Raw genomic sequence first — 54,163 nt, forward strand, 5'->3', positions numbered from 1 at the left:
GGTTGCCCACGTGTTACTCACCCGTCCGCCGCTAACCAACAGGAGCAAGCTCCTATCGATTCGCTCGACTTGCATGTATTAGGCACGCCGCCAGCGTTCGTCCTGAGCCAGGATCAAACTCTCCAAGAAAGTTGATGTAGCTCGAATTTTACGTTGGCTTCACTTCAATAAATGAAATGAATAATTATTGTTTGTTGACGTTTTTGTTTGTTTAGTTTTCAAAGAACAAGTTTACTAATTCTTTAATAATGGAGCGGGTGATGGGAATCGAACCCACAACAACAGCTTGGAAGGCTGTGGTTTTACCACTAAACTACACCCGCATATAATATTTTAACTGGTCGGGAAGACAGGATTCGAACCTGCGACCCCTTGGTCCCAAACCAAGTGCTCTACCAAGCTGAGCTACTTCCCGTACTTATGGCGCGCCCGAAAGGAGTCGAACCCATAACCTTTTGATCCGTAGTCAAACGCTCTATCCAATTGAGCTACGGGCGCATATTTTAAAAGCAACTTTTATATCTTAACAAACCGAAATTGTTTTGTCAAGTGTTTTTTGGTGCGGCCGAGAGGACTTGAACCTCCACGGGGTTGCCCCCACTAGGCCCTCAACCTAGCGCGTCTGCCATTCCGCCACGACCGCATTTAAAATAGCGACAAAAATAATCTTACCATACCTTTGAAGATATTTCAACAGGTAAATAATGGTGCGGGTGAAGGGAGTCGAACCCCCACGCCTTGCGGCGCCAGATCCTAAGTCTGGTGCGTCTGCCAATTCCGCCACACCCGCATAATGAAGTGGCTGGGCTAGCTGGATTCGAACCAACGAATGACGGAGTCAAAGTCCGTTGCCTTACCGCTTGGCTATAGCCCATCAAAAAAATTTCAAAATAAAATGGCGGTCTGGACGGGACTCGAACCCGCGACCTCCTGCGTGACAGGCAGGCATTCTAACCAACTGAACTACCAGACCATTTTTTAAGAAACAGGAAATGAGCTTATGTTCATTTCCCATCCCTGATGACCCCTACGGGATTCGAACCCGTGTTACCGCCGTGAAAGGGCGGTGTCTTAACCGCTTGACCAAGGGGCCTTTTTACTACGGAGAAGGAGGGATTTGAACCCTCGCGCCGGTTACCCGACCTACACCCTTAGCAGGGGCGCCTCTTCAGCCTCTTGAGTACTTCCCCATATGGCTCCGCAGGTAGGATTCGAACCTACGACCGATCGGTTAACAGCCGATAGCTCTACCACTGAGCTACTGCGGAATAACTTGTAAAATAAGGCGATTTCCTTATCGACTCTTCATATTATAATGACGTTAGCATTCAAAGTCAACATCATTTTACAAGAAAAATAAATTTCATTTTTTGTACTAACCTAAGATTACTTCTTTGATTTCCTTTAACTTTCCTCGGCATTTTCCGCAAACATACCGGTTCGTGTCGATCCTTCTTTTTCTTTGAAAATGAAGATGACAGTTTGTACATTCGTAAACGAGTATTTTTTTGACTGTTCTTTCCGGAAATTTTTCTTTAAGTGGTGTACAAAACCTCGGCGCTCCCACCTTTTTTAATAACCATTTAAAATCAAGGTCACGATGCTGATAGCCTTTTCCCTCAAGATGAAGATGGTAGTGGCAAAGTTCATGCTTGATGATTCCAATTAATTCGTTCTTACCGAATTGCTCCAAGTACTTCTTATTAAGTTCAATATTATGTGTACCTAAAAGGTATCTTCCACCGGTTGAACGCAATCTGGGGTTAAACGAAGCTTGATGTAGAAAAGGTTTTCCAAATGCCTCAATTGATATTTTTTCAACCAACCTTTGAAGCTCTTGTGCCTCCAATTTCCTTCCCTCACTTTCCACTTCACGGTTTTCATCTAACCATTACAATACGCTGTCCAAAATAACAAATACCTTCAAATTTCTAGTTAACATGACAACCCATTATAGCATATATTGTATTTACCTTTAATGATTTACTTTCAGGAGGTTTTACTATGCCGACTTGGTTTCAAAACCAAATGAAAAGAGCCTTTTATGAAAAAAACCGCTATCAAATCAAGCTTTTAAACCAATGCTGGTTTTTTTACAGAAAAAAACACTGCTCATAATTGCAGTGTTTTCCTTTGCTCTTAATATTGTTTTTCCGGCGGCAGCATGGTTAATGCCACACGGCCCTTATTCATATCAACCGAATCCACCCAGACTGTTACCACATCCCCAACCGATACGATATCTAAAGGGTGTTTAACAAATCGATTGCTTAGCTTTGAAATATGAACCAGTCCGTCCTGTTTAACACCGATGTCAACAAAGGCGCCAAAGTCGACAACGTTTCGAACAGTCCCTTGAAGTTCCATTCCCGGCTTAAGGTCCTCTAATTTCAAAACATCCTTTTTCAATAGCGGGCGTGGCAAATCATCACGCGGATCTCTTTCCGGTCTTACTAATGCATCAATAATATCTTTTAAGGTTAATTCTCCAATCGACAGTTCCTCAGACACTGTTTTTAGGTCTAGTGCATTAAGGGCTTCTTTTAACTCATCAGTTCCTAAATCCTTCGTTGCAAATCCAAGAGTGGTTAATAGTTTTTTCACTTCACCATAGTTTTCCGGATGAATTCCGGTGCGATCCAAGGGGTCTTTTCCATCTAGTACTCTCAAGAAGCCAATTGCTTGTTCAAACGTTTTCGCTCCAAGCCTCGGAACCTTCTTTAATTGGACTCTGCTTGTAAATTTCCCTTCTTCTTCCCGTTTCTTCACAATATTGTTGGCCGCAGTTTTCGTAAGGCCGGCAACATATTGAAGAAGTGAAGGTGATGCTGTATTAACATTAACCCCGACTCTGTTTACAGCCGTTTCTACGACAAAATGTAATGATTCTGATAAGCGTTTTTGGGAAACATCATGCTGATATTGGCCTACACCTACTGATTTCGGATCAATTTTTACCAACTCGGCAAGCGGGTCTTGTAAGCGCCGGGCGATAGATACAGCACTTCTTTCTTCTACCTGGAAGTTCGGAAACTCTTCTCTTGCTATATCAGATGCGGAGTAAACACTAGCACCCGCTTCATTGACAATTAAATAAAAAATTTCTTCGTCCATCTCTTTTAAGATATCTGCAACGAACTGCTCAGTTTCTCTTGATGCGGTCCCGTTTCCGATGGCAGCCATTTCTACCTTATACTCGCCAAGAATTTGGATGAATTTTTCCTTGGCTTCTTTAGTTTTTGAAACCGGTGGGTGCGGATAGATTACATCAATTTTCAAAACCTTTCCAGTTTCATCCACAACAGCAAGCTTACAGCCAGTCCTGTATGCCGGGTCTACCCCGATAACAACTTTTCCTTTGAGCGGCGGCTGAAGCAGCAAGTTTCTAAGATTTTCTGAAAAAATATGTATCGCCTGCTCCTCAGCCTTTTCTGTTAATTCACTGCGAATTTCCCTTTCAATCGAAGGTTGGATTAATCTTTTATAACTATCTTCAATCGCCTCCACAACAATCGGCGCGGCCGGTGAATGCTGATTCCGGACCCATTTTTTCGAGAGATAATTCATAATGAAGTCAGTATTCATTTTGATTGAAACTCTTAAAATCTCTTCCTTTTCCCCGCGATTCAGGGCCAGAATGCGGTGAGGGACGATTTTGCTTACTGGCTCTTCATATTCATAGTACATTTCATAAACCTTTTTCTCGTCCTTTTCCTCTTCCTTTACTGTGGAAGAGACTGTGCCCGATTTAAAGGTTTCTTTACGAATCCATTTCCGGCTATCCGCATCATCGCTTACCCATTCAGCAATGATATCTTTCGCTCCCGCAATCGCATCTTCAACGGAAAGGACTTTTTTTTCTTCAGATATAAATCCCTGTGCCTTTCCCTCAGCATTTTCCTTTGCGAAGGTCATAAGCCACTCTGCAAGAGGTTCCAATCCTTTTTCTTTTGCAACTGTTGCTTTGGTTCGGCGTTTTTGTTTGTATGGCCGATATAAATCTTCGACTTCTTGAAGTTTTTCAGCGCGATTGATGCTCTGGCTCAGTTCTTCCGTTAGTTTTCCTTGTTCAGTAATGATTCTTAGAACTTCTTCTTTGCGCTGCTCGAGATTTTGAATATATTGCCAGCGTTCTAAAATATTGCGAATCTGCACTTCATCAAGTGCTCCAGTCATTTCTTTACGGTAGCGGGCAATAAAAGGAACCGTATTGCCTTCGTTTAAAAGAGAAATTACGCTTTTTACTTGCTTAGCGGAAATTGCCTGCTCGGAAGCAATTTTACTAAACAACAATTGCTCATCATTTACGACTGTATCATTCACTTAAACAATCCTCCACTTCATCATTTCCATATTATTGTATCAAATCTATACAAGCGATTCACGAACCAAGGACTTGCTTGTTAATAAAGGATCTTTTCGTAAACTTTGTTGCTTTTAGAACTTAATAAGGGTCAAACACTTAAGTTTCTAGGCAATTTTCGCAAATGTTCTTACGAAAAGATGCCACGAAGCATTTAGTTATTCGGGTTGATGACTTATACGAAAAACAACAATCTATGCGAAAATAGCCTTAATAAACAAAAAAAGCAAGCCGGCGAGCTTGCTTTTGAGCAGAAAAACACAGTAGAAGAATAGAATATGTATAAAAAAACGCCCTTTCAAAAAGAGCGTGCTTTACTAGAATTCGATGAGACCGATGCTTACACGCAAGGCATCATCCACTTTTTCCATCATTTCGTCATCGAGATGGGTAATTTTATCGGTTAACCGCTGCTTATCTATTGTACGAATTTGTTCTAAAAGTATGACTGAGTCTCGTTCAAAACCGTAACGCTTCGCGTCAATTTCAACATGAGTCGGAAGCTTCGCTTTTTGAATTTGAGCTGTAATCGCTGCAACAATAACGGTGGGACTAAACCGATTCCCGATGTCGTTTTGGATGACAAGTACAGGACGGACGCCGCCTTGTTCAGAACCAACAACTGGGGATAGGTCCGCGAAATATACGTCACCACGCTTGACAATCAAAGGTTTATCCTCCGCTTACAAGACGTTCTACTGTGTGTTCTGCCTCGTATTCTGCTTGAAATGCCTCAGAAGCAATCCTTAAATTAATCTTTGCCATTTCCATGTAACCACGTCTCATGGATTCACGAATTTGTCTTTTTTTACGTTCGCGTAAATACATTTTTGTTGCTTGGTAAATAAATTCGCTGCGATTTACATTTTCTTGTTTTACAAAACCATCTAACTCGGTTAAAAGATGTTGCGGTAATTTCACTAAGATCTCCGTAGTTGCGCCAGATTCAGACACAAACATACACCTCCACCATCACTACACACCAATTTTTCTCTGTACCATATTTAATAATAACACTTATCAACCTAAATGCATAGACTAATTATTAATACTATTGTATTATAAGCCAATAAAAGAGTCTTTTATGCACAAAAAGTCCGCATTATCATAAATATGTTTTATTTTTTTAAAAACTACCTTTCTTTACTGTAGAAGGTAGTTTTTTATTTCGACAATTTTTCCGTTCTTTTTATAAAGACGTGGAACTCGACTCGTGATGATACATGGAATCTCGTAATTGATCGTTTCGAGTTTTTTGGCAATTTCATTAATGGATATAAACTGATGATGATCTTTCCCAATTAGCGTTACCTTCGTACCAACTGGGAGCTCTTGCGGCAGCCGCACCATGAATTGGTCCATACAGATTCTACCGACAATTGGAACGCGGATCCCATTCACTAACACTTCCTGGCTTCCAAGCTTTCGGATCCAACCGTCTGCATAGCCGACCGGTACGGTTCCTATCCATTCGTCCCCGCTTGCTTCATAAGTAGCACCGTAGCTGACTTTATCACCTTTATGCAGTTTTTTTACATGGACAAGCTTTGACCTTAGTGAAAAGGCTTCATTCAAAGGGAACGGGATTTCCGGTTCCATTTCAAGCGAAGGGGTCAGCCCGTACATGGCAATCCCCAGGCGGACGGCATTATAGGCATTGCTTTTAAACCTTAGTGTTGCGGCGCTGTTACTGCAATGAACATACTTCGGCCGAACCTTCAGCGCACTTACTAATTCTTGAAATAATTCAAATTGCTGATGGAAATAAGTTTGGTCCGGTTCATCTGCTGTAGCAAAATGCGTAAAAACTCCTTCAAGATGAAACCGCTCATCACGGGATATAAAATCCTCAAATTCCGCTAGTTCATCTTTAGTGCTGATACCAAGTCTCCCCATTCCGGTATCCAATTTTATATGAACAGACAGCCTGCTGTCTGTTTTTAAATGTTTTTGAGCCTCCAGCAGCCAATTCATTTGAAAAACAGTTAAGGTAATTTGGTGGTCACAAGCGTATTGAACGTCTTCTGCACGACTGGCACCTAATACAAGAATCGGCGCTGCAATGCCTTTCTTTCTTAAAGCCATTGCTTCATCCATAAAAGCGACAGCCAAATAGGATGCACCCGCAGCAAGTGCCTCGCTTGCCACTTGAACATCCCCGTGGCCATAGGCATTTGCTTTTACAACTGCAATGATTTCCACTCCATTTGGCAGAAGTTGTTTAACGGACGCTACATTCTTATGAATGCAATCCAAATCTACCTCTGCCCAGGTATCTCGATAGAAAAAGCCTCGCTCTTCCATTTTTCCACTTCCTAGTACGTTAATGAAATCCTATATTATTTTATCATAAAAATAGGTAAATACTTCAATAACACACAAAAACAGGCCCTTTAAAGAGCCTGGCAGAAGCGCCTTACTCAGCCCCGATATAGGGAGACTTATCGACTGGAAATCGTAGAGAAGCCAGAGATTAGTCTCCCATAATGCGTACAGAAAGCGTTAGCTTTCTGTAGCCAAGCACAAGACAAGCCGGCCGAAAGGTTGTTCTTTAACCTTTTAGACGGATTGGCTTGTGACCTCGAGGGGCTAGGCGCTTGCGCTAGAAAATTCTCGAAGCCGAAAATTTCTTTCTTATCTTAAAAAAAATTATTTCACTGCATCGCCTTGAACGGATTGTGCTGCTTCAATCATTTCTTCCCTAGTAAGGTTTTTTGAAGCAATCATGTAATCTACCCCGTCTTGTGTCCAGGAAATAGAGTGATTAGTTACGGCACCAATGGTTGTACCTAAATCTACCAAATCACCTTCTACATACATCGGTGAAGTGGAGACATCTTTTACATTTACTTTTTCTTGTACAAGTGTAAATGATTTTTTACCTTCATAGGTTAACACAACTCGTTTGCCGTCTTCGATACTTACATTATCTTCCTTAATTAACTTCGTTCCCGAAATAGCAGCTGTAGGATATTTCACGGTAAAGGAGGCATCTTTAGGCTCTGCCATTGCCGGCATTCCGATTTGAGCGCGTGTCATATTCTTATTCAATTTAAAATCATCTTTTTCAAAGCTTGTATTGAATTTAACCTTTTCAAATTCAACCGTAACAAGCGGCTTATGGTCAGGATCCATTACCTTTACAACTGCAGGTGAAAGATCTTTTTTATTTAGCTTAATTTCTTGAAATGGAAGCATACTATTATTTTGATAGCGTGTTTTTGTTTCAAAAACATAATAATCCTTGGTTGAAGAAAACTTCGCTTCTTTATCCATCATGATATCTTTAATTAATGATTCATACAAGTAAGCCTGACTGCTGTTTTGAGGCCAATCGCTTTGGAATTTGAAGCTTTTATTTAGGGCTGGAGTAAGGACAAATACCCCTTCATCATTCCGTAAAATCATTTGGCTTTGGTCTTTTTCGGCATTTTTCAAATTCACCCGATAAAACTTCTTATCCTTTTGCCAGATTTCCACATTATACACTTGGGAATCCGTACCCATTTTCAAAGTCATTTTTGCATTTACTTTATAGCCTGATAAATCATCTAGTTTACTACTTAACTCTTTTCTTACATCATCTTGAGACTTCGACCCGCATGCTGCAAGCAAAAAGATGACCATCATTCCCGTTATTAGCAGCAACAACTTTTTTCTCATTCCTTCAACCCCTTCTTGTCTCATTTCAAATGATTATGGAGAAGAGAAAGGCAGGGGTCAGAATAATCGCTTTCCAAAATGACCATAGCTGACCTTGTCTCTCCTAATTCTCTATGAATATATGAGACAACCATTAGGAATATGCTAACAAGGAGTCCAAGCTTTAAAAAATATCATGATTGCTTTCAATGACCACTTGAGCTACAGCATATTCCCGGCTGTGGGAAATCGATAAGTGAGCGTTAACATCTGGTTTTATAATTATTGGTTTTCCATACGGGTCCGAACCAATTTCAATATCCAAAAAGGATAGCTCTTTTCCTATCCCTGTGCCGACAGCTTTTGAAAAAGCTTCTTTTGCAGCAAATCGTCCCGCCAAAAATTCAACCTGCCTCCGGTCAGAAAGCACTTCGAATTTTTGCTTTTCCAGGTCGGTTAAAATTCGGTCAATAAACTTTCTTTGTCTTTGTAATAAATCCTGAATTCGTGATAATTCAATAATATCAATCCCAATTCCTTTAATCATGCTACAACTTCCTTCTAATTAAGTTAAAATCGGCATAAATAATAGTGTACAAGTCGTAAAAGTTCCAGGGGGTATCATATGTTTACAAGAACGGAAGGTTTTCGTGAATTTATCCGTTTGTATCCGATTGTTTCCATTATTATTGCCATTCATATTGTTTTATATCTTTTCACAGTGTTGCCAGTTTTCCCGAACTACTGGTTTTTCGAACATCTTTCAGGTGTGAACCTCTATATTTGGAAAGGCGAATACTGGCGGCTGATTACTCCGACCTTTTTGCATAGCGGTTTTGCCCATATGCTATTTAATAGTATTTCCTTGCTGCTGTTTGGTCCGGCACTTGAACGAATGCTCGGCGGTGGGAAATTTCTTTTTGTCTACCTTGTCTCTGGTTTGATTGCAAACCTTGCAACATTGGTATTTGAACCGATGAGTTATACACATGTCGGTTCAAGTGGCGCCATTTTTGGTCTTTTCGGCTACTATCTGGCCATTATCCTTTTCCGGAAAAATTGGCTGTCACGTCAGAACTCGCAAGTTATTCTCGTTCTTTGTGCTCTCAGTCTCATTATGACATTTTTACAGCCTAATATTAATATTATCGCCCATCTTTTCGGATTACTTGGAGGATTCCTGCTTGGAGCCATTCCTTATTACAACAAAAGAGAACTTTCCAACTCCATCAAAGATGTTACAACTTGGGCAAGTGGAAAAAGAAAGAGGATTACCGTTAAATCCCCCTTGAAGATTTTGTTTTGGGGCATCGTAATCTTAATCGTCATCATTGGCATTTTCTCACAAAAATGAAACCTTCCGTCCGTGGGAGGTTTTTCTTTTTCTAATATTTTATCAAGGAAAAGGACATTCTAACAAAAAGTTCATGGGGGGAGAAGTATGTCATTTTTTTCAAAATTAAAAAGGCTGCAGCAAACCCAAAAAGAAAATAAAAAAGTTTTTTTAGGGGCGGATTTTGACGTACGAATGGAATGGTTTAAAGAAACCTTCCAACAAAGTATTGATATCACCTTTCACGAATTAACGGCCAATCAAACGCGCTGTGGAATTGTGTTTTTACAATGTATGGTGGACCAGAAATTATTTGATGACCAGGTGTTAAAATATATTGTTTCGCCTAATTTTGCTTCATCCCCTAATGAATTAATTCATAAAATCCTTGATTTACAATCGATCAGCACAATGTGTACCAGCATTCTTACCGACATGCAGGAAGTATCTGAGAATATTTTGGATGGAAAAGTTGTCGTTTTTTTCGAAGGCGACAGCCGCATGATTGCTTTTCCTCTAACAAACTTTGAAAAGCGAACCGGCAGTGAAACTACAAATGAGAATGTAATTAGAGGACCAAGAGAGGCATTTTTGGAGGATATTCATACGAATGTCACGATGATCCGCAGAAGAATAAAAACGCCGGATTTAAAAATGGAACAACTTGTAATCGGAAAGTATACGAAAACGAAAGTCATCATTAGTTATTTAGAAGGAATTTGCAGAGATGATTTAATAGCGGAAGTGAAACAAAGAATTAGCCGGATTAAAATAGATGGCATCCTTGCAAGCAGCTATATTGAAGAGTGTATCGATGACCGTCCATTATCACCATTTCCTCAATCCCAAAAGACAGAACGGCCGGATGTCGCTGCTGCTGCTTTACTTGAAGGAAGAGTGGTCATTTTTGTCGATGGAGACCCAATCCCGCTTATTGCTCCTGTAAATTTTTACATGTTTCTTCAAGCCGCTGAAGACTATTATCAACGATATTTTCTTACCAGTTTTATTCGCTTGCTCCGCTACGGCTGGTTAATCGTTTCACTGACATTCCCATCCTTTTATATTGCGATTACCACCTTTCATCCTGAAATGATTCCGACGAGTCTTTTATTGAGTGTTGCTGCCTCACGTGAGAATGTTCCGTTTCCGAGTATCGTGGAAGCACTTTTAATGGAAATTGCTTTTGAAGGGTTGCGGGAAGCAGGGATTCGCACCCCAAAAGCAGTCGGTCAGGCTATTGGAATCTTAGGAGCAATCATCATCGGACAAGCGGCCGTGCAGGCAGGGATTGTTTCTGCAATCATGGTCATCATCGTCTCGATTACCGGGATTGCCTCCTTCGTGATACCCGGTTATGATTTAGGATTTTCCGTCCGGCTGCTTCGTTTTCCTCTCATGATTTTAGCAGGTACCTTCGGAATATTCGGTTTAATGATTGGGACTATTTTAATTTATATCCATGTAGTAAGCCTGCGTTCATTTGGCATGCCTTATCTTTCACCTACAGCTCCGCTTAGAGTAAGCGATTTAAAGGATATCTTTATCCGCGCACCATGGTGGGTGATGCAGCGCCGACCTTCTTTTGCCGGGTCAAACGATCGCATTCGCTCAAATGTCGAGAAATCCATACTCGAGGATGATGAAGATTAATGAAAAATCTAAAATGGGCTTTCTTTTTATGCCCTTTATTATTAACAGGCTGCTGGTCACAATTGGAACTCAACGAACGTGCTTTTGTCGCCGCCATCTACATTGATAAAGCCTCAAATGGCCAAATGGAGGTAAGTCTTTCGTTTACCCTGCCAAATCGCCTTGTACCTGGCGATCTTGGCGGTGCCGGTACGTCTGGAAAACCATATACAATTCTTTCCGCAACCGGAAAGTCCTTCACAGAAGCCTATAAGAAAATACAGGCAACTATTACCAGAAGTATTAGCTGGGGACATACAAGGATCATTGTAATTAGTGAAGAAATGGCCAGGGAAGGAATCAAGGATATATTGGAGTTTGTTGTCCGGGAACCGAGTTTAAATATTAACCAGGCATTATTAATTGCACCGGGAAAGGCAAAGGATATTGAAGAATTGACTCCGATATTTGAACGGTTTCCAACCGCTATTCCTATATCGTTTACACAAAGAAAAGTTACATTAGATACAACCCCAAAAGACTTTCTTGAAACGAGAAATGGTGATATGATTGTCGGTCTATTAGCAAAGAAATACATAAAAATGCTAAGTGAGGATAGGAAAGAGGGGCTCTTTGTCAGCCCTGGGGAGATGGCTTTGTTTCATAACTATAAAATGGTCGGAAAATTAGACATAGAGGTGGGACGAGGATCGTTCTGGCTCCGCAATCTGGTAAAAGGGGCTGAAGTAACAATAAAATCACCGACAGATCAAAATTTGATCAGTTTATTAGTGATGAATGCTCATACAAAAATTCGCCCTTCTAAAAAAGAGCCGTACACATTTAATGTGGAGATAAAAGCGGATGGGAATATTTCGGAATCCCACTCAGATATGGATTTATCAAATCAAAAACAAGTAGTTCGACTAGAGCGAATAGCTGAAAAGCAAATTAGAAATAGAGTTCAAGCCGCTTTAAAGGCTTCGCAAGAAGTGAAGGCGGATGTTTTTCAATTTGGTGAATACTTATCGTGGTATAAACCCAAAATATGGAAAGAGATAAAAGGAGACTGGCCGGAAGTCTATAGTCAAAAGGCAAAAATAAATGTTCATCTTGATTTACAAATCGAACGTCACGGTGCAGAAAATAACCCATTTTGGGAAAAGGAAAGAAATTCATGATTTTAATCATCCTGGGATTTATCATAATATTTGGCTACGAGTGGGCATACTTAAAAAATAAAAATCGAAAAAAAAGAACCTATTGGATTGTTTTTTGTTTCATGGGTGCTTCCTTTATTTATTGTATTTCTACCGTATTATTTAAACAGATGCCAAGTCCAAGTGATTTCATTCAATTGTTATTTAAACCAATACAACAGAAAATTTTAGGTTAGGTGGATTCTTTTGAAAACCCAACAGATTACCCAAAATCAATTAATGCTTTTTTTCATTCTTTATTTTTTCTCCACATTGGTTGGATTTGGTGCTAGCCACCTAATTTACCTATCACAGTATGATTCAGTCCTTGTTCTTTGTATAAGCGCTTTAGCAGGAATTATTCTTGCCTTTTTTGTCATAAAACTCGCGATGCGAAGACCAAACGAATTTTTCACCCACTACGGAAAGGAGATCTTCCCCAGTTGGATCCATATTCCGATTATGGTGATATTCTTTATTTCCTTACTGCAAATAAGTGCACTGATTTTAAGAGAATATGAAGATTTCATCGTGCAAACCTATCTCCCAAGAACACCTAATTGGGCAGTCGGCTGCATGTTTGGAATTGTTGTCGCAGTTACAGCAAGGTTAGGATTTGAAAATTTATTTCGGATTGCCCAGGGGTTATTTTACCTCGTGATTCTTGCCAATATCGGAAACATGATTTTTATTGGCAAGGAATTGCAATGGGAACGATGGATGGCTTTTGTGACCAACCATAGCGGTCAAGGAATTTTTGCGGGCAGCTACTCCACTGCCTCTTTTTTTGGAGAAATCATTATTTTACTCTTCTTATTTCCCTATTTAACTCAAAAGCATAAAACCTTAAAGTCAATCATCTGGGCAGCATTTTTCTCTGTTATATTTATTGGTTCAAACATTTTTTGGTTATTACTCCTTTTTGGCCCGAATTTATCCAGTCATCTAACTTATCCAATGTTAGAGATGATTCGCTATATTCGAATTGCTGATTTCATCCAGAACCTAGATCATTTACTAATTTCTATTTGGGCAACAACCGTTTTTATAAAAATTACCGTTTTATTTACGATTTCACTTCAAATCTCTGCCCATCTATTTCGCTTGAAAGATCATCGCCCCCTGACGTTTTCATTAACAGCCGTGATTATTGCATTATCCTTAAACATGGGAAGTGGAAGCGCAGAAATACAGAGCCTTTTTACCCAATCATGGTCCACTTTTTCCTACTTTATAGAGTCTATCCCTTTACTATATTTAATAATGGACACAATCAAACAATCTTTAAAGAAAAAATCAAACAAAAAGTTGAAAGAAAGCTAAAAAGAGCATGGACATAATGCCCATGCTCTTTCCTATTTTTAATGATTATAGCTTCTCGGCTTTGATTTTCCAGACGCTCTTTTTTCACCGCTTCTTGGTTTTACAGGTGCTTTTTTTCGGCGATCGGAGTTGTAGCCTCTTGAATCGTCTCTTCTTCTGCGATCACGGTCCTGAGATCTTCTTTCCCGTTTTTGTGGAAGCGGCTGTTCTTCTGTCAGTTTTACAGGAGTTGTATCCGGTTCTTTCGTTAACATCTTCAACACAGCAGCAACTACAGTAGATGCATCATTTGCTTCAAGCAATTCTTCCGCAGCCGCTTTGTAATATTGAAGATTATTGGACTCAATCGTCTGCGAAATTTTATCTACGACTGCACGCTGCTGGCCTTCTAATGCTTCATCAAGAGTTGGCGGCTTCATTTTTTCCATTTTACGCTTCGTTGTTTTTTCAACAACAGATAGATACGATTTTTCTCTTGGTGTAATAAAAGTCATCGCTACCCCTGTTTTACCTGCACGGCCGGTACGGCCAATACGGTGAACATAACTTTCAGGATCCTGCGGAATATCAAAGTTATATACATGAGTTACACCCGAGATATCAAGGCCCCTTGCTGCTACATCCGTAGCGACAAGAACATCGATTGAACCTTCCTTAAACTTGCGAAGGACAGACAGACGTTTTGCTTGGCTTAAATCCCCATGAATTCCTTCTGCCGTATAACCTCTTAGGTTTAGCGCTTCTGATAACTCATCAACACGGCGTTTTGTACGTCCAAAGACAATCGCAAGCTCGGGTGATTGGATATCCAATAGTCTTGTCAGTACATCGAATTTACTCTTTTCTTGTACTTCCACATAATATTGTTCGATTAAAGGTACCGTCATTTCTTTTGCCTTCACACGAACAATCTGCGGATCCTTCATGAACTTTTCAGCCATACGCTGAATCGGTGCCGGCATCGTTGCAGAGAACAATAATGTTTGGCGTTCAGTAGGGATTTCCGCTAAGATGCTTTCAATATCTTCAATGAATCCCATGTTTAGCATTTCATCTGCTTCATCCAAGATGGCTGTATGAACATGGTCTAAGCGAAGTGTTTTTCTGTTAATATGGTCAAGGACACGTCCTGGTGTACCTACAATGATATGTGGAGCTTTCTTAAGAGAACGGATTTGGCGGCCAATATCCTGCCCGCCGTAAATTGGTAATACGCGGACTCTTTTACCCGCTCCGATTTTATAAAGCTCTTCTGAAACTTGAATCGCAAGTTCACGTGTGGGAGCGATGATAATCCCTTGAATTGCTTCTACGCTCATATCAATTTTTTCTACTAATGGAATTCCAAATGCAGCTGTTTTTCCTGTTCCTGTTTGAGCCTGACCGATCAAATCTTTATTTTCTAAGCTCAACGGAATCGTCTCTGCCTGGATTGGTGTTGCCTCCTCAAAACCCATACGGAGGACAGCCTTTAGTGTTGCCTGGCTAATACCTAAATCTTGAAACTTCGTCAATGTTTTCAATCTCCTTCATCTATTTAAAAATTATGTTTGTACTGAATGTATCGTTACGCATCAAAATGCCCAAATTTATTTTACCAAAAAAAAGACATTCCTCCATAGGAGTATGCCCATGTTTGCTCGATCTTAAGACACGTCGATGATAATCATACCACTATTCCATGTACATTGCAATCAAAGCTAGTTTTTACCAACCTTAACACTCGGTTAAAAAATCGTACACTTGAGAAAATAGGGCGGTTTTTTCCTCACAGTGACAAATATGATGTTGGGAATCCTTAATGTACGTAATTTGCTTCTTTTTTGCACGAATCGTCCGATACAAATATTCAGCACTTTTGGGCGGCACCATTCCATCACATTCCCCTTGAGCAATTAAGGTAGGCACTTCTACTTGATGCAAAAGTGGTTTTATAAAGGAGACAAGTTGACGAAATTGCAAGGTTGCCGCTATGGGGGTTGCTTTTATTTTTCTTATATAACGCTGAAATAATTCATTCTCCCTTAAGTTTCCTCGAAGGGAATCCATCAGCATCGTTTTTACTTCTACCGCCATTTGTTTCGGATTGATGTAAAGGGCTGCGGCACTTAATAAAACAAGCTTTTTAACAGGATAATTGGCTGCTAAATAGGCTGCAATTAAGCCTCCCATTGAAAAACCAATGACATACACTTCATCACAGGTTTGGAGGAGCTTTTTTAATTCAACCTCGGCACATTCAATCCACTGTTGATAGTAAACCCCTTTTAATGAAAGTATTTCACCATGACCCGGAAGTGTAGGCACCTGGAATTTCCACGCCGTCCGTTCTGATAAATACTCCACCAATGGTTCTACTTCATAAGGGGCCCCCGTAAAGCCGTGAATACACAAGCAGCCAATCATTATAAACACCTGCCAAAACACCATTTTATTTATGCTGTGTTAACCTTGCCTGTTGATTTGCGCTCCAGGCGCTTCGCTTTCCGCGGGCGGTCCGAGGAGCCTCCTCGGCGCTAAAGCGCCTGCGGGGTCTCCCCAGTTCCGATCACCCGCAGGAGTCTCGCGCCTTCCGCTCCAATCAACATAGTTATTTTTGCAGAGAATTCACAATTTCCTCTAATTTCATTCCACGTGATGCTTTAACTAGTACCAATGCTTTTTCATTTACATGCTGTTCCAATTCTTGGAGTAATTCTTCCTTATCCGTAAACGTAAAAACTCGGTTTTCTCCTAAAACGGTACGGGCACCCTTGGCAATATGCGCTCCTAATTTTCCATACGTAAACAATAAGTCTATTTTGTCAGGGTTCAAGCCACTGCCAATTTGCAGATGGTATTGTTCTTCTTGCGGCCCTAGTTCCAGCATATCGCCTAATACGAGAATTTTTTTCTCATACCCCTGAAGATTCGATACCAATTCAATCGCTGCAATCATGGATGTCGGACTGGCATTATAGGCATCGTTAATAATTTTTTCACCATGCTTACCTTCGACGAGTTCCATTCTCATATTTGTAAGTTTAATCCCTGCTAAACCTTCATTCATTTTTTCAAAAGGAACATTTAAATACCGTGCAATCAGCATAGCCGCCAGCGCATTTAAAATATTGTGCGTGCCTAAAACAGGCAGCTCAAAGCTTTCTATTGAAGCATTTGTCTTAAACCTGTTACCATGATCCAATTGAACAATATTGGTTGGGTATAGGTTGTTAGCTTCACTTCTTCCAAAGGTTTCAACTGCAACATTCCCTTTAAATTGATGAATCCGTTCCATTAATAATGGTTCATCCCCGTGCAGTACAGCTAGTCCACCCTCTTTTAACCCCTGCAATATTTCAAGTTTAGCCTCAGCAATTCCTTCTCTTGAACCAAGATCAAGCAAGTGGGATTCGCCAATATTCGTAATCACGACCGCATCCGGGCAGGCAAGCTTGGTAAGAAATTCAATTTCTCCCCTTCCGCTCATTCCCATTTCCAAAACAGCGATATCCGTATCTTCTTCCAATCCTAAAATTGTTAATGGAAGACCGATTTGATTATTATAGTTTCCTTCTGTTTTTTGAACCTTATATCGAGTAGACAGAAGGCCGGCCGTTAAATCTTTTGTAGTGGTTTTTCCATTACTACCGGTGATGCCCACTACCTTTATATCCAGTTGCTTTCGATAGCTTCTTGCCAATTCCTGCAGGGCCGTTAAACAATCATCTACAATTAAAAGCGGCAAGTGCTCGGGCGGGTTGGGAACATCGCTTTGCCAAAGTGCAGCTGCTGCACCTTTTTGGATGGATTCCTCTACATATTTATGTCCATCCACCCGTTCTCCTTTAAACGGTACAAACAAGCTTCCTGCTTCGATTTTTCTGGAGTCAATTACAATGCCGCAGACGTTCACATCTTTAAATGGAGTAATATCATTTTTTACCGGAATCATTTCAGCAATCTGACTAAGTGTTCTTTTCATCCTTCTTACCCTCCTAATTCCCATCATTTCAAAGAACGGACACGGCGAAATCGCGCCGTGTCATACAGTACATATTTATTGTCTAGCTTCTGCGCCTAGCCCCTCGAGGTTGCTTCGGTCCTGCCGATGAAGTCAAAGAACGACTTCACCGGCAGGACCGCAAGCAGCTGTCGGGGCTGAACAAGGCGCATCCGCTTTTCGTTTAGAATGTATATTTAATTTGTTGTTTCTCGGCATGTCTTTCTTGTGCCAGGTTGACAAGGCGCTCAATTAATTGCGGGTATTCAACACCAGTATGCTTCCATAATAGCGGGAACATACTAAAAGGAGTGAAACCTGGCATCGTATTGACTTCATTGATTAATGCTTTTCCATCCTTTGTCAGGAAGAAATCAGCCCGAACCAATCCTGAACAATCCAACGCTTTAAATGCCTGAATCGCCATTTCTTTAATTTGCTTATATTCTTCCTCGGTGATATCCGCCGGAATAATCAAAGCTGTCTCTCCGTCTTCGTATTTCGCTTTATAATCATAAAAGTCTTTTTTGGGCACAATTTCTCCCGCAACGGAACATTCCGGTTCGTCATTCCCCAAAAGTCCCACTTCAATTTCACGGGCAGTAACGCCTTCTTCAATAATCACCTTGCGATCAAATTGAAAAGCTTCCGTAAAAGCAGTTTCTAGCTCCGCACGATTTCGGCATTTGCTTATTCCAACACTCGAGCCAAGATTAGCCGGTTTTACGAAACATGGATAACCAATCTCTTCTTCGACCTTAGCATACGCGGCCTCTTTTCCCTTTTGCCATTCACTTTTGATAAAAGCGACATAGTCTACTTGGGCAAGCCCGGCCTGCGCAAATACATTTTTCATCATCACTTTATCCATACCAGCTGAGGATGCGAGCACCCCGTTTCCGACGTATGGAAGATTTAATAGTTCTAATAATCCTTGGACGGTGCCATCTTCGCCATTTGGGCCGTGCAGAAGTGGAAAGATGACATCAAGCGGCGCTTGTTCTTGTTTTTGGCCTTCAAATAATGCTGGTGCTAAAGATAACGGGGACAACTGGTTCTCTTCCGAAAATTCCAATGCCTTTACGTTTTCAACAGGAGCTTCCAGCTGCGGCCCTTTAATCCAGTGACCTTCTTCATTTATGTATATAGGATTGATTTCAAATTTTTCAAGGTCCAGTGCACGAATGACAGCCATTGCCGTCTGCATTGATACTTTATGTTCAGCGGATTTCCCTCCGTATAATAAACCCAGTTTTGTTTTCATGATAAACCTCCATTTTCATACTGTTTATATTTTAGCACTTTATCATTTAGATAAGGGAATGATGTGATAATCTTTTTTATTCTATTATTTCCTATTTTATGAAACTCGCGGCTTGGTTCAAAACAATCAAAAAATAAAATCTCTCCAAATTTATCCGGAGAGATTAGTGAACATTTAATTTCCACTCTTTTGTTTTTTTATCAAAAACAATTTTTGCATGATACGGTTCCTTTGAAATGATTTCATATTCCTCGTACATATCATCCATATTGGCAAAATCGCCAATTACCCAGATAGGAATCTCAATCTTCGTACGCTGCTGATCTGCATCTTTCAATGAAATACAGATACCCTCTTTCATAAAAGGAGTCAAAGAAAGAAGAATCTCTTTGTTTACGGAAGGATAAGAACGTTTTTTTCTTAAACCTAAAAGAGATTTCTCCATTTTAAGTTTACTCACCTTCCCAGAAATGGCCTCACTTAATAAATGGAAAAAGTCCTTAAAGGTTCGATAATAGATTTTGTTAAACCAGCCGTCATCATGGGCTAAATACACAAACCGATTTCCCAGCTTATTATAAAAAGGCGATTTTAAATGCTGCTTCAAATGCCCCAAATATAATAGTTCTGCGATTTCCTGCCCCGTTAATTCGTTTAAAACCTCTTCTTCGATAAAATCAATCCAGCAAAAATCTCCGTATCCGTATACATCTTCTCCAGCTAATTTTTTTACGCGATCCTCCGGACAATATTCTAGCAGCGTATGCATATTAAACTCAGTATCATCAAAGCGGTGCTTTAATAAAAGCAAGTGGTTTAATGAATCTGAAAAAGCAGCAGCAAACTCATCGAATTCAATTCCGTAGGACATTACATACTGATCAGATTGATTTAAATGTACATAAATAAGATCCCGTATGTCTTGATGATGCTTTTTCAAGGCCAAACTCCTCCGAAAGTAAATTTATCTTAAATGACAGCTCCGTACCTGCTGCCCTGATTTCTTAATCCCTTACCATTTTACCAAAGAATAGGTCAAATAGCTTATTTCAATTCTTTTACAATTTTAAAGCTTTGATGATGAAAATTGCAAATGGATTATCACAAAAACTACTATTTTTAAAATATCAATGATCCATGTTTTTGCATTACCTCGTCTTGGGATTTTTTTGAAACCATATTCCTGTTCCATTCGTCTTATCTATTGTAATATTTTGTATTGTTAGGTAATTATTTCTTTGTTAGCATGATAGTAACAAATGTGAAAAAACGGGTGTGACATATGGATTATTTTTCAAAAAGAGCGGATCGGTTTGATTGGACTTTAACGTTAATATTGTTTTTATTTTTCCTGATTAGCAGTGCAGCCATTTACAGTGCCCAGGGTGCAGCACAGTATAATGAAAACTTCTTAATTAAACAGGTCTTTTGGTATGTAGTCGGGGCTGCAATTATTTCTGTAGCAATCCTCATTGACAGCGATCAATATAAGCGGCTTTCTTGGTATTTTTATGGGTTTGGTCTGTTACTTTTGATTGCGATAATCGTGGCACCGACAAGCATTGCTCCCTATCGAAACGGCGCAAAAAGCTGGTTTATCATTCATGGATTTGGCATACAGCCTTCGGAATTTGTGAAAACCTTTTTGATTCTTGCCTTAAGCCGTGTCATTACCCAGCATCAAGAAAAGTTTAAAGGGAAATCTCTGAAATTGGATTTCTTGTTACTTTTAAAATTAGGGATTACCACGGCTGTTCCACTTGGGCTGATTATGCTTCAGCCTGACTTAGGGACCGCTCTCGTGATTTTATCAATTCTCACCGGTCTTATTTTAGTCTCGGGGATATCTTGGAAAATCATTTTACCCATCTATGGTTCGGGTGCAGGTCTTGGGGCAGGTATTCTTTATCTTGTTGTTCAGAAACCGGAACTGCTTGTAAAATATTTAAAAGTAAAGACCTATCAATTTGAGAGGATTTATTCTTGGCTTGACCCGGTGAACCATAAAAGCGATTCCGGCTTCCATCTGATGAAATCATTATCGGCAATCGGCTCAGGAATGGTGACGGGTAAAGGGTTTGATAAAGGTGACGTATATATTCCTGAGGGCCATACCGATTTCATTTTTAGTATTATCGGTGAAGAATACGGTTTTGTTGGTGGTAGTATTATAATCGGACTGTTCTTTCTGCTGATTTATCATTTAATCAAAACATCCTTGGACACGAATGATCCGTTTAATACCTATGTCTGCATAGGGGTGATCAGCGTGATTTCTTTTCACGTTTTTCAAAATATCGGGATGACGATTCAAGTGCTGCCGATTACCGGCATTCCGCTTCCCTTCATCAGCTATGGAGGAAGCTCTTTAATGGGGAATATGTTTGCAATGGGGCTTGTCTACAGCATCCGTTACCACCACCAGACCTATATGTTTTCTACTGGCAAATCGGTAGATGCCTAAAGGCAGCGGGACTCCGCTGTCTTTTTTGTTTATTTTAGGAATGATTGTTAAAAAGGTACCATATTTATTTCTTTAGTGGACAATCTGTTATAAACTAAATAAAGGTATATTACTACATGGGTGCAGGTGAGTCATGAAGGATTTTATTTTCTCGATATTAATGTTTTTATCACAATTAGGTTATCTCGGGATTGCGTTAGGTTTAATGATTGAAATTATCCCAAGTGAGATTGTTTTGGGTTATGGCGGATATATGATTTCACAAGGCCATTTAAACTTTTTAGGGGCTGTTATTGCAGGAACAATCGGCGGAACGATTGCCCAGTTATTTTTATATTGGGCAGGTTATTACGGAGGCCGGCCTTTTCTTGAAAAGTACGGAAAATATGTGTTAATTAAAAAGAGCCATATCGACATTGCCGAGCATTGGTTTAATAAGTATGGGGCCGGAGTGATTTTTTCAGCCCGCTTTATCCCTGTTGTCAGACATGCCATTTCCATTCCTGCTGGTATCGCAAAGATGTCTGTCAGTAAATTTACCCTTTATACGGTTGCGGCGGTGCTGCCATGGACAATCCTGTTTCTTTATTTAGGAAAGGTACTTGGTCAAAATTGGGCCCATATTAAGGAGTACGCACAGCCGTATGTGCTCCCTATTATTATCGCAGCAGTTATTTTAGGAGCCATTTATTTTATCATCAAAAAAACAAAGAAAACCACCGATTAATTCGGTGGTTTTCCTTATCTTTATGAAACGAGCTTTAAGCCAATTGCTGCGCTTAAAATCAAAGCAATAAAAAAAATTCTTTTCAAATCTTTTGATTCGCCATATAAAAGCATTCCTAATAACGCTCCGCCAGAAGCCCCAATCCCAGTCCAGATTGCATAAGCTGTTCCCATCGGCAAAGATTTCATTGCATACGCCAGGAATAGAAAACTGCCTCCAAATCCTATTACTAGTAGAATGATTGATTGCCAACTACGGTCCCTATGCAATTTATTAATCATTGTTACTCCAAACATTTCACACACCCCTGCCAAGATTAATGAAATCCAAGCCATTAGGAATCAACTCCTTCCTCAACCTCGTCTTTTGTAACTAACTTCAAACCAATTACGCCTATTAGTAAAACAACTATTAATATTATTTTCTCCACTTTAAATGGTTCCCCAAAGAAAATGATTTCAGAAAAAACGGTACCCGCAGTACCCAAACCTACAAAGACTGCATAAACCGTTCCAACTGGAAGTTTCCGCCCAGCCATTATCAGTGCATAAAAACTTATAAAAATTGAAATGACCGTTCCTGCCCAAGTCCAAAAATTATCTGCATGTTTTAACCCTATAACCCAAAACACTTCAAAAAATGCAGCAATAAACACTTTCATCCAATTAACATTCATTTTCTTCACTCCTTTTAGAAAGTCCTTACATGCAAAAAAAGCCTGGGAGATATCTAATAATAGTATCTCCCAGGCTTTTATCCTTCCGTGTACACCGAAAAGCGGAAGCAGCTTACAGGTCTGACGGTGAAGTCCTTTTTTGACTTCATCGGCATACCTACACAACCGTTTTCTTAGATGGTGCGTTTCCTCTCGGACCAGACTGGCAAATAGCCACGGAACCCTAGAAAACTTTTTATATATGATTTATTTTAACACAAACCCTCGGGGCCAGGAACTTCCAAATTCTACTTTTTGAAATGATATGGCAGCGTCGCCACAATCACTTTCTTTTTATAAAGCAGATAGGTCCGAATTAATAAACTGGATTGGTTATGCAAAATATTGTGCCAGCTCTTCTTCGTGATAAATTGTGGAATTAGTACGGTCACGCGGTAATTATTTCCACTCGCTTTATGTTCCACCGTATCAATAAATTTACTTAACGGATGTAAAATGCTTCGATAATGCGATTGTAACGTGACTAACCTGACATCCGGCTGCCACTTTTCCCATTTTTCCGCAAAGCGTTTTTCATCCTCACGATCAAATGAAACATAAACGGCAAAAATTTGATCCGTTAACGACTTTGCATAATTAATGGAGTTTTCCACTACCCGTGTAATGCCCGCCACTGGAACAATAATGACATTCCCTTCAACGGGGATCGCCGGCAATTGGTTGTAAACGCGCAGCTGCTCTCCGACCGCCTCATAATGCTTATTAATCCGGTGAAAAAGGATAACAATTAATGGCAGGAAAATAAAGACGAACCAAACTTGCCCAAGCTTTGTTATAAAGAATATCAATAAAACTGTAAGTGTAATTAAGGCACCAATAAAATTGGCTGTCAGTTTCGCCAACCAGCCGGGCGGTTTTTCACGAACCCACTTAATAATCATCCCCGTTTGCGACAAGGTAAACGGAATAAATACACCAACTGCATAAAGCGGAATTAGATGTTCCGTCTGCCCATGGAAGGTAATGATTAATAAAATCGAGGCAATACCCAAAGAAACAATTCCATTTGAATACCCGAGACGGTCACCCCGAATCGTAAACATCCTTGGCATATATTTGTCTCTTGCCAGATTATAAGCTAATTGCGGAAAAGCAGAGAAACCAGTATTGGCTGCCAACACTAGAATTAGCGCCGTCGTACCCTGTACAAAAAAGTATAAATAATTTCGTCCAAACGTTTCTTTAGTAATTTGCGATACAACAGTTTCTTCCGCCTTTGGAGCAATCCCATAATAATAGGCTAAAAAAGTAATCCCTGAAAATAATAGGGCAAGCAAAGATCCCATTAAAATAAGCGTTTTTGCCGCATTATTTGGAGCAGGGTCCTTGAAATTCGGAATTGCATTTGAAATTGCTTCAACACCGGTTAATGCGGAACATCCTGATGCAAAGGCCCTTAGCAATAAGAATAAGGTGATTCCCTGAACTGGCGCACCAATTGATGGATGATGAACGGTTGGGGCAACATTACCTGTCAATATTTTAAATATGCCGACACCAATCAAAATAAAAAGTGCAAAAACAAATAAATAAACCGGATAGGCGAGAATGGTAGCTGATTCTGTCAAACCACGAAGATTTAAAATCGTAATTAATACAACCAAAACACAGGCAATCGGGACCGTATGCGGATGCAGCACCGGAAAAGCCGATGTAATCGCATCTGTCCCCGCTGAAACACTTACTGCTACTGTTAGGATGTAATCAACCAGGAGGGACCCACCGGCTATTAATCCTGCATTTTCCCCTAGGTTTTCTTTTGAAACCACATAAGCGCCGCCACCATGTGGGTATGTAAAAATAATTTGCCGATAAGAAATGATAAGTGCGGCTAATAAAAATAAAACTCCTACTGCAATTGGAATGGAATACCAAAAGGCAATGACACTAATGGTCGACAAAACAATTAGAATTTGCTCCGTTCCGTATGCAACGGAAGATAATGCATCCGAAGAAAGAATGGCTAAGGCTTTTAATATATTTAACTTTTGTTCGCCCAATGCCGCTGATTTTAACGGCCGGCCAATTAGAAATCTCTTAATAGAAGAGAGCAAGCGATTCACCCACCAGACTTGAAGTAGAATTACCCGATTGATTTTATCATAAGAGGATAGCGAATATGAAGTATTTTTTTTTTCGACAAAAACCATGAAATACTGCTAATAAACTTCAAAAACCAAGTGCTTTCTTTATTGTTGTCGAAAAATATTAATTTATTAGGGTAAAAGAAAAAGCTGTCCTACAAAGATTCGATTCAATCCTCCGGACAACTTTTTCATCCTACATCTTAATCCTTTCAATTTCAAGCAGTTTCCTTTTAATCGGGGTATTACTTCCTGCATATCCGACCAAGCTGCCATTTTTGCCAATTACCCGATGGCATGGGATAATAATCGGAATCTGATTTGCCCGATTTGCTTGACCAACCGCACGAACGGCTTTTGGGTTTCCGATCATTTCAGCCACATCAGCATAGCTTTTCATTTCGCCAAAGGGGATGGATTGAAGCGCCTTCCAAACCTTTTTTCGAAAATCCGTTCCCTCTATCGACAGGGGAAGTTCGAATTGCTGACGCTGACCGTGAAAATACTCATCCAACTGTTTTATTGCTTCACCGCAAAGTTCCATATCTTCTTTTAAGAACGGGTTTTCTTTTTGATAGTTTAACCAGTCTTCTTCAAACAGCTCAATTCTTTTGACGCCTTTTTCATCTGCAATTATATAAAGCATCCCAATCGGCGATTCGTAAGCCGCATATCCTAATCTCAATTCGATCACCCCAATTAATACACAACCATATTCTTTTCCATTATACAGCCATTTTAATTCCCTTTTAACTCTAAAAAATGAAAAAACGTTCCTACATATCGTAGAAACGATTTTTCAATTGCCGTTTTTTCTTCTATTTATGCTTTAGCTTCAATGACACGTTTCATCGCCTGTATTTGCCCCAAATGATTGGCTTCATGGAAGGTGGCAAAATTTGCAACTTCACCGAAAGTTTCTAAACCAAGAAATGGGGTTGCAAGCCGTTCCTTTAAGCTCTCAGCTGGAACCTCTTTAATCCGGTTGATTTGCTCTTTAAGTTGACGGGATAATTCCTCGACAGATGGAACATCCCCTTGCCAATCAGCTGGTTTCGTACCCGTGGCAAACAGCATCATATAGTTCTCAGGAAGATTAGTGGATTTTTTAGGGAACCCAAACATAAACTGTTCGGCTACTGTTAACACATGCCCAATATGCCAATGAATCGTGTTATTAAAGCCCTCCGGCTGTACATCAACAATCGCTCCATCTAATCCATCGACATTTTTAAGAAGAAAATTCCTGGTTACCTCAAAATGTTTGAAAAATAATTCGCTCATTTCCTAGCCTCCCCCATTATACTCAGTTTCTATTTTAACCCAAAATCATCCAAATAAGAAAATTAAATGCCTTACATTTCTTCAGGAGACTCGACACCTAATAAACGTAAACCTTCTTTTAGAACAACCGTTACAGAATAAACAAGAGCTAAGCGTGCTTGTTTCTCTGCGTTATCCTCAAGGATTTTCACTTCGCCATAATATTTATTAAACGCTTGGGCAAGGTCAATCACATATTTAGCGACTTGAGAAGGATCAAACTGGTTAAGCGCTCTTTTGATTGCAGTTGGAAATTCCATTAGCATGCTAATAACCTTCCATTCTTTTTCCCAAGAATAATCCATTCCTTCTGGGTACCAATCACCGGACCAGTTTCCTTTACGTAAAATCGAACAGGCGCGAGCATGTGTATATTGTACATACGGCCCTGTTTCCCCCTCAAAACGAAGCATTTCTTCTAAAGAAAACTCAATATCATTCATTCTGAAATTCTTTAAGTCATGGAAAATAACCGCTCCGACCCCGACCTGTTTCGCAACCGCATCTTTGTTTTCAAGATTTGGATTTTTCTCTTCAATATTATGGCGCGCCATCGAAATCGATTCATCCAAAACCTCTTCTAATAAAACAACCTTTCCTTTTCTTGTCGACATTTTCTTGCCTTCTTTTAACATCATGCCAAATGGAATATGGACCATACTCTGTGCCCAGTCATAGCCCAGTTTTCCTAAAACAGCTTTTAATTGTTTAAAATGGAGGCTTTGTTCATTTCCGACAACATATAAGGACTTTTCAAAATCGTAGGTTTCCTTCCGATAAAGTGCTGCAGCTAAATCGCGGGTAGCGTACAATGTTGCACCATCAGATTTTTTGATTAAACATGGCGGCAATTCTTCTTCCGTTAACTCCACCACTTGTGCCTGGTCTGATTCTACCAGCAATTGTTTTTCCTCAAGAAGCTTCACAACACGGTCCATTTTATCATTGTAAAAAGCTTCACCGTTAAAGGAGTCAAACTCAACCTTCATTAAGCCGTATATTCTAGAGAATTCTTTTAAGGACTCATCGCGGAACCATTTCCATAACTCCTGAGCTTCTTTGTCCCCATCCTCAAGCATTTTAAACCAGCTTCTGCCCTGGTCAACAAGAGATAGGTCATTTTCCGCTTCTTCATGGAACTTAATATAAAGGGCCAACAGCTCTTTAATTGGATTTTGTTTAACCTTTTCGGCATCTCCCCAAAGTTTATAAGCAGTAATTAATTTACCAAACTGCGTGCCCCAGTCGCCAAGATGATTGATTTTCACCGGCTTATATCCGCATTTTTCAAGAATTAAAGACAAGGAATTACCAATGACCGTTGAGCGTAAATGTCCCATTGAAAATGGCTTGGCGATATTTGGCGAGGACATATCGATTGGCACATTTCCCCCGTTTCCGATTGTCTGGGTCCCATAGCTGCTTTCCTGCGAGTTAATTTCTTTGATTATTTGCTCGGAAACTTGTTGTTTATTTAAAAAGAAATTTAGATAAGCGCCAATTACTTCTATTTTTTCAAAAAGAGGGGATTGAATCGTACTGCTTAGTTCTTCGGCAATCAAATTTGGTGCCTTTCTTTTTACTTTTGCCAGTGTGAAGCAAGGAAAAGCTAAATCTCCATGTGCTTGGTTTTTTGGTTTTTCAATCAGTTGTTCAAGGTCCTGAACTGAAATCTCTCCCTTAAGGGATTCAAAAAGAATTTCGGCAAGCTCTTTCTTAAAATTCACAATAAAACCTCCATTGTTTTTCCTAAAATAAAGGCTGTGTTAAACTTGTCTGTTGATTTCCGCTCCAGGCGCTTCGCTTTCCGTGGGCGTGCCGGGGAGCCTCCTCGTCGCTTCGCTCCTGTGGGGTCTCCCCTGCCCCGTACTCCCACAGGAGTCTTCGCGCCTTCCGCTCCAATCAACAGAGTTAAAAAATCAACAATGTCCTTTAACACAGCCAAAATAAAAAACTCCCGTCTCTTATAAAAGAGACGAGAGTTATCCCGCGGTACCACTCTAATTGTTCGTAAAGAACCAGCTTACGCTTTGTAACGGAGAATTCTCCGGCATATCCTACTGTTACTTCGGACAGGCATCTCGAAAGTGCGCTTCATTATCTTCTTTTGGTTTCAGGCTCCCACCACCCCTGAATCGCTTCGACCTCATAGATAACTACTCTCTTTGTCATGGATTATCGATATTAATTACCAGATATTATACTGGAACACACGGGATTTTTCCAGTGTCTGTTTCATTATTTTTCTTATAAGAGGAAATCCTAACGGAAAGGAGGGATTTGTTGATGGCGAGAAGGAATAAAATCCTCGTTCCCGGAGCGAGGGCCGGATTGGATGAGCTAAAAGCCAAGGTTGTTAATGCCAAAAGCCCGGAGGATGCAAAGTTTGAGGCGGCTGAAGAAACAGGAGTACCTTTAAAGAAAGGGTACAACGGCCAGCTTACTTCTGAGCAAGCCGGAAAGGTCGGCGGCAGGTTAGGCGGCAGCATGGTTCGTGAGCTTGTGAAAATGGCGCAGCAAAACCTTGGGAAAAAATAAGTACAGGATAGTGACGGGCGCAAAAATCATTAATTAGCGACCGTCTTCTATTTTACTGGCTGAATATGGGCACGTAGAACCCCGTTTGTCTACTAATGCCATTTATATATCAATGATCAATCATTATTTTAAAAAAAGTTTGACAAATTTGTGACAATTGATAGAATATTCAGTATAAGGAGTGGATGACAATGCCGAAAAAACACTTAAAAACACTATTAGTATTCAAACAAGCTGCCTTTTTTGGAATCGGAGCTGGAATGTTGATTGTTTTATTCAGCTTTTTTGCAAACGGTTACAATCCTAATTATTCCCTTACGGCTGTCGGATTCGGAATCATTGTTGCCTTCATCATCGTCTTTGGGTTCGGCATGTCTTTAAGCTTAATGGAGGAGTATACGGTTAATTGCAAAGGAAAAACAAGTTCTATTTCGGATCTAAAAAAAAGTAAAGTGGTTCCTCTTAAAAGAGCTCAATATTCCCAAGTTCAAAAACCCGACCTTCAAAGGTTCATCATTTCCGAATAACTGATGCGTTTCGCAGATAAATATCAATTTCCCGCAGATAAAACGAATTATAAAACATAAAGGGTGCCCCTAGGAGCACCCTCTTATTATGCTTCTTGCTGTAGATTTTGCCGTTTAAATTTAACTACAAAGAATGTAAGCGTAGCAGCCAAGAAGGCCACAAAGAAAATTGAAATAAACTCAATATTTTGCCACATAAAGCTAAAGTCACCTGTTGAAATAATCGCCCTGAATCCCGCAATCGTGTATGTCATTGGCAGGAAGTGATTAATTTTTTGCAAAATCGTTGGCACCAATTCGATTGGATAAGTTCCGGCACTGCTGGTTAATTGCAAGATTAAAATAATGACAGCAATGAAGCGGCCCGGATTATCCAGAACAGTTACAAGGAATTGAATAATCGCTAAAAACGTCCAGCTAGTAAGGATACTTAACATAATAAAGAGCGGAACACTTTTTACTTCTAAACCAAGTCCTGCCAGCAGAACAACATCCGCAAGCAATGCCTGCCCGACTCCAACGATTAACAAAATTCCTAATTTACCCGCAAACCAGCTGAAGCCGCTTTTTGGTTTCCTTGCGGGTTCAAACATTGGAAAGATAATTGATAACATTAAAGCCCCTACAAACAAGCTTAATGATAAGAAGTAAGGTGTAAAACCGGTACCATAGTCAGGAACATGATTCATACGATCCTCTTTTAGGTTAACCGGCTTCGCAAACATATTATAAACATTGTTATTCGCTTTGACATCACTTGCATTTTTGGCTCCATCCTTCAATTTATCTTTTAATTCCTTCGAGCCGTCGGCAAGCTTATTCATGCCGCTTGTTAACTCATGAGAACCATTGGCAAGTTGGGTCATCCCGCCGTTTAAGCTTTTCGTGCCATCATATAATTGACCGGCTCCATCCGACAATTGCTTCGACCCATCCGCAAGCTTATTCGTCCCATCTTTCAGCTTTGTTGAACCATCTGCTAAGTTATTTAAACCGGAAGTTAGATTGCTGCTTCCATCTGTAATTTGGCCGAAGCCTTTCTTCGCCTCATCCAGTTTATTACCAAAGGTACCTAAACCTTGCGTTAATTGATTCTGCCCATCTTCAAGTTGTTTTGCACCGGAAGCCAATTGATTGACACCATCAGCAAGTTGAGTTTGGCCGTTGTTCAATTTATTTGCTCCGGCTGCCAATTGATCAGAGGCCTGTTTTAAAAGGTCTGCATTGTCGGAAAGAGCACCTAAACCAGCCGAAACCTTCTGGCTTCCTTCTGATAATTTTTCCAAATTCCCTTTTAAGCCTTCAAGTTTGGCTTTTTCAATCGGGTCATTCGTTTGTTCCTCCATTTGCTTTATAAACTCAATCGTTCCCTGTAATCCTTCGCTAATTTGCGCCGAACAAGTTTTTGCATCTCCCGCTCCCGCCTTCCATTTTTCCATGGAGGAAGAAAGTTTCGTTGCACCATCCGCCAGTTGCTTTGACCCATTTTGGAGGTCTGGCATTTTCGATGCGGCAGAATCAAGTCCATCTGCTAATTGTTTAGCACCGGTTTGAGATTTCTTCGCTCCTTCTACCAATTTGGCATTGCCATCCTGCATTTGACTAAGTCCTGTATCAAACTTCTGCAGCCCGTTTTGAAGATCCTTTGAACCGGAAGAAGCAGATTCCAAGCCTTTAGAAAACGTGACAGATTTTTCTACAAGGGTTTTTAAATTTTGTTCGATTTTATTCGCACCGCTATTCACCGAGCTTGCGCCATCTGATAATTTTGCAGTCCCATCTTTCGCGGTACCAATTCCCTTATTTAACTCTCCTGCTCCATCTTTTGCTGAAACAATTCCCTTATGAAGGTCGCCTGCCCCATCACTGGCCTTGTTTAATCCTTTTGCCACATCTTTAATATTGTCAAACATGGATTCGGCATATGTTTCTGTTACTGCACCTGCCACTTCTTCTTTTATCTTTTGTATGGCGGAATCACCAATTTTCGAAGAAAGATAGTTTGACCCTTCATTTGGAGTGTAGATCAGATTTAATTTTCTCGGATGATTGCTTTGTAATGTTGTTGCGTTTTTTGAAAAATCTTTTGGAATTTCAATTTTGATATAATAATCCTGTTTTTCTAACCCTCGATTTGCTTGTTTTTCACTTACAAATTTCCAGTTAAAGCTCTTTTTATCCTTTAACTTTTCTACTAAGTCCTCACCGATTTCAAGCTTTTTCCCATCATACACTGCGCCTTTGTCATGATTGACAACGGCAACCGGCATACGGTCCACATGCCCATACGGATTCCAGAACGCCCATAAGAATGTTCCACTGTAAAGCAGCGGAATCGTCATGACGCCAATAATGGCGATGAGTAGTTTACGGTTATGGATAATCCCCAAAAGCTCACTTTTCAAAGATGATAATGCCTTCATGTTTAACCTCCTTTTTGGATACAACCCATAATATTGACCAAAATCCCCATTCAGTCACAAACTTGTAAATAAAGAAGATTATCAAATTGATAATCCTTTTAATAAAAACACCTTCATTAGCTCGGCGATTTGCTCAGAACTTAAAGGTTCATGATGTTTTTCCCAATCCGAAACAAGGGCAATGTACATTTTTAGAAGCAAAAAGCTGGTTATTTCCGGGTCAGCTGCTGGAATGGCACCCTTAGAAATAGCTATTTCAATTTTTTGCTTTAAGTAGGCAATAATTTCATTTTCTACATGTTGGAGCATTTCAGCAACCGCCATTGTCCCCATTTCCGTTTCTTCTTGGATTAATTTAATCATGAGCTGGTGCTGTGAACGGAATTCCAATAAACGGTAAAGGGCCCGATGGACGTTTTCTGTAAAAGGCAAGCTTGGCTCGATTACATCCTCTGCTTCGGAAATCATCTCTCTGACTAAGGATGAAACAATTTCTTCAAACAGCTCTTCTTTATTTTTAAAAAAAGTATAGATGGTGCCCTTCCCAACATTCGCAAGTCTTGCCACTTGGTCCATCGTCGTTGCCTTGTAGCCAAATAAGGAAAAAGACTTCGTCGCCGCCTCTACAATCATCTTTCTGCGATCTGTTGCCATTCGGACCCCCTTTTGACCGTTTTAGTTTTTTAGTCATTTTTTAGAACAAAATTTACTATATCATAAACTTTTTTTAAAATCAATATTAAAGCAAGGCCTTTTTTGACAAAGAGCCTTGCTTTAATATGGTTCATTTTAATTAAAATTATACCTTATCTTCTTATAATACTCTTTCCCTAGCTACATTCTGTTTAAGTTCCCTTTCAGGTAAGGTTAATAGAATAACAGCTACAACAATAAATGCACCACCCAACAATTGATAAGCTCCAAATGATTCTTTTAACCATGCGATCGACAGAATGGCCGCCACAAGCGGTTCAATGCTGGATAACAAACCCGTTTCAACTGCGGATAAGTATTTTAAACTTCCAATATAGAGTAAAAAAGAAACCGTTCCGCTTAATAGAATAATAAGGAGCATTAAAAAAGTACCAATTGTCAATGTTCCTGCCACCTGATGAAAGCTAAACTGCCGGTGCACCACCCATAAAACCACACCGCCAAGCAGCATCCCCCAGCCAACAATTTGCAAGGTTCCCCAGCGTTTAATTAAAGATTTAGGATGAAGCGTATAAAAAGCGAAGGTAACCGCGGTTAAGATTCCATAGAGAATGGCCCGTTTCGATAAAACGACATTTTCAATAGAGCCATTGGTAATCAAATAAAATGTTCCTGATACCGCAGCTACTACTGCCAACAATTGCATCGTCGTTGGCAGTTTCTTTTTCCGGGTGGCAATATAAATCGTTATGATGATTGGTCCAAGAAATTGAAATAAGGTAGCCGTTACTGCATTACTTTTATCCAGTGTTTCAATAAACGTATATTGTCCAGCAAGCATTCCGATAACTGCAAAAATGCAAAGCTGAATCCAATCCTTCGGGTGCTTCCAAATTTCAAATATATTTTGCTTAGAAAAAAGCAAAAACCCTAAAATGGTGATGCCAGCAAATAGCAGACGGATAACTAAATAGTCCTCGGATGATAGGTCCGTATGATAAAAAAGCCACTGGATCATGGGACCGGATAATCCCCAAAATGTTGCCCCGCTTATGATCATCAGCAGACCGAGATGTCTAGATGGTTTCATGATGAATTAATACCTCCATTAAATAAACATAGTGGTATTATATTAGACATCTGATACTATAAGAAGTATCAGATTAACAAAAATGAGGGGGATCAGTTTTTTGTTAGAATTCACACCAAATCTTGAAACTCATTGTGACGAGCCATTATATATTCAGTTATATAACTATATTAAAAAGGAAATAAAAACAGGGAAATTGCCAGCAAACACAAAGCTTCCCTCAAAACGAAAACTTTCTACGTATCTACAAATCAGCCAGAATACAATCGAAGCCGCTTATGGTCAGCTTTTGGCTGAAGGCTATATAGAGGCAAAGCCACGGAGCGGATACTTTGTTTGTGAACTTGAACAAGCAAATTTTACTGTTAAGCGAGATGTGCAATTTATCGAAGAAAAAAAATACAAGGAACAATTTTTTTCTTTTGATTTTACCTATGCGGGCGTGGATTCCGGGTCCTTTCCGTTTGGTTTGTATCGGAAAATAACAAATGAAGTATTACGGATTGAAAATAAACAAGTGTTATTGCTTGGGCATCCACAGGGCGATTTCGGGCTTCGCGAAACGATTGCAAAATATTTATTTGAATCCCGTGGGGTTCATTGTTCTCCTAGCCAAATTATCATTGGTTCAGGGACTCCTTACTTATTAAACCTCTTATTCAAGCTGTTAAAAGGAAGTACATTCGCTGTGGAAAACCCTGGATATCATCGAAGGCTCTTTATCCATGGGCAAAATATCGAGGATGTTGAGATGATTCCACTCGACCAAGGTGGAATCATCCTCTCTCATTTAGAACAAAGCCGGGCAAATGTTGTCTGTGTCACCCCATCCCATCAATTTCCTTGCGGGATGATCATGCCGATTTCCCGGCGGATGCAGCTTTTAAGCTGGGCTGAAAAAGAAGAGAATCGTTTTATTATTGAGGATGATTATGATAGTGAATTTCGTTATATCGGAAAACCGATTCCTGCACTCCAAGGATTGGACAAGTATGAAAAAGTCATTTATATGAGCACTTTTTCTAAAGCACTGCTCCCTTCATTACGTATAAGCTATATGGTTTTACCTAGGCCATTAATCAAAAAGTATCAAGATGACTTATTTTTTTATGCCCAGACGGTATCGCGGATTGATCAAGAGGTCTTAAAACGATTCATGCAACAAGGGTTTTGGGAAAAGCATATTCAAAAAGTGAGGGTGGTCTATCAAAAAAAGCGGGATTTGCTGATTTCGACGATTTCCGGCTTTTTCCCCGACACGGTTGATATTATTGGTCAAGGCTCAGGACTGCATATCTTAATACGTCCAAATAATGGCCTGAACGAGCAGGAACTGATTGATAAAGCTGCACAATTTAGTATAAACGTGTATTCAGTCTCTCCCTACGGCAAAAACGATGATAAAACTGTCTTACTTGGTTTTGCAGCTTTGACTGAAGAAGAAATAGTTGAGGCCGTAAAGTTGTTGGCGAAGGCCTGGTTTCATTAATTCCTTTTTGTTTAAGAAATGAAGCAATTGGTCGGTTCAGTGAGTTTTTTAGAGCGATTGTGGTTCCTTCCAGCAAATTTGGGAATTTAATCAAATGTTTAAATAGTTTCTGTCACGAGTCTCTTTCATAGCTTATAAAATTTAATTAATCGTTTGATTAGTCTTTAAAACCCAGACATACCGGCGCTTCCAGCGATTTAATCAATCGTTTGATTAAATTACTAGTTTTTAAAATTAATTTCTATGAAGTTGTGCCCTAAGGGAAAAGTCCACGTTATAAGAGAATTTTTACGAATGTTGGTTAAAATGGAGATAGACCCGTAAAAACGTAATTTCGAGCCAAGCCGCCTTTGCATTATCGTGCGGGGTTGGCTCTTTTCCCAAAAATCAAAAAGAAAGAAGGCATGACTTTGATTAGAAAATGGGGATTTTCTCTTCTATTAATCATCATCATTTTAAGTGCTTGTGCTTCAAATCAGCCTAAGGTTCAATCACCAGCTAAACCTGCAGCAAAGAAACTTCCAAGAATTGACCATATTGTTATTGTTGTTGAGGAAAATCGATCACAAAAGGTAATTCAAGGGAACCCGTCAGCACCCTATATCAATTCACTCATGAAGCAGGGCGCTAACATGACAAACTTTCATGCCACTATGCATCCGAGCCAGCCCAACTATTTAAACTTATTCTCCGGTTCAAATCAAGGTGTTACAGATGATAAAGTTCCTAAAACGAAATTTTCTGCAGATAATTTGGCAAGCGGGCTGATTGCTAAAAATTATACTTTTGCCGGTTATTCCGAGGACTTGCCTTCAGTTGGCTTTAATGGGGTATCGACCGGTCCCGGAGGTTATGCCCGTAAGCATAATCCCTGGGTAAATTTCACCAATGTACCCAAAGAAGTAAATCAGCCATTGACAAGCTTTCCAAAGGATTTCACTAAACTGCCCACGGTTTCATTTGTCATACCAAGTCTTCGAAACGATATGCATGATGGTACGATTAAGGAAGGAGACGATTGGCTGAAAAAACATATTGATCCTTATGTCCATTGGGCGAAAACTCATAACAGTTTATTGATTGTGACCTGGGATGAAGATGATTTTACACAAGACAACAAAATTCCGACCTTGTTTGTCGGGCCAATGGTAAGAACAGGCCTATTTGATGAAAAAGTAAATCACTTTAATCTTTTAAGGACCATTGAGGAGATTTACGGATTAGCTCATGCGGGGGAAAGTAAGGCAGTCGAGCCTATTCGGAGCATTTGGGTCCGTTAATGAAAGCTGAAATATTCGGCATAACCATCGAGCTAAGAAAATTACCGAACTTTTGTACAGCTACTTTTATATTTGATTGAGCCATATGCTCTCTTCCCTTCATTAAGTTTATTACCTTATCAATGGTAATGGACAAAATTACTTCATTCAATAAAGACGAAAGCTAACTTTGTCGCACTAAGGGAGACAAACATAGTTTTTCTCGAATAAGACTCACTATACTCTGTCAGTAAAGGTACAAAGGAAACTTACAAATATGCGGGTACTTATATGATTAAATAGAAAAAGACTGTTACCATGATTAACTCATCATAACAGTCTAACTTAACCTTTAATGTTCTTTTGGTACACTAATTCCAAATCCAGTGTTGGATTTAAATAATACTTCTTCAAAGGAACCTGTTTCATTTTTCTTCCTAGATGATAGGACGGTTCCTAAATATGCACCAATAAATCCCAGTGGAACGGTGAAAATCGTCGGGTTTGCTAATGGAAATAACGGCGTTCCTGTTAAAATCGCTTTACCAGCTTCCGGGTTCCATACATTTGGGCTTAGCAAAACTAGCACAACCGAACTAATTAATCCGACTAACATTCCAGTTACAGCACCCGTCTGATTAAAGCGTTTCCAGTAGATTGTACATAACATGACAGGCAGGTTGGCACTTGCTGCAATTCCTAAGGCAAGCACGGATAAAAACGCAACATTTAAATTCTTGGCAACTAATGCTAAAAGAATGGAGGCAACGGCTACAATAATAGAAGAAATACGGGCTACTTTCATTTGCTGCTTCTCCGTAATTTTTCCTTTTTTAATAATTTGCCCATAAATATCATGTGCAAAAGCAGAGGCAGACGTTAAAACAAGAGCCGAAACAACAGCAAGGATGGTTGCAAAAGCAACAGCCGAAATAAAAGCGAATAGGAAATCTCCACCTACAGAAAGCGCTAACATTGGCGCGGCCATATTCCCCGAGGGATTAGCGGCCACGATTTTGTCCCAGCCGACAAAAACAGTCGCACCAAATCCGAGGAAGACAACCATTAAAAAGAAGGCTCCGATAAACCAAGTGGAATAAACCACCGATTTTCTTGCTGTTGCTGCATCTTTTACAGTAAAAAAGCGAATCAGCAGATGCGGCAGCCCTGCGACTCCAAGGACAAGTGCCATGTTAAGAGAAATCATATCCAATCCATTACTGTATTTATTTCCTGGATTCGCCAATTCCGCACCAAATGGACTAGCTGATTTAATTTGATGGAACATTTGAATGATGCTGAAGTCAAATTTTGCAAATACTAGAAGGGTTAACACCAACGAGCCTCCAAGCAAAAGCACGGCCTTTGTAATTTGCACCCAGCTCGTTGCTGTCATCCCGCCAAAAATGACATAAACAGTCATTAAGACTCCGACGATTACAACCGCAAGCCAGTAATCGATCCCCAGCATTAAACTAATCAGGCCGCCGCCGCCGACCAATTGAGCAATCATATAAAAGATGGAAATAACAAGGGTACTTGCTGCTGCCGTACCACGAACTTTATTGGATTTAAAGCGTGTGGTAATCATGTCAGCCAATGTGTATTTTCCTAAATTACGCATTGGTTCCGCAACTAAATAAAGTAAAAATAGAAAACCTAATAGATTTCCAATACTCATATAAAACCCATCAAATCCAATTAAGGAAATCGCTCCAGTTATTCCCAAAAATGATGCTGCCGACATAAAATCACCGGCTACGGCTAGGCCATTTTGTGTTGCGGTAAGTCCTCCTCCAGCAGTATAAAAATCACTGGTACTTTTGGTTTTCTTTGAAGAGAAATAAGTAATTACTAATGTTAAGGTAATAATTCCTATAAAAAGCAAAATTGAAAGTATACTCATCCACTAAGCTCCCCTCGATATTTATGTAAAATAGCTTTTGCTAAATTATCGTACTTTTCTGATTTTTTAACATAAATAAAACCGCATATCCAGACAATTAAAAATTGTAAGCCGGCAAAAATCCATACACCTGTAATCGGTCCAACAATTTCTGTGTGCAGGACCTTCGTGTAGGCTGCTAATAAAGGTAATGTAAAATAAAAGATAAGAAAAAAGATTGTTGTGGGGAGGATAAATGTTTTTTTTCTTTGGACCAATTCTTTGAATTCCTCCGTTTGAGTTAATCCTTCGTAAGAAATATTTTTTTGTACAGGTATTTCTTGAATATTCTGTTGCATTCTATCACCTCATTTTATAACATCTTTTTACAATTTCACTAATTTAACGATACATACCTTTTATGAGATATAAATATTCATAAATCTTGATAATCCTCCCTTCACTGCAATGAATCATACATTTTTACTACGGTTGTATATAAAACTGTTACACACTCTCACGAATATAGCATACTTACAAATTTATGTAAATATTATTTTTAAAATTTTTGGAATAGTATAAAAATATTATATTACCCTAATAATTTTCCTCTATAAAAAAACAAAAAAGCACAATTCAAAAAACTGAATTGTGCCTTTTGTAAAATTATAAGAAAACTAAATAAATAATACCGTCAAAAAATATTTAAATCCCATTCTCTTGCTATATGTTTTAATAACATGCTTCCTGCTACGCTATTACCATATTCGTCTATAGCCGGCCCATAAAGCCCAATGCCGCATCCATGTGGAAATGGAGAATCCTGAGAACTAACTCGTGCTGGAACGGCTGCCATGATTCCTCCAGAAACTCCGCTTTTAGCTGGTAAACCGATATGTGCTGCGAATTTACCTGAAGCGTTATACATTCCACAAGTGACCATCAATGCTTTTGTTAACCTCGCCACTTCTCTAGGGAAGATCTGTTCCCTTCGGATGGGATGAAATCCATCATAGGCAAGTACTAATCCAATCATGGCTATGTCTTTTGAATTTACTTCAATCGAACACTGCTTTAAATACACCTCTAAAGCTTCTTCAACAGTAGATTCCAAAAATCCAGTTTCTTTCAAGTAATAAGCCAAGGCTCGATTTCGATGGGCTGTTTGCCATTCCGACTGAAACACTTTCTCATTGATGGACGGGCGTTTTCCTACCATTTTTTCGAATAATGTTAAGAACGATTCTATCTTTTCTAGTGGCGACCTTCCGCCAAGTAAAGAGGCTACGGTAAGGGCACCCGCATTGATCATAGGATTGAAAGGTCTTCCCGGCTTATGCATTTCTAAACGAATAATCGAATTAAAAGCATCTCCTGTGGGTTCTACATCAACTCGATCTAGGACATATGGAGTACCAAAATCTAAACAGGCGGCTATAAAGCTAATCACTTTTGAAATACTTTGCAAGGTAAAAGAGACCGCGCATTCTCCAGACTTTAAAACCGTTCCATCTGGACCTACCATAACAACACCTAATTGTGATAGATTCGCCTTTTCTAATGCAGGAATATAGGAAGCACATCGACCTTTTACGGCATAGGAGCGATAGTGCTCCACCCATTGATCTAAATTGAAAATCTCCCTTTGCTTTTCGAATGGGATTATCTCTTTTGCTACAGCCATGTTCTATCTTTCCTTTCTGCAGAAGCAAAATAGAGTGAAACTTCAATAAGTGGCGATTTTTCCATCCTCCATTTATTGTTAGTTGAACCAATCGGGCTTTTACGGGCAGTTTATTCCCCACTTACACTGCCTGCTTACGCTTAAAGTGGGGTCTTACTGCCCGCTAATGCGGGATAAATGGTGAGAAACAAGCAGATTCTCATCATTAACCATTTTATGAAATTACTATTATACGCGGCCCTTTTTTCGCTGCGGCATCACATTTTCAGGAATTAGCGAAACATATGGTTCCCCTTCCAAGCGTTCTTGCCATTCTGATTTCGCCTTTTCAATGATATCTTGATTTTGTATCGCCTCGATTGCAGTGCAAGCAATAACTTTTCCCGCTAGAAGCATGCCTTTGTGGGCGATAGGTGTCGCACCTTGCGACACTACCTGCCAGGTATGAAGAGGGGTTCCAAGCGCAAAACATGTTGTCATACATTGTATCGTTGGAACAACCCAACTTACATCACCAACATCAGTAGATCCAGATAATGCACCCTCATCTCCGAGAGGTGGAATAATATCTGCAATGTATTTATCATTTAATTTTTTTGCTGTTTCTTTATTCAATCCTGCTAAATCAGCATCAATGTCTTCCTGAGAAAGAGTTGCCCGGATTTCTTTAGCAAATTTCTGATCCAATTCATCATAAACAGGAACACCGACTTTGGTTAAATTTTTGTACATTATTTCGGCTAATGTTGTATTCGGTATTAAATTCGAAGCAGTACCTTCAAACTCGACTTCCATCGTTGTTCCAGTCATTAAAGCTGCACCTTTAGCAATATTATAGACACGTTCGTATAATTCTTTTACTTGCTGCTTTTTCGGTGCGCGGATTAAATAGACCACTTCTGCATGTGGTTGGACAACATTCGGTGAAGTCCCGCCTGTATCCGTGATTGCATAATGCACTCTCGCTTCTGAAATCATATGCTCTCTTAAATAATTAACACCAATATTCATCAATTCCACCGCATCTAATGCACTGCGGCCTAAGTGAGGGGCAGCTGCGGCATGGGCACTCTTCCCATTAAATTTAAAAGTCACAGAGTAATTTGCAAGAGTATTGACGTTCCAAATACAAGGTATTGTTGATGGATGCCAGGAAAGCGCCAGATCAACATCATCAAACAATCCAGCACGAGCCATAAACGCTTTTCCGGAGCCTGCTTCTTCAGCCGGACAACCATAATAACGTACTGTCCCTTGCAAACCTGTTTGCTTCATGTAATCTTTAATGGCAACGGCAGCGGCAAAAGCCCCTGATCCCAGCAAGTTATGACCGCAGCCATGTCCGTGGCCGCCTGCAACAACCGGTACATGTTCAGCAAGTCCTTTTTTCTGGCTTAGACCTGTTAAAGCATCGAATTCTCCTAAAATAGCTATTATTGGTCCACCGTCTCCATAGCTTCCAATAAACCCCGTATGCAGTCCGGCAACCTCTCTCTCAACCTGAAACCCTTCATCTTCCAACGCTTTACATAAATATTCCGATGATTGATGTTCTTCGAAGTAGATTTCCGGGCAGGCCCAAATTTTATCACTTAGCTCAATAATCTTGTCGCTCTTTTGTTCGATTAGATCAGAAATAAGTGTTTGTAATTCCATTCATAAGACCTCCCTCAAAAGTTATCTAGCAATGACTTGTTTTATTGCTTATGCATCTAGTGCATAAGCCTCCTGCTCGTTTTGTTTAAGAAGATCTCCTTTTTTATCACTTAAGGTTAAAAGTGCACCAATACAGATAATGGCGAATCCAATTAACATCCAAAAAGCAGCATTAAATGAACCATTAAACGCATCAACGATAAATCCAATCGCCATTGGTGTTACAAAACCAGCCAACTGTCCACCGGTATTTGCAATACCCATAGCCGTGCCAGTGACAGAAGATGGCAATTGTTTAAGCACGATTGCTGGTAATAAGGTAATTACAAAAGCAATAAATAAATTAACAATTGTTTGATACGCAATAAAAGAGGTGACGCTTGAAGCTGTAAACATTAGATACAGCAATATTCCTATACAAGCGCATGAAATGCTTCCTACCAATCTTTCGCGGCCTTTTGGCAGCTTATCGATTATAAAACCACCTAAATAAATCCCTATTAACATGGTCAATCCTGGAATAGTCTGAACCCAACCAAGTGACATTAAATCAAGACCGCGATTTTTTACTAAATAGGTTGGGATCCAAGCCGCAAGTCCCCAGTTCACTGCATAAATACAGAAATAAGCAATAATCAAATTCCAAATCATAGGCGTTTTAAACAACGAACGAAAAATTCCCTTTTGACTCGAAACAGCGTTATGATTCATTTTATCTTCTGTGTTGTTTTCTGGAAGTTTAATAAAATACCAGTAAAGAGCGGCAATAATAGCACCTATAGCTCCTACTATGATAAACGTGGTGCGCCAGCCAATCGTCGTAAGCAGCGCCGCAGAGGCAATTGGGATAATAAGTGTGATGATCCCGCCTGATGACAGCATAATTGACATCGCTCGACCACGTTCCGCTTTGGGAAACGTAAGCGATATAATTTTGGAACTGGCAGGCTGAAAGCCTCCTTCTCCGATACCAAATAGAAAACGGATAATAACCATAGAGGCTAGGGACCAAGCAGCACCAGTTAATCCTGTAAAGATCGACCATGAAATAACTGCGGCAAGAAGGACCTTTCTAGGTCCAAATCGGTCTGCCAGCCATCCTCCAGGCATTTGCATAATCGCATATCCTGCAAAAAAACTGCTAAGTAAGAGTCCGGTAGAGGATGCACTTAAATGTAAATCCTTCGTAATGGACAACACGGCATAATTCATAATATAACGATCGATATTACCTAAAGACCAACCCAGAAAAAGTAAAGCTAAGATCCAATTTCTTGTGCGTTTTGAGATCATATATCCAACTCCTCTTATAATTGTTTAGATCTTGAACATGAAAAAAATTTTTTAAAAGTGCTTTACAAACGCTTCCATTTCGGAAAAAGACTATTCATTATATCCATATAGTGTGTCTACACGTTTCAACATTACCATTCTTAAATGAATCAAAGTATTAATGGAGCATGCTAAACCCTATAACTTCCTCCTTTATCAACAGAAGAGAAGATCGTTCTTTTCTATTTACGAATATATAACGAAATTTTCGTTATATATATTTTACGAAATATTTTGACTCCCTTCAACAGTTTTTTTATTCCAGAACACAAAAAATAAGCATCCTTAATTGGAATGCTTAATTTAACCGGTAAATTTTAATTGGCCTTCCTCGATTATGCTGTGACTCTTCACCAATACATTCAGCTAGGCCTATGTCACACAATTCAGCCACAATCCGCTGAGCATTCCGTTCACCCATTTGGAGATTTGCAGCCAATTCCTTCGTCGTAAAATCACTCCAGCCCAGTTTCTGGATCAAAGCGTCTATTTTCTTAAAAGTCTTTACACTGATGTTTCCCTTTTTTAATTTCTCCAAAAAATCTTTATCGTCCGTACGGTAGGCATAAGTCAGCTCTTCTTCCTGTCCTGCTGACTCAATAATCGTTCCATCATCTTGAACAATAACAATTCCCTGTTCAGTATTTTTCTTCGACTGTTGAAGAGCCCGGTGAGCATTTATTTCTGCCGATAATACCGTTTTTCCGAAACCAATTCCTACGGAAACAGTTGTATTCGCTTCAACGGACAAGTATTGGGCTTTTTCCTTTAATGCCTGTATCTCCCTTTCAATCGCCCCTCGAGAACTGAAAATTGTATAACGCCCATTTCCTTCCTCGAAAAGAGAGCCATCTATTTGCTCACAAAGCTGGATAAGTGTCTCCTTCATCCTAAGCTCTAAATACTGAATTTGATAGGTTTTCTCCATTTTTTCTTTAATGGAGTCAAAATCCTTTACCTCGATTTTTTCAACCCCAATTTGTGTATCTTTATAGTAGGAAGTCTTTATTTTCTCGAAAAAAATCCTTATGGTTTGAAAAATTTCAATCCGAGTCGGTGACATCAAATTTACGGGAACCCCAGCTTTATTTAAGGCATCATGAACAGTTGGGTAACATGTCAAAGCACCATCAGTCTTTTTTTGTTCCCATAAATCATAATGGAATTTAAACAATTGCCCGGAATCAATCTCCGCATCTAACGTTCTCACATAAAGATCTTTTATTGTTTTCTTTAACTGATGCACGCTCTCTCCTTCCGCTAAATTTGTAGCGGGAATCATGTCGATGCTTATTCGGTCTAATAATCTCCCCTGAGAATAAACCAGTTCCATAAAACTTTTATAGGTACTTGATTCCGTGGAGAATATGTAAACTGATTTTTCATCCACAGATACTGTTTTTGCAGCCACCCTATATGGGATATATCCTGAAAAAAGCCAGAAATCAACTTGACCATCGTGTTCCAAAACAATTTTCTCTACTTCCTTTGCCTCTGTATAGGAGTAGGGTATAAATTCCATTTCTTGCTCAATTTCATTAGCCACTTCGAGAATCCGTTTTATTGATGAACTCGGGCCAACAACACCGATTCTATACATTCTCAATTCCTACTTTCTAGTCACTTCTCTTAGACTATTTTAACGTCGTCTTCTAAGTAAATCCATTCCTATGTCAGTTGATCTAACCTTTCGCCTTTATCAAAAAAAGCACACGCTCGATTACTTTGATTGTAATCGATAACGTGTGCTTTCTAATCAAGTAAATTGTAAATTAAACAACTTTATTGTCTATTCACAATTAATTACCTTACACATTGCCTTCTTATTCAACCGTAACCGATTTTGCTAAGTTACGTGGTTTATCCACGTCGCAATCACGGTGTAAGGAAGCGTAGTAAGCAATTAATTGTAATGGAATTACAGAGATAAGTGGTGTTAATAATTCATGTACTTCTGGAATCACGAAGCTGTCTTCGTCCATTTCCAAGCCCTTCATCGAAATGATGCATGGGTTAGCTCCGCGGGCCACAACTTCTTTCACATTTCCGCGAATGCTTAGGTTTACACTTTCTTGTGTAGCTAAAGCAATGATCGGTGTTCCTTCTTCAATTAAAGCAATCGTTCCATGCTTTAATTCTCCGCCGGCAAAGCCCTCTGCCTGAATATAGGAAATTTCCTTTAATTTCAAGGAACCTTCTAAGCATACATAATAATCAACTCCGCGGCCGATAAAGAAGGCATTGCGTGTTACCGATAAAAATTCTCTTGAAATATGCTCGAACAGCTCTTTTGAGTCACATAGAACTTCCATTCCGTTTGCAATAATTCCAAGCTCATGCACAAGATCAAAATCAACTTTGATATTCTGGCTCTTTGCAGTTACATCAGCCAAAATAGAAAGCACAGCGATTTGAGCAGTATAGGCCTTTGTAGACGCTACAGCAATTTCAGGACCAGCATGAAGTAATAGTGTATAATCCGCTTCACGAGAAAGAGTCGAGCCCGGTACATTCGTAATCGTTAACGTACGATAGCCCATTTCTTTTACTTTCACAAGTACAGCACGGCTGTCAGCTGTTTCTCCACTCTGTGTAATGAAGATGAACAGCGGCTTCTTCGATAGCAGCGGCATATTATAAACAAATTCACTGGCAATATGAACTTCTACTGGGATTTTAGCGATATTTTCAATCAGCTGTTTTCCAACAAGACCTGCATGGTAGGAGGTTCCTGCTGCAACAATATATACGCGGTCACTATCGTTCATTGCACTGATGATTTCAGGATCAATGGTTAGTTCACCTTGTTCATTTTGATACGTTTGGATAATTTTACGCATTACGAGTGGTTGCTCATCAATTTCTTTTAACATGTAATGCGGATAAGTGCCCTTCTCAATATCACTTGCATCCAGTTCAGCTTTATATGGCTTACGGCTAATGGTTTCACCTGCGAGATTTTGAATTGTCACTTCATCTTTAGTCACAATCACAATCTCTTTATCCATTAGTTCCACATATTGATCCGTTACCTGCAGCATTGCCATTGCATCACTTGCAACAACATTAAAGCCGTTTCCTAAACCGACAAGAAGCGGGCTTTTATTTTTCGCTACATAAATCGTTTCACGATCTTCTGCATCTAAAAGGGCAAGAGCATATGAGCCGTGTAAAAGGGTCAGTGTCTTACGAAATGCTTCTAAAACGGTTAAGCCTTCTTTAACAAATAACTCGATTAGCTGAACAATGACTTCCGTATCCGTTTCACTTCTGAACTCAACTTCTGATAAATATTCGCGCTTTAAAAGGTCATAATTCTCAATTACCCCATTGTGCACAAGTGTAAACCGTTCTGAGGCACTTTGATGCGGGTGAGAATTTGTTTTGCTTGGCACCCCATGAGTGGCCCAGCGGGTATGGCCAATTCCAATGTGAGCTTCTACATTTTCATCGACAATCTTACGTAAATCTGCAATCCGGCCTTTTTCCTTGAAAACATGAATTCCGTTTTCATTTTGAACGGCAATACCTGCTGAGTCATATCCCCGGTACTCAAGCTTTTCAAGACCTTTTAATAAAATTTCTTTTGAGTCCTTATTTCCAATATATCCAACGATTCCACACATAATAATCTTTCCTCCCTGATACAGGGGGCAAGAATAGCTTTGGAGGCGCAACTTGCCCCCTTATCTCCGTCTTTTTAGGAATAATCTCTATCTTAAAGCTTTATAGGTGTGCAATTTCTTCTCTTTGTGCACCGAGTTGCCTCTAATGTTTTAAAGAAGAACTGACGGTTGTGCATCGCAACCGGGAGGTATCCGCCGAACATTTCGATAAACCTCCTCCTCGTCAACTAATTCATCTACCTTGAATTAGTTCAGGCGCTTTAGAGTTTTTAAACCACTATCCACCTTTCTTTTATAAAATATGCTTTTATTAACAAAGCAAATCAATCTTACCTGAATTCAAGACTTTCGTCAACTAGGAAGATAAAGGAATTTTGACAATTCTTTTACAACAGTATGAATCATACATAATAAAATATGCATAAGGGATTGTAGAGTTCCCTTATGCATACCAAAATAGACTATTCTTTTAATTCCATTTCTTCTTTTACAACTGCAACAATTCGATTTACATAGGAATCACAAAGCTCTTCCGTTGGAGCTTCAACCATTACGCGGACAAGCGGTTCTGTCCCAGATGGACGGACAAGGACTCTTCCATCACCGGCCATTTCGGATTCTACCTGTTCAATGATTGCTTTTACTTTTTCATTATCCGTTACATGGTGTTTGTCTGTCACTCTTACATTCACAAGTTTCTGCGGGAACTTTTTCATTTCACCGGCTAATTCTGATAATGGCTTATGTGTAGCTTTCATAATATTGACTAATTGTAAGCCCGTTAATAACCCATCGCCCGTTGTATTATAATCCAAGAAAATAATATGACCTGATTGTTCTCCGCCAAGATTGTAGCCGCTTTTCTTCATTTCTTCTACTACATAACGGTCACCGACTGCCGTAGGAACGCTCTTGATTTCATGACTTTCAAGCGCCTTATAAAAACCAAGATTACTCATGACGGTTGATACAATGGTACCATGCTTTAGGCGTCCATTTTCTTTCATGTACTTTCCACATATGTACATAATTTGGTCGCCATCCACGATATTTCCCTTTTCATCAATGGCAATCAAGCGGTCACCGTCACCATCAAACGAAAGTCCCACATCTGCACTTTTTTCCATTACCAATTTAGCCAGAGCCTCAGGATGGGTTGAACCGACACCTGCGTTAATATTTAATCCATTTGGTGATGCACCCATGGTTGATAGGTCTGCCTCAAGATCGGCAAATAAATGGGATGCAAGCGAGGAAGTCGCTCCATGTGCACAATCAAGGGCAATATGGATTCCAGAAAAGTCTTCATCTACCGTATGTTTTAAATATTGAAGGTATTTTTGTCCACCCTCAAAATAATCCATTACTTGCCCAAGGTCTGAGCCAACCGGCCTTGGTAATTGATCCTCCGGTAAATCAATTAATTTTTCAATTTCTAATTCTTGTTCGTCCGAAAGTTTAAAACCATCGGGACCGAAGAACTTGATTCCGTTGTCCGCAACCGGGTTATGAGAGGCGGAAATCATAACTCCCGCCTGTGCCCCTAATGCTTTTGTTAAATAAGCGACACCAGGAGTGGTAATAACCCCAAGCCTCATTACTTCTGCACCAATGGACAGTAAGCCGGCAACAAGGGCCCCTTCAAGCATATGACCGGATATGCGTGTATCACGACCGATTAGGACTTTAGGGCGGTCCTTGTCCTTTGTTAAAACATAACCACCAAAACGCCCTAACTTAAAGGCAAATTCAGGTGTTAATTCACTATTCGCAACTCCGCGTACGCCATCGGTACCGAAATATTTTCCCATTATTAAAATCGCTCCTTCATAAATATATTGCAGGATTTAAGCGTTGTTTTTTATTATTGTGACATTTGCTGATGAGTGATCGAGCTCCCAGTTTACATCCGAAGGCCCTTCCACTTGAATTTTTACATCGTGGTCCCCTTCTCCAAGTTTGGATACATCAATAAAAGCATTAAAATCCTTAGGTTTTAATGTTTTTACCGTTGAACTTGGGCCATTGACCATTAAATCAACATTTACGGGATTGTTTACTTCTGCAGAATACTTGTCAGATAAGCCAAGAATATTTAATGGAATACCCGAAATCGTTTTTCCATCTTGTTTTTTTACGACAATGGTTGCATTCACTATATCCGGCGTTACTTTCGTAATCCCATTTGAAATGATAACTGGTAATTTAAGTGTTGTATTGTCATTAATTTTACTTACATCCACTTCCACACGAACATTAGCTGTTTTTAATGCATGTTCATTTCCAATGATAACAGCATCCGATTTATCTAATGTTATGGAATCAATCGTTACCCCGCTTGGTGGTGTGCCGATTTGCTTGATATTAATTGGAACCTTTTTACTTATATTTTTGACAGGAATGGTTACCCTTACTGTTCCAGGGTCAACTTCGACATCTAACTTATTTAAATCGCGGTCAAGAACCTGGACATTTGCTTCCTGTGATATGGTTTGGTTAATCTGGCCCCTTACATTGAGCGCTGCTTTTACATAACTAATCCGATCAATGAGGTTTTTTGCACCGGTAATTTTTACTTTATTTGGCTCCACAACCGGCTGTCCTGCTGCATAGCCTTCCTGAAGTAACCCTTGGTTAAATTCCGTATCCACTTTATATTCCTGTGTAATTTTCTCTTGAATCGACACATTCACACGGGATGGATTTATGGTGGCCTTTAACTTATCGGATAAATTTCTTATTTTCAGTTTTACAGTCTGATTACCAATCTTTGCATTGGTTAGATCAACATATACTTCAAAATTCCGCAATGCTTTGGCATTTTGAATATGGGTTATCGGCCCTTGTAATGTTAGCTTCACCGTGTTAGGTATCCCGGAGACAACTAAATTTTCGGTGTCATAATAGACCTTTACAGGTACATCGTTTAGTGTTTCCGTCGATTGCTCTCCTGGAACATTCACATCAGTAAACTTGCTGCTCCCGGTATGGGGAACAGATGAATAAAGAAGAACAGCTAGAACCAGTGCAAGAATTTTTATAAACCACCGATTATCCATCAATTTATCCATTTTTCTTCCCCCTCCAGTTCCAACGAGCTGAAGAAGCCTGTTTGACTTTGGTATTCACTAATAATTCGCTCGACAATAATTCTTTAAACTCCTCGGCATTTAAATCCCGGTGAAGTTCTCCGTTTTTTGTAAGTGAAATTCCTCCTGTTTCCTCCGACACGACCACGGTAATACTGTCTGTTACTTCACTAATCCCAAGTGCTGCCCGGTGTCTTGTACCGAGCTCTTTCGAGATAAAAGGGCTCTCAGATAACGGAAGATAACAAGCCGCAGCGGATACGGTATTTTTTTGAATAATAACCGCTCCATCATGGAGAGGTGTATTTGGGATAAAAATATTAATGAGTAATTCTGAGGAAATCTTTGAATCTAAGGGAATCCCCGTTTCAATATAATCACTCATCCCCGTTTCTCTTTCAATCGAAATCAATGCTCCAATCCGGCGCTTTGCCATATAATCTGTAGCTTTAATAATGGCTGTAACAGTTTTCTCCGGATCGTCGTCATCAGGATTGCCGCTTCTCGAGAAAAACCGTCCTCTTCCCAATTGTTCAAGCGCCCTTCTAAGTTCCGGCTGAAAAATAATAATAATCGCAAGAAATCCCCAGTTAATGGCCTGTTGCATCATCCAGCTTAATGTTCTTAAGCCTAAGTATTCACTGACTACCCTTACAAGCAGAATCACCAATATCCCCTTGAGTAATTGAACAGCCTTCGTTCCTCTTATAACGTTAATCAGTTTGTAAATGACATACCATACGAGGAGAATATCAACAATACTAGCTAAATACTTCCATACTGTGAAATCGGCAAACGGCATTGTTTTTCCTCCGTAATTTTGCATAAGAATCCAAGAAATCTAAACCCATGTTATTATAACATAAATCCAACTTGTACCTATTATATGTAGTATTATAAAAAAACAAATCACTCAAATCCGAGTGATTTGTATTCTATTTCGATTCATTTTGATCAAAAACGTTAATCACGTCATGTGCGGTCTTTTTCATATAATACCAGATCCAATCAAAAACTTTATTTACTACTTCAATTTTCCCCGTAACATGTCCAGCCGATGCCAAATATTTTTTCCCATTAATGACTGTCACGTCGCCTTGTACTTCCCCTTCAATCTTTAAATTACCGTTCCGAACCGTGACATCACCTTTTACCACCTTGCCTTTTGGAACAATGACGGTATTGTTTTGAACAATTAAATTTTTTTGCTTCGAAACGGAAAATTCGCGGTTCTGATTCCAGGTTGAAAATAAACTACCGACCATTAAAATAATAAAAAGCGAAGCGGCAGCCAAAAATGGATGTTTTTTCAACCAGCGTTCTATCCCTACTTTTTTCTTTTCTTTTGGAAGTTTCGCCATCACATTGGGAGTAAAATTAGGTGGAGCCTGCATATTCGAGGTGCTTTTTACAAAGGCTACTGTCTTTTTTAATTCATTAAACAGGATTTCACACTCTTTACATCCCTGGAGGTGTTCTCTAAGAATGAATTCATTTTCTGGTGTGATTTCTTCATCTAAAAAATCATGCATTAATTCAATGATTTGTTCTTGACATTTCAATCGTCTCACCTCTTATCACACATAACGTAATTGTTGCCTTAAAGCTTCCCGCCCGCGGTGAATTCTCGTTTTCACCGTACCTAAAGGCAAATCGAGGATTTCACTGATTTCGTTTAATGACAACTCTTCAATATATTTTAAGACAATGACAGATCGATATTTTTCAGGCAGTTTTAAAATTTCCTTTTGAACCGTTTCATGAAGCTCCAAACTTTCGACTTCGCTCTCCGGAGGTTTTGCTTTCGAAGGGACTTGTGAATACATCGTAAGTCCTTCTGTTCCTGCCACTTCTGCATCCAAGTAATAATCCGGCTTCTTTTTTCGAATCCGGTCAATACAAAGATTCGTTGCAATGCGAAAAAGCCATGTTGAAAATTTTAGGGCTTGGTTGAAGGTATGAATATTCATATAAGCTCGTAAAAAAGCTTCTTGGGCAAGGTCCTCTGCTTCATGCCGGTTTCCAATCATTCGGTAACAAAGCTGGTACACACTATTCTTATATATCTCGACGATATCGGCAAATGCGTCCTGATCTCCCTTTATTACCTGTTTAATTCTCTTTTTAATGACCGCTTCCATCTATTTACCTCCGCTCTAATGCGGCTATACGATACTACGAATCGATAGCGAAAAAGTTTCGTTTCTAGACGAAAAACTTCTCAATACCTTTAATATTAACAAAAATTGACTAAACGCGCGCGGAAACTGATTATTTGTGAAAAATAAAAGCGGAAGCGCCTTGTTCAGCCCCCACAAGTGCTGGAGCTGGACAATTATTGAAGTCTAAATTTATTTCCTTCTTTAAAAATAGGCTCTGTTAAACTTGGTTGTAGATTTCCGCTCCAGGTGCGAGCGGTTCGGGGAGCCTTCTCGCCGCTTCGCTCCAATCAACATCGTTCTTTAACACAGCCTAAAAATAAAAAAGCAGCCGAGGCTGCTTTTTATAATAATTTTTCTCCAAATAATGAACCCATTAGGGCTACAGCACATGTTGCTGTTTTATTTTTTTCATCTAATATTGGGTTTACTTCAACAAATTCTGCAGAAGTAATGATTTTGGATTCTTCAAGCATTTCCATAGCAAGATGGCTTTCACGATAGCTGATTCCGCCCATTACCGGTGTACCAACTCCTGGAGCATCAATCGGGTCTAGACCATCTAAATCTAATGATAAATGGACACCATCTGTTTTTTCTTTAAGATAGGTGATCGTTTCTTCCATTACCTTCGTCATCCCAATGCGATCGATTTCATGCATGGTGTAAACTTTAATGCCAATCTCTTTGATTAACTCTTTCTCTCCGTCATCAAGGGCTCTTGCACCAATAATGACTACATTTTCAGGCTTAATTTTTGGGCTGTATCCGCCAAGTTGTGTTAGAAGAGGATGTCCTAATCCTAGGCTTGCTGCTAATGGCATACCGTGAATATTCCCTGTAGGAGAAGTTTCAGCTGTATTTAAATCCCCATGGGCATCATACCAAATCACACCAAGATTTTTATAATGTTTTGCTACACCTGCCAAAGTACCGATGGCAATGCTGTGGTCTCCCCCAAGTACAAGCGGGAAAGACCCTGATTGGATCACTTCATCTACTTTCTCGGCAAGTAATGTATTTTTTTCAGCTACTAAATCTAAGTTGCGAAGATTTGATTCTTCATCTACAACTACCTCGGGTCTGCCAATTGGAATATCACCCATGTCATGTATTTCATCAAATAGAGGCTTTAAGCGTTCGTTAATCCCGGCATAGCGAATTGCACTTGGTCCCATATCGACGCCCCTTCTCATTTGTCCTAAATCCATCGGCATTCCAATAATTGATAGCTTTTTCATTCTTTAACCTCCTAGCCTTTATACCCCTATTTTAACCGCTTCCATTAAGATGACTCAACTCGACAAAATTATGTATATATATACGCTGTGGGCGGGGAAGCACTGTTCTAATAGGGTTTTGCAGGTTTCTTCTTTAATTCTTGAGATGTCGGCTAAGACTTGTGGAAAATTTTTTATACTTTTTCCATACTCATAGTGCCCCAATACCACTTAGTAAAAAATAATTTTTTCATCTAGCATATTTTTTATATACAAAAAAGCCCTAAATCATTACTGATTTAGGGCGAATGGTTTATGTAGTTTATGGTGGAGTCTAGGGGGATCGAACCCCTGACCTCCTGCGTGCAAAGCAGGCGCTCTCCCAGCTGAGCTAAGACCCCGATGTGTTATATTAATATGGAGCGGAAGACGGGATTCGAACCCGCGACCCCCACCTTGGCAAGGTGGTGTTCTACCACTGAACTACTTCCGCAATTCATAGGTAAAGACCCGTGGTCCATAAAAAAAATGATGAGCCATGAAGGACTCGAACCTTCGACCCTCTGATTAAAAGTCAGATGCTCTACCAACTGAGCTAATGGCTCTTGGCTGGGCTAGCTGGATTCGAACCAACGAATGACGGAGTCAAAGTCCGTTGCCTTACCGCTTGGCTATAGCCCAATATTATAAATGTAGTTTGTCCATTTCCAATAAAAAATATAAGTGGTGGAGGGGGACGGATTCGAACCGCCGAACCCTGAGGGAGCGGATTTACAGTCCGCCGCGTTTAGCCACTTCGCTACCCCTCCAACAAAATAAAAAAGTGCCGGCTAGAGGACTTGAACCCCCAACCTACTGATTACAAGTCAGTTGCTCTACCAATTGAGCTAAACCGGCACGGTATAAATGATATAAATTTATATGGTGGAGGATGACGGGATCGAACCGCCGACCCTCTGCTTGTAAGGCAGATGCTCTCCCAGCTGAGCTAATCCTCCATAATGATAGAAGTTATTTTCACTATCATGAAAAATTTTGGTGACCCCTACGGGATTCGAACCCGTGTTACCGCCGTGAAAGGGCGGTGTCTTAACCGCTTGACCAAGGGGCCAATTTTCTTTTTATAATAGGTAAGCTTCCAAGCGGGCTCGAACCGCTGACCTCTTCCTTACCATGGAAGTGCTCTACCTACTGAGCTATGGAAGCGTAACTAATTCTTTTGAAAATAAAAATGGCTCCGCAGGTAGGACTCGAACCTACGACCGATCGGTTAACAGCCGATAGCTCTACCACTGAGCTACTGCGGAATAATTTTAAAACAGCCTGGCAACGTCCTACTCTCACAGGGGCAAGGCCCCAACTACCATCGGCGCTGAGAAGCTTAACTTCCGTGTTCGGTATGGGAACGGGTGTGACCTTCTCGCGATTATTACCAGACTATTAAATTTGAGGTATCATTC

46 protein-coding genes, 20 tRNA genes, 2 rRNA genes, 1 riboswitch and 1 other annotated feature are annotated in these 54,163 nt (G+C 39.8%); of the genes, 11 read left to right on the forward strand and 57 right to left on the reverse strand.

The features are described 5' to 3' along the window. From BIV60_RS02520 to BIV60_RS02575, 12 genes are all read right to left on the reverse strand, one after another. Nucleotides 1-129: ribosomal RNA gene (locus tag BIV60_RS02520) — 16S ribosomal RNA — on the reverse strand; the annotation flags it as partial. A 120-nt stretch (nt 130-249) separates the two neighbouring features. Continuing rightward, nucleotides 250-323, reverse strand: a tRNA-Gly gene (locus BIV60_RS02525). A gap of 15 nt (nt 324-338) precedes the next feature. Next, a tRNA-Pro gene (locus BIV60_RS02530) sits at nt 339-415 on the reverse strand. 6 nt (nt 416-421) lie between these two features. Next, nucleotides 422-498: transfer RNA gene (locus BIV60_RS02535), tRNA-Arg, on the reverse strand. A 59-nt stretch (nt 499-557) separates the two neighbouring features. Next, a tRNA-Leu gene (locus BIV60_RS02540) sits at nt 558-643 on the reverse strand. 62 nt (nt 644-705) lie between these two features. Beyond that, nucleotides 706-790: transfer RNA gene (locus BIV60_RS02545), tRNA-Leu, on the reverse strand. A 9-nt stretch (nt 791-799) separates the two neighbouring features. Further along, nucleotides 800-874: transfer RNA gene (locus tag BIV60_RS02550), tRNA-Gln, on the reverse strand. Nucleotides 875-896: 22 nt separating this feature from the next. Further along, a tRNA-Asp gene (locus tag BIV60_RS02555) sits at nt 897-973 on the reverse strand. Nucleotides 974-1,021: 48 nt separating this feature from the next. Continuing rightward, nucleotides 1,022-1,093, reverse strand: a tRNA-Glu gene (locus BIV60_RS02560). 9 nt (nt 1,094-1,102) lie between these two features. Beyond that, a tRNA-Ser gene (locus tag BIV60_RS02565) sits at nt 1,103-1,190 on the reverse strand. Nucleotides 1,191-1,193: 3 nt separating this feature from the next. Beyond that, nucleotides 1,194-1,268, reverse strand: a tRNA-Asn gene (locus tag BIV60_RS02570). Nucleotides 1,269-1,375: 107 nt separating this feature from the next. After that, entirely contained in the window at nt 1,376-1,849 is a 474-nt protein-coding gene (locus BIV60_RS02575; RefSeq protein WP_071354165.1) for a SprT family protein, read from the reverse strand. A 155-nt stretch (nt 1,850-2,004) separates the two neighbouring features. Here BIV60_RS02575 and cmpA point away from each other — a divergent pair, with 155 nt between their 5' ends. Next, nucleotides 2,005-2,118 (forward strand): cortex morphogenetic protein CmpA, encoded by a 114-nt coding sequence (cmpA, locus tag BIV60_RS29050; protein WP_127484595.1) that lies wholly within the window; start codon nt 2,005-2,007, stop codon nt 2,116-2,118. Between the two features lie 21 nt (nt 2,119-2,139). Here the strand turns inward: cmpA and BIV60_RS02580 are convergent, their stop codons facing one another. From BIV60_RS02580 to acpS, 6 genes are all read right to left on the reverse strand, one after another. Next, nucleotides 2,140-4,293: a Tex family protein gene (locus tag BIV60_RS02580; protein WP_177177206.1), complete on the reverse strand. Its 2,154-nt coding sequence runs from the start codon at nt 4,291-4,293 to the stop codon at nt 2,140-2,142. Between the two features lie 387 nt (nt 4,294-4,680). After that, on the reverse strand, nt 4,681-5,031 hold the full coding sequence (locus tag BIV60_RS02585) for a type II toxin-antitoxin system PemK/MazF family toxin (protein ID WP_026574157.1): 351 nt from the start codon (nt 5,029-5,031) through the stop codon (nt 4,681-4,683). A 4-nt stretch (nt 5,032-5,035) separates the two neighbouring features. Next, nucleotides 5,036-5,317, reverse strand: coding sequence for a CopG family ribbon-helix-helix protein (locus BIV60_RS02590; RefSeq protein WP_071354167.1), 282 nt, complete (start codon nt 5,315-5,317; stop codon nt 5,036-5,038). Nucleotides 5,318-5,506: 189 nt separating this feature from the next. Continuing rightward, on the reverse strand, nt 5,507-6,667 hold the full coding sequence (alr, locus tag BIV60_RS02595) for an alanine racemase (RefSeq protein WP_071354168.1): 1,161 nt from the start codon (nt 6,665-6,667) through the stop codon (nt 5,507-5,509). Between the two features lie 345 nt (nt 6,668-7,012). Next, a complete protein-coding gene (locus BIV60_RS02600) occupies nt 7,013-8,026 on the reverse strand; it encodes a LolA family protein (protein ID WP_071354169.1) in 1,014 nt (337 codons plus the stop codon). Nucleotides 8,027-8,189: 163 nt separating this feature from the next. After that, the gene (gene acpS / locus BIV60_RS02605; protein ID WP_071354170.1) at nt 8,190-8,552 is read right to left on the reverse strand and encodes a holo-ACP synthase; all 363 of its coding nucleotides are present in this window, start codon (nt 8,550-8,552) and stop codon (nt 8,190-8,192) included. 78 nt (nt 8,553-8,630) lie between these two features. Here acpS and BIV60_RS02610 point away from each other — a divergent pair, with 78 nt between their 5' ends. The 4 genes from BIV60_RS02610 to BIV60_RS02630 all read left to right on the forward strand — a co-directional run bounded on the left by BIV60_RS02610 (nt 8,631) and on the right by BIV60_RS02630 (nt 13,492). Then, on the forward strand, nt 8,631-9,359 hold the full coding sequence (locus BIV60_RS02610; RefSeq protein ID WP_071354171.1) for a rhomboid family intramembrane serine protease: 729 nt from the start codon (nt 8,631-8,633) through the stop codon (nt 9,357-9,359). Between the two features lie 87 nt (nt 9,360-9,446). Beyond that, nucleotides 9,447-10,991: a spore germination protein gene (locus BIV60_RS02615; RefSeq protein ID WP_071354172.1), complete on the forward strand. Its 1,545-nt coding sequence runs from the start codon at nt 9,447-9,449 to the stop codon at nt 10,989-10,991. Then, on the forward strand, nt 10,991-12,151 hold the full coding sequence (locus BIV60_RS02620) for a Ger(x)C family spore germination protein (protein WP_071354173.1): 1,161 nt from the start codon (nt 10,991-10,993) through the stop codon (nt 12,149-12,151). The genes BIV60_RS02615 and BIV60_RS02620 overlap by 1 nt, the downstream gene beginning before the upstream one ends. 225 nt (nt 12,152-12,376) lie before the next feature. Further along, a complete protein-coding gene (locus BIV60_RS02630) occupies nt 12,377-13,492 on the forward strand; it encodes a GerAB/ArcD/ProY family transporter (RefSeq protein WP_071354175.1) in 1,116 nt (371 codons plus the stop codon). A gap of 38 nt (nt 13,493-13,530) precedes the next feature. Here the strand turns inward: BIV60_RS02630 and cshA are convergent, their stop codons facing one another. The 5 genes from cshA to BIV60_RS02655 all read right to left on the reverse strand — a co-directional run bounded on the left by cshA (nt 13,531) and on the right by BIV60_RS02655 (nt 19,678). After that, nucleotides 13,531-15,006, reverse strand: a complete 1,476-nt coding sequence (gene cshA, locus BIV60_RS02635; protein WP_071354176.1) for a degradosome RNA helicase CshA — start codon at nt 15,004-15,006, stop codon at nt 13,531-13,533. 202 nt (nt 15,007-15,208) lie between these two features. Next, the gene (locus BIV60_RS02640) at nt 15,209-15,898 is read right to left on the reverse strand and encodes an alpha/beta hydrolase (protein ID WP_071354177.1); all 690 of its coding nucleotides are present in this window, start codon (nt 15,896-15,898) and stop codon (nt 15,209-15,211) included. 184 nt (nt 15,899-16,082) lie between these two features. Next, the gene (locus BIV60_RS02645) at nt 16,083-17,456 is read right to left on the reverse strand and encodes a UDP-N-acetylmuramoyl-tripeptide--D-alanyl-D-alanine ligase (RefSeq protein ID WP_071354178.1); all 1,374 of its coding nucleotides are present in this window, start codon (nt 17,454-17,456) and stop codon (nt 16,083-16,085) included. 202 nt (nt 17,457-17,658) lie between these two features. Then, on the reverse strand, nt 17,659-18,738 hold the full coding sequence (locus BIV60_RS02650) for a D-alanine--D-alanine ligase (RefSeq protein WP_071354179.1): 1,080 nt from the start codon (nt 18,736-18,738) through the stop codon (nt 17,659-17,661). 163 nt (nt 18,739-18,901) lie between these two features. Then, a complete protein-coding gene (locus BIV60_RS02655) occupies nt 18,902-19,678 on the reverse strand; it encodes a hypothetical protein (RefSeq protein WP_071354180.1) in 777 nt (258 codons plus the stop codon). Nucleotides 19,679-20,020: 342 nt separating this feature from the next. Between BIV60_RS02655 and BIV60_RS02660 the strand changes: the two genes are divergently transcribed. Further along, a complete protein-coding gene (locus BIV60_RS02660; protein WP_071354181.1) occupies nt 20,021-21,202 on the forward strand; it encodes an FtsW/RodA/SpoVE family cell cycle protein in 1,182 nt (393 codons plus the stop codon). Between the two features lie 133 nt (nt 21,203-21,335). Next, complete coding sequence (gene uptA, locus BIV60_RS02665; protein ID WP_071354182.1) at nt 21,336-21,929, forward strand: undecaprenyl phosphate transporter UptA; 594 nt, start codon at nt 21,336-21,338, stop codon at nt 21,927-21,929. A gap of 20 nt (nt 21,930-21,949) precedes the next feature. On the opposite strand, the gene BIV60_RS02670 is transcribed toward uptA, so the two are convergent. From BIV60_RS02670 to BIV60_RS29445, 7 genes are all read right to left on the reverse strand, one after another. Further along, entirely contained in the window at nt 21,950-22,264 is a 315-nt protein-coding gene (locus BIV60_RS02670; RefSeq protein ID WP_071354183.1) for a DMT family transporter, read from the reverse strand. Further along, the gene (locus BIV60_RS02675; RefSeq protein ID WP_071354184.1) at nt 22,264-22,605 is read right to left on the reverse strand and encodes a DMT family transporter; all 342 of its coding nucleotides are present in this window, start codon (nt 22,603-22,605) and stop codon (nt 22,264-22,266) included. Before BIV60_RS02675 ends, BIV60_RS02670 begins: the two co-directional genes overlap by 1 nt. Before the next feature lie 64 nt (nt 22,606-22,669). Beyond that, nucleotides 22,670-22,843, reverse strand: a riboswitch (guanidine-I (ykkC/yxkD leader). A gap of 49 nt (nt 22,844-22,892) precedes the next feature. Continuing rightward, entirely contained in the window at nt 22,893-24,719 is a 1,827-nt protein-coding gene (locus tag BIV60_RS02680; protein WP_071354209.1) for an APC family permease, read from the reverse strand. Between the two features lie 226 nt (nt 24,720-24,945). Further along, nucleotides 24,946-25,434, reverse strand: coding sequence for a methylated-DNA--[protein]-cysteine S-methyltransferase (locus BIV60_RS02685; protein WP_071354185.1), 489 nt, complete (start codon nt 25,432-25,434; stop codon nt 24,946-24,948). Between the two features lie 137 nt (nt 25,435-25,571). Continuing rightward, a complete protein-coding gene (locus tag BIV60_RS02690) occupies nt 25,572-26,033 on the reverse strand; it encodes a DinB family protein (protein WP_071354186.1) in 462 nt (153 codons plus the stop codon). A 71-nt stretch (nt 26,034-26,104) separates the two neighbouring features. Continuing rightward, entirely contained in the window at nt 26,105-27,799 is a 1,695-nt protein-coding gene (gene argS / locus BIV60_RS02695; protein WP_071354187.1) for an arginine--tRNA ligase, read from the reverse strand. After that, the gene (locus BIV60_RS29445; RefSeq protein WP_071354188.1) at nt 27,796-28,017 is read right to left on the reverse strand and encodes a hypothetical protein; all 222 of its coding nucleotides are present in this window, start codon (nt 28,015-28,017) and stop codon (nt 27,796-27,798) included. The genes argS and BIV60_RS29445 overlap by 4 nt, the downstream gene beginning before the upstream one ends. Nucleotides 28,018-28,040: 23 nt before the next feature. Continuing rightward, nucleotides 28,041-28,253 (reverse strand) — a binding site (T-box leader). Nucleotides 28,254-28,358: 105 nt separating this feature from the next. Between BIV60_RS29445 and BIV60_RS02705 the strand changes: the two genes are divergently transcribed. Then, the gene (locus BIV60_RS02705) at nt 28,359-28,610 is read left to right on the forward strand and encodes an alpha/beta-type small acid-soluble spore protein (protein WP_071354189.1); all 252 of its coding nucleotides are present in this window, start codon (nt 28,359-28,361) and stop codon (nt 28,608-28,610) included. A gap of 191 nt (nt 28,611-28,801) precedes the next feature. Next, a complete protein-coding gene (locus BIV60_RS02710) occupies nt 28,802-29,137 on the forward strand; it encodes a hypothetical protein (protein WP_071354190.1) in 336 nt (111 codons plus the stop codon). Nucleotides 29,138-29,223: 86 nt separating this feature from the next. Here the strand turns inward: BIV60_RS02710 and BIV60_RS02715 are convergent, their stop codons facing one another. The 3 genes from BIV60_RS02715 to BIV60_RS02725 form a co-directional block, all read right to left on the reverse strand. After that, the gene (locus tag BIV60_RS02715) at nt 29,224-31,560 is read right to left on the reverse strand and encodes a YhgE/Pip domain-containing protein (RefSeq protein WP_071354191.1); all 2,337 of its coding nucleotides are present in this window, start codon (nt 31,558-31,560) and stop codon (nt 29,224-29,226) included. 81 nt (nt 31,561-31,641) lie between these two features. Further along, nucleotides 31,642-32,214: a TetR/AcrR family transcriptional regulator gene (locus BIV60_RS02720; RefSeq protein ID WP_071354192.1), complete on the reverse strand. Its 573-nt coding sequence runs from the start codon at nt 32,212-32,214 to the stop codon at nt 31,642-31,644. A gap of 160 nt (nt 32,215-32,374) precedes the next feature. Next, nucleotides 32,375-33,304, reverse strand: coding sequence for a DMT family transporter (locus BIV60_RS02725; RefSeq protein ID WP_071354193.1), 930 nt, complete (start codon nt 33,302-33,304; stop codon nt 32,375-32,377). A gap of 100 nt (nt 33,305-33,404) precedes the next feature. Here BIV60_RS02725 and pdxR point away from each other — a divergent pair, with 100 nt between their 5' ends. Together pdxR and BIV60_RS02735 are read left to right on the forward strand one after the other, a co-directional pair. Beyond that, nucleotides 33,405-34,793 (forward strand): MocR-like pyridoxine biosynthesis transcription factor PdxR, encoded by a 1,389-nt coding sequence (pdxR, locus tag BIV60_RS02730; RefSeq protein ID WP_071354194.1) that lies wholly within the window; start codon nt 33,405-33,407, stop codon nt 34,791-34,793. Between the two features lie 410 nt (nt 34,794-35,203). After that, nucleotides 35,204-36,073, forward strand: coding sequence for an alkaline phosphatase family protein (locus tag BIV60_RS02735; RefSeq protein ID WP_071354195.1), 870 nt, complete (start codon nt 35,204-35,206; stop codon nt 36,071-36,073). Nucleotides 36,074-36,404: 331 nt separating this feature from the next. On the opposite strand, the gene BIV60_RS02740 is transcribed toward BIV60_RS02735, so the two are convergent. From BIV60_RS02740 to rrf, 24 genes are all read right to left on the reverse strand, one after another. Next, entirely contained in the window at nt 36,405-37,958 is a 1,554-nt protein-coding gene (locus BIV60_RS02740) for a solute symporter family protein (RefSeq protein ID WP_071354196.1), read from the reverse strand. Further along, nucleotides 37,955-38,296: a DUF485 domain-containing protein gene (locus BIV60_RS02745; RefSeq protein WP_071354197.1), complete on the reverse strand. Its 342-nt coding sequence runs from the start codon at nt 38,294-38,296 to the stop codon at nt 37,955-37,957. The genes BIV60_RS02740 and BIV60_RS02745 overlap by 4 nt, the downstream gene beginning before the upstream one ends. A gap of 335 nt (nt 38,297-38,631) precedes the next feature. Next, complete coding sequence (locus tag BIV60_RS02750) at nt 38,632-39,621, reverse strand: glutaminase (protein WP_071354198.1); 990 nt, start codon at nt 39,619-39,621, stop codon at nt 38,632-38,634. A gap of 228 nt (nt 39,622-39,849) precedes the next feature. Further along, nucleotides 39,850-41,277 (reverse strand): M20 family metallopeptidase, encoded by a 1,428-nt coding sequence (locus tag BIV60_RS02755; RefSeq protein WP_071354199.1) that lies wholly within the window; start codon nt 41,275-41,277, stop codon nt 39,850-39,852. Between the two features lie 48 nt (nt 41,278-41,325). Beyond that, nucleotides 41,326-42,570 (reverse strand): MFS transporter, encoded by a 1,245-nt coding sequence (locus BIV60_RS02760; RefSeq protein WP_071354200.1) that lies wholly within the window; start codon nt 42,568-42,570, stop codon nt 41,326-41,328. Nucleotides 42,571-42,907: 337 nt separating this feature from the next. Next, nucleotides 42,908-44,209 carry a hypothetical protein gene (locus BIV60_RS02765; RefSeq protein ID WP_071354201.1) on the reverse strand — a complete coding sequence of 434 codons (1,302 nt, stop codon included), beginning with the start codon at nt 44,207-44,209 and terminating at the stop codon, nt 42,908-42,910. A 223-nt stretch (nt 44,210-44,432) separates the two neighbouring features. Continuing rightward, a complete protein-coding gene (gene glmS / locus BIV60_RS02770; RefSeq protein ID WP_071354202.1) occupies nt 44,433-46,235 on the reverse strand; it encodes a glutamine--fructose-6-phosphate transaminase (isomerizing) in 1,803 nt (600 codons plus the stop codon). Between the two features lie 461 nt (nt 46,236-46,696). After that, complete coding sequence (glmM, locus tag BIV60_RS02775; RefSeq protein ID WP_071354203.1) at nt 46,697-48,046, reverse strand: phosphoglucosamine mutase; 1,350 nt, start codon at nt 48,044-48,046, stop codon at nt 46,697-46,699. Between the two features lie 36 nt (nt 48,047-48,082). Beyond that, nucleotides 48,083-49,306 (reverse strand): CdaR family protein, encoded by a 1,224-nt coding sequence (locus BIV60_RS02780; protein ID WP_071354204.1) that lies wholly within the window; start codon nt 49,304-49,306, stop codon nt 48,083-48,085. After that, complete coding sequence (gene cdaA / locus BIV60_RS02785; RefSeq protein ID WP_071354205.1) at nt 49,299-50,126, reverse strand: diadenylate cyclase CdaA; 828 nt, start codon at nt 50,124-50,126, stop codon at nt 49,299-49,301. Before cdaA ends, BIV60_RS02780 begins: the two co-directional genes overlap by 8 nt. A 133-nt stretch (nt 50,127-50,259) precedes the next feature. Continuing rightward, nucleotides 50,260-50,886, reverse strand: coding sequence for an anti-sigma factor family protein (locus tag BIV60_RS02790; RefSeq protein ID WP_071354206.1), 627 nt, complete (start codon nt 50,884-50,886; stop codon nt 50,260-50,262). A gap of 15 nt (nt 50,887-50,901) precedes the next feature. Next, nucleotides 50,902-51,465 carry an RNA polymerase sigma factor SigW gene (sigW, locus tag BIV60_RS02795; RefSeq protein ID WP_071354207.1) on the reverse strand — a complete coding sequence of 188 codons (564 nt, stop codon included), beginning with the start codon at nt 51,463-51,465 and terminating at the stop codon, nt 50,902-50,904. Between the two features lie 362 nt (nt 51,466-51,827). After that, nucleotides 51,828-52,724, reverse strand: coding sequence for an arginase (gene rocF, locus BIV60_RS02800; RefSeq protein ID WP_071354208.1), 897 nt, complete (start codon nt 52,722-52,724; stop codon nt 51,828-51,830). Nucleotides 52,725-53,028: 304 nt separating this feature from the next. Further along, nucleotides 53,029-53,104 (reverse strand) — tRNA-Ala (locus BIV60_RS02805). Nucleotides 53,105-53,121: 17 nt separating this feature from the next. Beyond that, a tRNA-Gly gene (locus BIV60_RS02810) sits at nt 53,122-53,196 on the reverse strand. Nucleotides 53,197-53,235: 39 nt separating this feature from the next. After that, nucleotides 53,236-53,308, reverse strand: a tRNA-Lys gene (locus tag BIV60_RS02815). 1 nt (nt 53,309) lies between these two features. Beyond that, nucleotides 53,310-53,384 (reverse strand) — tRNA-Gln (locus BIV60_RS02820). A 43-nt stretch (nt 53,385-53,427) separates the two neighbouring features. After that, nucleotides 53,428-53,512 (reverse strand) — tRNA-Tyr (locus BIV60_RS02825). 15 nt (nt 53,513-53,527) lie between these two features. Further along, nucleotides 53,528-53,600 (reverse strand) — tRNA-Thr (locus tag BIV60_RS02830). 25 nt (nt 53,601-53,625) lie between these two features. After that, nucleotides 53,626-53,701: transfer RNA gene (locus BIV60_RS02835), tRNA-Val, on the reverse strand. Between the two features lie 38 nt (nt 53,702-53,739). Further along, nucleotides 53,740-53,814, reverse strand: a tRNA-Glu gene (locus BIV60_RS02840). 22 nt (nt 53,815-53,836) lie between these two features. Beyond that, nucleotides 53,837-53,909 (reverse strand) — tRNA-Thr (locus BIV60_RS02845). A 26-nt stretch (nt 53,910-53,935) separates the two neighbouring features. Then, nucleotides 53,936-54,010, reverse strand: a tRNA-Asn gene (locus tag BIV60_RS02850). 14 nt (nt 54,011-54,024) lie between these two features. Further along, nucleotides 54,025-54,140, reverse strand: a 5S ribosomal RNA gene (gene rrf, locus BIV60_RS02855). Nucleotides 54,141-54,163: the final 23 nt, after the last annotated feature.

The organism is Bacillus sp. MUM 116, assembly GCF_001866655.1.
GTDB lineage: Bacteria > Bacillota > Bacilli > Bacillales > Cytobacillaceae > Neobacillus.

Bases quoted from the DNA above. Each gene is read 5' to 3' on its own strand.
- cmpA (WP_127484595.1), top strand. From the start codon at position 2,005: ATGCCGACTTGGTTTCAAAACCAAATGAAAAGAGCCTTTTATGAAAAA.
- alr (WP_071354168.1), bottom strand. From the start codon at position 6,667: ATGGAAGAGCGAGGCTTTTTCTATCGAGATACCTGGGCAGAGGTAGAT.
- BIV60_RS02600 (WP_071354169.1), bottom strand. From the start codon at position 8,026: ATGAGAAAAAAGTTGTTGCTGCTAATAACGGGAATGATGGTCATCTTT.
- acpS (WP_071354170.1), bottom strand. From the start codon at position 8,552: ATGATTAAAGGAATTGGGATTGATATTATTGAATTATCACGAATTCAG.
- BIV60_RS02610 (WP_071354171.1), top strand. From the start codon at position 8,631: ATGTTTACAAGAACGGAAGGTTTTCGTGAATTTATCCGTTTGTATCCG.
- BIV60_RS02615 (WP_071354172.1), top strand. From the start codon at position 9,447: ATGTCATTTTTTTCAAAATTAAAAAGGCTGCAGCAAACCCAAAAAGAA.
- BIV60_RS02620 (WP_071354173.1), top strand. From the start codon at position 10,991: ATGAAAAATCTAAAATGGGCTTTCTTTTTATGCCCTTTATTATTAACA.
- BIV60_RS02640 (WP_071354177.1), bottom strand. From the start codon at position 15,898: ATGATTGGCTGCTTGTGTATTCACGGCTTTACGGGGGCCCCTTATGAA.
- BIV60_RS02645 (WP_071354178.1), bottom strand. From the start codon at position 17,456: ATGAAAAGAACACTTAGTCAGATTGCTGAAATGATTCCGGTAAAAAAT.
- BIV60_RS02650 (WP_071354179.1), bottom strand. From the start codon at position 18,738: ATGAAAACAAAACTGGGTTTATTATACGGAGGGAAATCCGCTGAACAT.
- BIV60_RS02660 (WP_071354181.1), top strand. From the start codon at position 20,021: ATGGATTATTTTTCAAAAAGAGCGGATCGGTTTGATTGGACTTTAACG.
- uptA (WP_071354182.1), top strand. From the start codon at position 21,336: ATGAAGGATTTTATTTTCTCGATATTAATGTTTTTATCACAATTAGGT.
- BIV60_RS02670 (WP_071354183.1), bottom strand. From the start codon at position 22,264: ATGGCTTGGATTTCATTAATCTTGGCAGGGGTGTGTGAAATGTTTGGA.
- BIV60_RS02675 (WP_071354184.1), bottom strand. From the start codon at position 22,605: ATGAATGTTAATTGGATGAAAGTGTTTATTGCTGCATTTTTTGAAGTG.
- BIV60_RS02690 (WP_071354186.1), bottom strand. From the start codon at position 26,033: ATGAGCGAATTATTTTTCAAACATTTTGAGGTAACCAGGAATTTTCTT.
- BIV60_RS02705 (WP_071354189.1), top strand. From the start codon at position 28,359: ATGGCGAGAAGGAATAAAATCCTCGTTCCCGGAGCGAGGGCCGGATTG.
- BIV60_RS02710 (WP_071354190.1), top strand. From the start codon at position 28,802: ATGCCGAAAAAACACTTAAAAACACTATTAGTATTCAAACAAGCTGCC.
- BIV60_RS02715 (WP_071354191.1), bottom strand. From the start codon at position 31,560: ATGAAGGCATTATCATCTTTGAAAAGTGAGCTTTTGGGGATTATCCAT.
- BIV60_RS02720 (WP_071354192.1), bottom strand. From the start codon at position 32,214: ATGGCAACAGATCGCAGAAAGATGATTGTAGAGGCGGCGACGAAGTCT.
- BIV60_RS02725 (WP_071354193.1), bottom strand. From the start codon at position 33,304: ATGAAACCATCTAGACATCTCGGTCTGCTGATGATCATAAGCGGGGCA.
- BIV60_RS02740 (WP_071354196.1), bottom strand. From the start codon at position 37,958: ATGAGTATACTTTCAATTTTGCTTTTTATAGGAATTATTACCTTAACA.
- BIV60_RS02745 (WP_071354197.1), bottom strand. From the start codon at position 38,296: ATGCAACAGAATATTCAAGAAATACCTGTACAAAAAAATATTTCTTAC.
- BIV60_RS02750 (WP_071354198.1), bottom strand. From the start codon at position 39,621: ATGGCTGTAGCAAAAGAGATAATCCCATTCGAAAAGCAAAGGGAGATT.
- BIV60_RS02755 (WP_071354199.1), bottom strand. From the start codon at position 41,277: ATGGAATTACAAACACTTATTTCTGATCTAATCGAACAAAAGAGCGAC.
- BIV60_RS02760 (WP_071354200.1), bottom strand. From the start codon at position 42,570: ATGATCTCAAAACGCACAAGAAATTGGATCTTAGCTTTACTTTTTCTG.
- BIV60_RS02765 (WP_071354201.1), bottom strand. From the start codon at position 44,209: ATGTATAGAATCGGTGTTGTTGGCCCGAGTTCATCAATAAAACGGATT.
- glmS (WP_071354202.1), bottom strand. From the start codon at position 46,235: ATGTGTGGAATCGTTGGATATATTGGAAATAAGGACTCAAAAGAAATT.
- glmM (WP_071354203.1), bottom strand. From the start codon at position 48,046: ATGGGAAAATATTTCGGTACCGATGGCGTACGCGGAGTTGCGAATAGT.
- BIV60_RS02780 (WP_071354204.1), bottom strand. From the start codon at position 49,306: ATGGATAAATTGATGGATAATCGGTGGTTTATAAAAATTCTTGCACTG.
- cdaA (WP_071354205.1), bottom strand. From the start codon at position 50,126: ATGCCGTTTGCCGATTTCACAGTATGGAAGTATTTAGCTAGTATTGTT.
- sigW (WP_071354207.1), bottom strand. From the start codon at position 51,465: ATGGAAGCGGTCATTAAAAAGAGAATTAAACAGGTAATAAAGGGAGAT.
- rocF (WP_071354208.1), bottom strand. From the start codon at position 52,724: ATGAAAAAGCTATCAATTATTGGAATGCCGATGGATTTAGGACAAATG.